This is a genomic window from Fructobacillus parabroussonetiae (genome assembly GCF_018437265.1).
Taxonomy (GTDB): domain Bacteria; phylum Bacillota; class Bacilli; order Lactobacillales; family Lactobacillaceae; genus Fructobacillus; species Fructobacillus parabroussonetiae.
Genome location: NZ_JAAMFL010000003.1, coordinates 1 through 57671, shown reverse-complemented (window position 1 = coordinate 57671; position 57671 = coordinate 1). Strand labels below are relative to the sequence as shown.

Genomic DNA, 57671 nt, shown 5'->3' with positions numbered 1-57671 from the left:
TTTTGCATTTCACCCTTACGTTGGTTCAATGAGTCGATAACAGATGATGAATATTCATCAGGCGTATCAATTTGTACGGATTCGTATGGTTCTGACGTCACACCATCGATGTCTCGAAAGATAACCTGTGGACGTGAAGCTTGCAATTCGAAGCCTTCACGACGCATGTTTTCAATCAAGATTGACAAGTGCAATTCACCACGACCAGATACCAACCAAGTACCAGCCTTTGGCAAATCTTCAACACGGAGCGAAACGTCCGTGTGCAATTCGCGGTGCAAGCGGTCTTCGATTTGACGCGCCGTCACGAACTTACCTTCACGACCAGCAAAGGGGCTGTCATTTTGACGGAAAGTCATTTGCAACGTTGGTTCGTCAATACGAAGCAATGGCAAGGCGTCTGGGTGAGCAGGATCAACAACCGTTTCACCAACGTTGATGTCTTCCATTCCAGAAACGGCAATCAAATCACCGGCCTTGGCTTCTTGGATTTCAACTTGATCCAAACCAATGAAACCAGCCAACTTCGTAACGCGGAAGTCTTGGGTCGTACCATCCAACTTCATCACGGTCACGTTATCGCCGACCTTGATCGTTCCACGCTGAACACGTCCGATTCCAATACGACCAACAAAGTCGTTGTAATCCAACATTGCCACTTGGAACTGCAAAGGTTCGTCTGAGTTATCAACAGGTGCAGGAATCGTTTCGAAGACCGTATCAAAGATTGGCTTCATCGTGTGTTCTTGCGTGTCAATTTCAGGATCCAATGAAGTCGTTCCGTTCATGGCTGAGGCAAAGATCACTGGGAAGTCCAAGTCATCTTCATCCGCACCCAATTCGATGAACAAGTCCAAGACTTCGTCCACAACTTCTGAAGGACGGGCACCCGGACGGTCCACCTTGTTGACGATAACGATTGGTGTCAAGTGTTGTTCGAAGGCCTTCTTCAAAACAAAACGAGTCTGTGGCATCGTACCTTCAAAGGCATCGACAACCAAGAGAACACCGTCAACCATTCCCATGATACGTTCAACTTCTCCACCGAAGTCGGCGTGACCTGGGGTATCCAGGATGTTGATTTGCTTGTCGCCAACACGGACAGCCGTGTTCTTAGAAAGGATCGTGATTCCACGTTCCTTTTCGATGTCGTTCGTGTCCATTGCACGGTCACCCAATGATTGTTCCTTACGGGCGTCCATGGTGTCGGACTGCTTCAACATTTCGTTCACCAACGTCGTCTTTCCGTGATCGACGTGGGCGATGATAGCGATGTTACGAATATCTTCGCGAAGTTTTGCCAATTTCTTGTGCTCCTTTATCCTTGCTACTCACAAGAAAGACTAGGAGTTATCCCCTAGTCTTTCACCATCTTGACTACCTCGCGATGTATCCTGCTTGTAGCGATTAATACTGAGTTTGATAATAGCATATTCGGGCTAGTGCCGTCAAGGTTTTTTACTTCATAAGAAAGCCCTTCCGCCAGGGCGCGACCAGCCGCTAAATCCCATGGCGATAACTTGGATAAGTAAGCCTGGGCAGAACCCGTCAAAAGTCTTGTAAATGAAATACCCGCTGAGCCGAATACGCGAAATGCGCGGGCTTCCTTTGCCATCTGGCCATAAGGCTTTTGACCCAAGACGAGACGACGGCCGGAAACGATCACCACCGAATCAGCCAAGGCCGTGTTGGCCACAACCTGAAGCGGTTGGTCATCCAGATAGACTCCCGTTTGCTTTCCCCCATGAAAAAGTCGCCCTTCGGGCACGTCATAAATCCAACCGAGGACGGGCTTCCCATCGTCATACAGAGCCACCATAATGGCATAATCCCGGTCCTCTAAAACAAAATTTAGGGTCCCATCAATCGGATCAACGAACCAAACGTGACCAGCCATCGATTCGGCGCGTGCCTCACCCGCTTCTTCACAAACAAAGTGAGCTGTTGGATCGAAAGCCTGAATTTTTTCGATGAGCGCTCGCTGGTTGGACTTGTCCAAATCGGTCACCAAATTGCGCTTATCACCTTCTTTATAAGAAACATGAAGGGCCTGGCCCGCCCGGGCTTTTTTGGTTTCATCCGCCAATGTTCGAATCCAAGAAGACACCTCGCGGTCAATTTGCTGCAGTCCCTTGGTTGATGATAAATCAAGCACCTTTAATCACCCGCTTATCCGATTCTCTGGCCATTTTGACCGTCTGGTAAATGGAACGACCGGTTTGTTCTTCAAAGTCCCGATCGAACCGTTTTTGCTCTGATTTTGCCGGCATGACTTTTGTAAAAGCTCGATGAGCTTCGAGCAATTGCGCTCGCTCACAACCGCCTTCGTATACCTGTAACACCGCATCGACCAATTCGGACACGGCAACCATGTCGGCCACATCCCAATTACCATCGATTGGAAGCTGATAGTTCTCTGCCATCGACAAAACCTCTTTCATCTTTTCCTTATCCCCAGTTTACCAAGAAAAAAGTCGCTTTTCTACTCAAGCAAAAAAGGAAAAGTACCGATGAGCACGCCCTCAGCCGACCACGATTCATCCGGCCAATCTTCCCATTCTGTCGCTTTTTTTGCTATACTAGAAAGGATGAAAAGAAAGGTGGCAAGTACCATGACCATTCGCTTTACCATGGACAAGATTACAAAGGATGGCGACCCCGTTTTGCGCAAGCAAGCTGAAAAGGTCCCCTTCCCACTCTCGGACGAACACCGCCAACTGGCCGAAGATATGATGACCTATTTAGTCGTCTCACAAGACCCCGAAGCAAACGAAGAATACGGGTTACGACCAGGTGTTGGCCTTGCGGCAAACCAAGTCGGCGAATCCTTACAAATGGCCGCCATCTTGATTCCTTCCGAAGACCCAGCCGAAGAAGATGAAGAACCCTACTTCAAGGGCGTCATCTATAATCCGGTCATTATTTCTGAGACTGTTGGCCGCACGGCACTCGAAACCGGTGAAGGTTGCCTCTCCGTTGACCAGGACGTGCCCGGCTTTGTTCCCCGCTCAAAGAAAATCAAGGTTCGTTACCAAGATGAAAACGGGGATACCTATGAGAAGACCTTGCGCAACTACCCCGCCATCGTCTTCCAACACGAGATTGACCATCTTCACGGCAAGCTTTACTACGATCACATCGATAAGGCCCAGCCATGGCAGGTTGATGACAACACAAAGTACGTGTAATAAAAACGATTTGCTGCTAAAAAAATGTCGCTTGGAAAAATTTCCAAGCGACTTTTTTAATTTTTTACTTAAACATGCCCTTCTTGGCCTTACCAGAAGCTTCAGCGAAGGCTTGCAAAGCCGCCTTCTGCTCCTTGTTTAGCTTGGTTGGCACCGTCACGTTAATCACGACGTACTCGTTTCCAAAGCCTGCACCGCGAAGACGAGGGGCACCCTTGCCGGCCAAACGGAAACGACGGCCGTTTTGCGTACCAGCTGGCACTTTGAGCTTAACATCCCCGTGAACGGTCTTTACAGGAATCTCGGCACCCATTGCCGCCGTGATAAAGTCGATATCTTGCTCAACGTAGATATCAGCACCGTCACGCTCAAAGCCTTCCTTAGACGCGCCAACAGAGAAGACAACGAACAGGTCACCGTGAGGGCCACCGTTTACACCAGCTTCTCCCTGACCAGCCAAGCGCATTTGCTGACCCGTTTCAACACCAGCCGGCACCTTGACTTTGACTTCGTGTTGCTTAGCATCGCCTTGGGACTGCGTGTACTTCACGTGCTTTTCCGTACCAAAGATGGCCTCTTCAAAAGTCAGCTGCATCCGGTATTGCAAGTCACGTCCCTTGCGAGGGGCATTTGGATCCTGTTGGAATCCACCGCCAAACATCTGCGAGAAGATATCGCCCAAGTCGGAGAAGTCACCACCAAAGCCACCTTGTGCACCGCCAAAGCCACCAAAGCCGCCTTGACCCTGTGCACCAGCTGAACCAAATTGGTCATATTGCTGACGCTTCTTCGGATCCCCTAAGGTTTCCCAGGCTTCTTGTACTTCCTTGTACTTATCCTCGGCACCCGGTTCATGGTTCAAATCGGGGTGGTACTTCTTGGATAATTTTCGGTATGCCTTTTTAATTTCGTCTTGACTCGCATCCTTTGAGACCCCGAGTCGATCATAAAATTCCGTATTATTCACAAGCAGCTCCTTTATTTCTTAGTATGTACAACAGGCTAGGTTCCCCTAGCCTGTTCTTTGTATTGAAAAGCTGGACGAGCGTTTCTTAATTACTTCTTGTCGTCGTCTTTGACTTCTTCAAAGTCGCCATCGACCGTGTCATCGTTTCCCGCTTGTCCTTGACCAGCTTCTTGACCATTAGCAGCACCTTGAGCGGCCTGTGCTTGTTGGTAAAGCTTTGCAGCCAATTCTTGGGCAACCTTTGACAAGGCATCGGACTTGTCCTTCAAGTCAGTCAAGTCGGCGTTTTCATCCTTGGCGTCTTCTTTGGCCTTCTTCAAGGCTTCCAAAGCATCCTTGGTTGGCTTAACGTCGTCTTCTGACAACTTGTCGCCAACTTCTTCCAAAGTCTTTTCCGTCTGGAAGATCAATTGATCGGCGTTGTTGCGCGTTTCAACGGCTTCCTTCTTCTTGTTGTCGGCTTCTTCGTTTGCCTTAGCGTCGTTCATCATCTTTTCGATTTCATCGTCAGACAATCCACCGGCAGCTTGAATGGTAATCTTTTGTTCCTTCTGCGTACCAAGGTCCTTAGCAGAAACGTTCACGATTCCGTTACGGTCGATATCGAAGGTCACTTCGATTTGTGGGACACCACGTGGGGCTGCAGGAATGTCAGCCAACTGGAAGCGACCCAAAGTCTTGTTGTCGGCCGCCATTGAGCGTTCACCTTGCAAGACGTGGATGTCAACGGCTGGCTGGTTATCAGCGGCCGTTGAGAAGACCTGTGACTTTGACGTTGGGATGGTCGTGTTACGATCAATCAACTTCGTGAAGACACCACCCATGGTTTCGATACCAAGTGACAATGGCGTTACATCCAAGAGGACAACGTCCTTCACGTCACCAGTAATCACACCACCTTGAACAGCGGCACCAAGGGCAACGGCTTCATCAGGGTTGATGGAGTGGTTTGGTTCCTTACCCGTCAACTTCTTAACTGATTCTTGAACGGCTGGGATACGAGTTGAACCACCGTTCAGGATGACTTCGTCGATGTCATCAAATGACAAGCCGGCATCCTTCAAAGCGTTCAAAACTGGTTGCTCCGCCTTCTTAACCAAGTCAGCCGTCAATTCGTTGAACTTTGCACGGGTCAATGATGTCTGCAAGTGCAATGGGCCTTGGTCACCAGAAGCGATAAATGGCAAGTCGATTTGTGCTTCGGTTGCAGAAGACAACGTCTTCTTTGCTTGTTCAGCAGCATCCTTCAAACGTTGCAAGGCCAACTTGTCTTGCTTCAAATCAATGCCGTTTTCCTTCTTAAATTCATCGGCCAAGTAATCGATAATTTTAGCATCGAAGTTATCACCACCAAGGTGTGTATCACCATTTGTTGACAAAACTTCGAAGACACCATCACCTAATTCAAGGACAGAAACATCAAAGGTTCCACCACCCAAGTCATAAACAAGCACCTTTTCGTCCTTGTCCAACTTGTCCATACCATAAGCCAAAGCAGCAGCCGTTGGTTCGTTGATGATTCGTTCAACCTTCAAACCGGCAATCTTACCAGCATCCTTGGTTGCTTGACGTTGTGCATCGTTAAAGTATGCAGGGACCGTAATAACGGCTTGGTCGACTTTTTCACCCAAGTAATCTTCAGCATAGCCCTTGATGTACTGCAAGATCATCGCTGAGATTTCTTGTGGCGTGTATTCCTTGTCGCCAACCTTTACCTTGTAATTTGCTTCCCCCATGTGTGACTTGATTGATGAAATCGTGTCGGGGTTTGTGATGGCTTGGCGCTTTGCCACGTCACCAACTTGGCTTTCGCCGTTCTTAAATGAGACAACGGATGGCGTTGTCCGGCCACCGTCAGGGTTGGTGATAATCTTTGGCTTACCACCCTCCAAAACAGCAACTGCAGAGTTCGTCGTTCCTAAATCAATACCAATAATCTTTGACATATTCGATACCCTTTCCATTTTTAATTAACAATTTTTAGCTTTTTTCGGTGTGGTGCGTTAAACGCTGAATCACCATGCATCATACTATGTAAGTTAACTTACTGTGTAACCGCAACCATTGCAGGTCGAATGACACGATCTTGTAAGACATAGCCCTTTTGCAAGACGTTCGCCACCTGATCGGCCTTTTGGTCGTCTTCGGCAGGCACCGTCTGAACACCTTGCATCGTCTGTGGGTCAAAGTCGTCACCGACCTGGCCAACTTCTTCGATGCCGTTGGCTGTCAAAGCGGACTTAAGCGTCTTCAAGGTGATTTCAACACCCTTGTGAATCTGGGCGACTTTGTCATCACCATCAACGTCGACGGCCAAGGCACGTTCCAAGTTGTCAACAACCGGTAAAATGGCTTCGGCCAACTTCTGACCGTCATACTTTCGAATGTTTGCCAGTTCACGCGCGTTACGCGTTTGGATGTTTTGGATTTCGGCCTGTGCACGCAGCAAATCGTCATCCTTGTCGGCCAACTGTTGCTTCATGTCAGCCAGTGGATCAACTTCTTCCGCCTCAGTGGATTCACTCGTCACTTCTTCGGGGTTTTCCCCTGCAAAGTCCTGTGCTTCCTCTTCGTCTTTGATTTCTTCTTGGACTTGTTCTTCTTGATTTTTCTTGGCCACGACAGCCTCCTTTATCTAACTAACATATTCAATGAGTTTGGCATCCAGTGCTTGGGCAAATGCCGAAAGCAAACGCGAAAGTTCCGCGTATGGCAAGCGCATTGGTCCAACTAAGGCAATCACACCCGCGTCATCTTGTCCGACGGTAAAGGCCGTCGACAACATGGCAAAGTCTTGTAAGACCGGCGTGTGCAATTCATCGCCTAAGCGAATGTTGACTTCGTTCTTCTTTGCCTTCGCTAAGTGACGAACGGCATCCGGCGAATCAAAGAGCTCCAAAACCTTCCGGGCAGCTTTGATGTCAAGATAGGCATCGTCTGCCACCTCTAAAAGATTGAGGCGACCACCGAGATGAACCGTTTCCGAAACGGAGCGGGCCAAGACATCGCCGAAGAGTTGCAGAAAGGCCGCCGGGCTTTCAATGTTACGCGACAGCAGAACCGGCAGCTGTTCAGAAGTCATCAAAGAGAGAACTTCGTGAACCGGCCGACCGACCATCTGTGCATTGATGTAAGCCACCATGCCCGCTAATGAATCGAGGGGCAACTCCTTTGGCAAACGGAAAGTCTGTGACGTCACCTTGCCATCCGAGGTGGCAAGAACGGCAATCACCTGCCGGTTCTCCATCGGAATTAACTGGAAGGATGAAATCTTCAAGTTAATCGGTTTTGGCTTTAAGACCAAAGCCGTGAGTCCCGTTTCCTTTGCCAGTAGCTTGGCTGTTTGATCAAGCAATTCGTCTAACTCGTGAAAGTTTCCCCGAATCTGCTTGGCCACCAAAGCAATCTCTTCATTCGACACCCCTGCCTTTCCCATCAAATGGTCCAGGTAGTAACGGTAACCTTCTAAAGAAGGGACACGACCGGCAGAAGTATGCAACTTCTTAATCAGGTCGGCCGATTCAAGGCTGGACATCTCATTGCGAATCGTCGCGGGCGAGACATCCAAGTCAAGCTGATCGTGTAAAGTTTTCGATCCGACGGCGTGGGCCGTTTGAGTGTACTGGTAAATGATAGCGGCTAAAATCCGCTTCTGTCTTTCCGTTAACACGTCCAAGCAGCCTGCCTTTCTTTAATTAGCACTCGATTAACTCAACTGCTAATTCTTATTATACGGATTGTTCGACAGAATGCAACCCCTTTTAGCACTCTTTTTATATGAGTGCTAAATCATTTAAAAAAGCCCTTTCCTGGCTAGCTTCTTAAACAACTGCCAAAATAAAAAACTAGGATTTCTCCTAGTTTTCTTTAAAGTAGGCCAGACTATTTTGTCGGTCTTTTTTCAATTGTTCAATTAATGCCTCGGCGCCAGTAAAGGCTACCTCGCCTCTTAGGTAGTGGAGCCAGTTCACCCGAACGAATTCCCCATAAACCGCTTCATCAAAATCAAAGAGGTTGATTTCAACCGTCACCGGTCGCCCCTTTTCAAAAGTCACGTTGCGACCAATCGAGGCCATCCCCTGTACCAACCGACCAGCCAGCTGCACCGAAACAACGTAAACACCGATTCCCGGCAGACTTTCTTCTTCGTTCGTCCAAATGTTAATGGTTGGAAATCCGAGTGTCCGACCACGGGCATCCCCATGAACGACATAACCAGAAGTCTGGTGCGGCCGACCAAGACTTTGCTTGGCCATGTCAACATCCCCACTGGCCAATGCCCGTCGGATGTCGCGGGAGGCGACTTTGCTTTCATCGGTCGAAAGAGCCGTTTTTTGGACAGCTTCAACCAGGAAACGGCTCTTGGCGTATTCGGGCAAATGCGCCATGTCCGCTTGCTCCTCCTGCCGGCCGTATAAATGGTCATAGCCTGCGACGACGGCCTTGGCCTGTAGCAAAAGCAAGACTTGCTCAACGAAGTCCTCAGGTGGCAAAGCGGCCAAGGAGGAGGTGAGATTTAACACATATACCCGGTCAACGCCCAGCTTTCCCAAGAGTGCCACCTTTTGTTTAAGTGGTGTTAAGGCCCGCCAGGGAAGTGGCTGCTTTTCAAAAACAAGACCAGGATAAGGCGTGTAGGTCAAGACAGCCAGTGGCAGCCCCAGTTTATCAGCCTGTTTTTTCGCTGCTTTAATGACGGCCTGATGCCCCAGGTGAACACCATCGAAAAAGCCCATAGCTAATACCTGTGGTCGCACCGGTAATTGATTGTCATCCAATGGATAGTGAATGTGATAAAGTTCTGTCATAACTACTATTATAACCTGTTTCAAACGATTTGACTTGGCCGATAAAACAAGCGAGCACAATTTGTGCTCGCTTGTTCTTTTAACACCTCACTCGTCAGGAAGCATCAAAAGCAACCGTTATGATCACTTGCGTTCTTTCAAAATAAAGTAGGCAATGACCGTGACTGGCAAAATAGTAGCGGCTGCTAGTGAAAGGGTCTGCTTTCGACTCGCTCCTCCCGTTGTCTTTTTAGACTCACCGGTTGGCTTGATCCGCTTGCCATGTTTAGAAGCTGACTGCCCCTTTGAATGTTTATCCTGATTGGTTGCCCTTTTGCCCTGTGAAACCTTCGACGACTCCTTCGAACGCCGAATGGCTGCTTGCTCCTCAGCATTTTCTTTTGCTTGAGCTGCCGCGATATCAGCTCGGGCACCTGCCTGGGCCATCGTTGTTCTTAAAGCAGTGCCGGCAAGGGCCCCATCGCCATTACCTGCCACTTGATTCGCATTAGCTCCCGTATCTGTCCTGCTTGGTTCATTGCTAGAATCAGCCGGTTGGCCATTTGGCTTAACGTCCTGACCATTGTTTGACTGGTTATCGGGATTGTTCCCACTGTCCCCGTTTGGTTGGCGATCTGGGTTATTCCCTTTACCACCATCGCCCTCTGGTGTCTTTTGAACATAATCCAGTCGTTGATCAAAGGTTTTGTTTTGCTCGATATCCGTTTCTGACGGCGTGATATCAGCCGTTACACTTTTACCTGTCAGCTGGTAATTGTCAGCCGATAGATCCGGTGCTTTCAGCCCTGATATAACCGGCTGCTCACCTGCTATCAACTGCCAATCACTCGTTTTAACAAAGTCACTGGTGACCGCATCGACGTAACCACTGCGCTCATAAATCAAGGTAGCCGTTCGGTCAGCTAGATGTGCTTGGTCAATTTCCTGACCCGACTTTTGATCGTAAAGGTGAACAATCCGGCTAACCGTCCGCTTCAACTGGTCATCAGAAGCCTCCAGATGCGCATGTCGATAATTAACGGTGACGTTTTCAACCGTCCCATTCACAACGGTTTGAGCATCCGGACTTTCTTCTGAAACCGCCTGACTCGCTAAGACATAACGGCCATCAGAAAGCTTAGCTTCTGGTGAATAGGCCGCAAAACGACCATTCGACGAAGCATCAGCCACCCAAGGGGTATAGCCATCAACCTGTTTCTTCGCCAAGTTAAAGAGTGCCTTTCTGCTGTAAGTAATTGTCTGGGTCAGCTGGCCAAGTTCCTTGGCATTAGCATCGTCTTCATCCTTAAAGTGAATGGTTCGCTGAACAGTCTTGGTTAAATCTGACGCATTAACACCCGCTGGCAAATTCGCATCATTGGGTCCAAAGTCCTGAGCCTTCTCGGTGTACACCACCGTCTGCTCGAAGTTTTTATTCTGGTCGATATCATGATCATCTTGACTCAGATTAATAGCCGGTACATCTGCTGGATCAGGATTTTCATAGCCAGCTTGGCTCAAGTCCGGTGCCGTCACCTGACCAAAGTCTTCTTGTCCGTCATCTTTGACCCAACCACTCTCCGAAACAAAAACATTCTTTACCGCATCGACATAACCCGTTCGGTGGTAATGAATGGCACTAACCAGGTTATCTCCAGCCTTGGCACCGGTTCCTGCTACCTGCAAATGAATGGTTCGCGTCACCGTTCGCTTCAACTGCTCATCTGGAGCCTGCAAGTGTGCGTGTTCATAAAGCACCGTCACGTCTTCGTTCTGCCCAGCGGTTACTGAATCGGGATTCAAACTTTCTGCTGGCGTTTGCTTAGCCGAATTTTCAGCCAAGACATATTTTCCATCTGCTTGACTCTCTGGCCAGTTATAAGCAACAAAGTTCCCCTTTGATTGAGCATCGGCCTGCCAATCCCCATACGTCACCTGCTTAGTCACTTCGTTGTATTGGGCCGTTCGCGTAAAGGTCACGGTCTGGGTGTCTTGACCAAAATCCTGCTGCCCGTCTGCTGACTTGAAGTGGAAGGTCCGTGTGGCCGACTTTTGTAAATCAACCTTCGTGACACCCGTTGGCAGTGACTGACTATCAGCACTGAACGTATCGACCTTTTCTTGATAATCAATCCACTGATCATAGACCTTGCTCGTTTCAACTTCATCTTCTGATGGCGTCAGTGCAGCCGTTTGACTTGGCGCTGGACTTTCATAGCCCTCCTTGGTTAAGTCTGGAGCAGTAAAGCCTGCCAAAGTCGTCATGTTTTGTTCCGCCTGCCAACCAGACGTTGGCGTAAAGGCCTTCGTTACTTGATCCATGGTTCCAGTCCGCGTGTAATTAACGGTTACCGTCCGGCTGGCCAAATTGTCAGCATCAATCTCCTGCCCCTTATTAGCATCTCGTAAGTGAACAATCCGCTTCACCGTACGGGTCGTGTCCTTTGCGTCCGTACTGGTATCAACCGGTTTTTGCACATGGACATAGTGCAGGACAACCGTGGCCGGATTGTTCCCATTGCTGATGTCATCTTGGCTAGTTGTATCAGCAGCTAGGCTATCCGCTTGGCTAGTCGCCTGTTGATACTGCCCGTCTTGAATGGTTTCCGGTATGTCTTCTTTTTCAAAACCCGGTTGGTTGGCATCGACAGGTTGCCAATCGGTATAACCGGTAACTTTTTCAGTTGCATAGTCATAAATGGCTTGACGCTGGTATTTCACCTGTTCCGTTTTTGAACTGATTTCCTTCTGATTTTCATTATCATCGACCGACTGAACCGTCCGTGATAAGGTCTTCGTTAACTGGCTCTTATCCACGGCGCTTGGCAGATTAGCGTCCTCTGGCCCAAAGCTTTGCACGTTGTCTTCATAAACCACGGTGTACTTGCTGTCGGTGGTATTTTCGTCAAAGTCCGTTTGGGCGGGGATGGTATCGGAATTCAACACGTTCCCCTGGCCATCCAAAATCTCTTTGACTCGATACTTCTTATCGGCCGTTACTGAATCAACCGGTACAGCCTCCCAGGATCGATCGGTGCTAACTTCATCTGGGCCAACCTGTTGATTGTCAAAGTCAGACATGTGCTTGGTGATTGTCCGGGTGACCGATTGAACCTCATCCAAAAGACCATCAATCGCATGCCCAGCGGCGTCTTGATAGTGAATTGTGCGATTTAGTTTCGATGCACTGGGCTGTGCCGTCGTCTTTGACTTTAAATTCAAAGTCAGCACCACCGAATGGTTATTGGGATCGTCGGCCTGATAGGTTCGGCCATCCCCCGTTGCCAGGCGGAATTTCCCAGTACTTTCGTTTTTGACAGACTTCGTATTCTAAATGCCAAAAAGCTGATCATTTTTGTGGGCTTCATAGGTTCCGTCAGGAATTTCCTGCCCATCTTCCGTTGCGGTAAAGGAATCAAAGGAAAGCTTATCACTTTTTAATTCCGACAAGCGAGTCACAACTGGGTATGCCTGATCATCGGATGGATAGTTAATGGAAGAGGCAAAGAACTGAATGGCCGTGTTACTACTTCCTACCCAGCCAGCATGATGACCATAAACCTGGCCAGAACCGTCTGATTTATCAGGCTGATCGAAGGTCCAGGAAGCCTGGCCATCCTTAACGGTTAGCGTTCGTGTGATGGTTGCCTGAGTATAAAGTGGTTGTTTATAGATTTGCCCATCTACATTAATGTTAACAGTCTGACTCATCGTCAACGTGAACAGGCTCTTATCCAACCCTCGAGGATTACGATAGGTGTAAGTTCCATCAGCCAAACCACCGGGTAGCTCAATTGCCGTTTTACTTGTCCCTTGGGCTGGTAAATTATCTGGGGTGTCGTTACCGGCTGTATCGTTTGAATTAGTTGACGAATCCGTCCCCGTATCGGCCTTTGCCTGACCATTTGGTAATGCATTCGAAACGGTCGCCTGAGCGCCAAAAAGCAGGGCAAAAGAGGCCAAGGAGGTCACGACCCACTGCTTTTTAACCTTCTTCATTTTCATTCGTTTATTCTCAAGTGCCAGCTGATTCCGATTAAACTGCATAAGCTCTCCCTCATTTGACTCTAAACGTGAAATATCAAGTACTCCCCAAAGTGTAACGCAGTCCTTTCGGTTTTATCAAACTATTTCATTTGTTTCAAATATACAAAAAAGTACTGGAAGTATCACAACTTCCAGTACTTTTTTTAGTTATTAAACAAATTATGCAAAGAAATACCGAGAACGCCACAGCTGCTCATCCTCCGAATAGGCGTATACCGCAATTAATTGATTGTGATAATAAAGTTGATAGAAACCATCATTATTTTTCGCCCAAGATTGAATTTTTTGCCCGTTCTTGACGGCAAAGTACTCCTCATCCGTCAAATCTTTCCGTTCATAAGTTAAAACAGAAGCAATTGGCTTCACCTTTCTCACAATGCTTTCTTCCGTCAAGGCCATCAAGTCATCCAAGTCCGTGGCCTCCGATAAATCAAAGCCAGAACCAGAAGTTCGGGTTAACTTCGTCATTGTTGCTGGCAGGCCAAGGGACTGACCAAGGTCATAGGCCAAGGTTCGAATATAGGTTCCCTTTGACACCGTGGCTTCAAAGTCGATTGACTGGTAGGGCTTTCCTTCCACCCAACGAAGCCTTGAGCTAGGTCGAAAGCGGTAAATCGTTGCCGACCGCTTCGGCAATGTCACCTCTTCCCCCGCACGGGCGTATTCATAAAGTCGCTTCCCATTGACTTTGACAGCGGAATAAATGGGTGGAACCTGGACAATATCGCCCTCTAAGGCAGAAAAGGCGGCCTGCAGCTTGTCTTCATCCAATGCTTCCGTCAGTGGCTTTTCTTCCACCACCGCCCCATCGGCATCCTGACTCTCCGTTGCATACCCAAAGGTGACCGTCCCCCGATAGGTTTTTGGCCGAGTCTGCAAGAGGTCAATCAGCTTCGTTGCCTTTCCTAAGGCGACCACCAAAACGCCATCCACGTTTGGATCGAGGGTGCCAGCGTGGCCAATCTTTTTTTGACCAGAAATCCGTCGGAGTCGAGCGACTACGCCAAATGAGGTCATCTTTTTGGGCTTATTGACTACTAACAATCCAGATAAATTACTCGCCTGCTTGGCCATGCCATTCTCCATTCCAGCAAAAAAGCCGGTCATTCAAAGTGAAATCGTCGGCTTTTATTTTACCGGTTTGCCCGGCGCTTTTCAATGTATGCTTTGATACGGGACAAACCTTCCTTCAATTGTTCAGTATCCCCAGCATAGGAAAGTCGGATATAGTCCTTTGCCCCTTCGAATTGTGAAAAGGCTTCACCAGGAATCACGCCGACTTTTCCATCCTTGGCTAACTTTTCTGCAAAAGTCCAGCCATCTTCCTCGATATCTTCTGGCAACTTAGCAAAGATATAAAAGGCCCCGTCCGGTGACAAAACATCAAAGTCCAATGAGCGCAGAAGCTCAACGGCCATGTCCCGACGAACCTGATAAGTCGAAAGCATTGGCTGGAGGTCTTCCTTTGGCATCTGTAGCGCTGCCAAGGCACCGTCGTAAACAAAGGTCGGAATCGAGTAAATCAAGGAGGCGTGCACCTTCTTTAATTCGGCGGCCACTGCCTTCGGCGCTAAAATGAAACCAACCCGGTAGCCAGTCATTGCATGGGACTTGGACAGGCCGTTGACGACAATGGCGCGATCCGGAATCATTTCACCGATGGAATGGTGTTCTTGACCATAGGTCAATTCAGAGTAAATCTCATCCGAAATCACCCAAACACCGGCCGCTTCAAAGGCCTTGGCCAATTCCGCTAACTCCTCTTTACTGTAGGTAACACCCGTTGGGTTACTTGGGTAGTTAAAGAGGACTGCCTTGACTGGAACAGTCGCTTCAGCCACAGTTTTGGCCACAAGTTCCGGCGTTAATTTGAAACCAGTCGTTGATGTATCGACTGGAATCGCCTGCGCATTGGCCAGGGCAATGGAAGAGAAGTAGGATCCGTAAGCCGGATCTGGCACAAGAATCCCATCACCAGTTGAAAGCAAGGTTTTAAAAATGGCATACATCGCTTCCGATACGCCAGCCGTTATCACCACTTGGTCAATCGATGGATACTGGGTCAAGCCGTAACGATCCTGCATGTAGTCAATAACCGCCTGGCGTAACTCAGGATTTCCTTGCGAATGCCCATAGTGTGAGTGATTTTCTTGAATGCCACGAATGGTGGCTTCCTTCACCACTTTTGGTGCATCAAAGCCAGGTTCCCCAAAGGTCAAGAAGACCAAATCATCCACGCCTTGAATACTTGCCTGAAAGCCCAAAATCTTATCGGTTGGGATGGCGGTTACTTCGGAATTTAAAGTCGGGATGTCTTGGCTCATAAAAATCACACTTTCTTTGCTTATTTCTTATTGATAGTGTAGCTTATTTTATCGTTAATGAAAAGACTTTTATGAAAGAAAAATGAGTTTTAGCATGATTAGATTAAAAAAATACAAAAAAAGAGCCTTTCGGCTCTTCTTTTTCTACTTGCCTTCTTGTCGGTGTAAATCACGAATCAACGATTCAATGTGATCACCGTACTGGATGGAATTATCCAAGACAAAGTGGATTTCTGGAATTTTATAGACGGTCAAACGAGCCCCTAATTCGCGACGGATTAAGCCCGACGCAGCTTCAAGTCCCGCTTGTGCCTTCTTCCGATCAGAGGCAAAGTCTGACAGAATTGAATAGTAAATCGTGGCGATCTGCAGGTCACCAGAAACATCAACGGAAGTCACCGTGACATCTTGGACCCGTGGGTCGTTCACCCGCTTCAAAAGCAAGTCTGACATATCTTTTTGAATTTCCTGAGCTAGACGCCCAGCGCGTTGTGCATTTGCCATCGCGACCTCCTTATGGACTTTACTTTGGCTTAACTTCTTCCATGATGTAGGCTTCGACCTCATCACCAGGCTTAATATCGTTAAACTTGTTGACCGTAAATCCAAAGTCGTAACCGAACTTCACTTCGTTAACAGCATCTTTACCGCGCTGCAAGGAAGCTAATTCACCATCAAAGATCACCGTACCATCACGGACGATTCGAACCTTCGAATCCTTCGTAATCTTACCTTCTTCAACAGTGGCACCGGCAATCGTTCCAACCTTAGAGAACTTGAAGAGTTCTTTAACAACGATTTGACCAATTACACGTTCTTCATAAACTGGTTCGAGTTGACCCTTCATGGCTGCCGTCACATCATCGATAGCATCATAGATGACCGAGTAGAAACGCATGTCAATGTGGTCGGCAGAGGCTTGGTTCTTTGCAAACGGCGTTGGACGCACGTTAAATCCAAGGATCAAGGCACCAGAAGCTTCAGCCAGTGACACGTCGGATTCGTTAATCGCACCAACGGCCGCGTGGACAACATCCACCTTCACACCATCGACTTCGATCTTCTTCAACGAACCAACAAGGGCTTCAACAGAACCTTGTACATCGGCTTTGACAACGACGGGAACCGTCTTCATGGCCTTTTCAGCCATCGTGTTAAAGAGCGTATCCAAGGTAACGACAGAAGATGAGTTGCGAACTTCTTCGCGAGCACGCTTGGCACGTTCTTCACCAGCGGCACGAGCGGACTTTTCATCTGCCATGACCACGAAACGATCACCGGCAGAAGGCACTTCGTTCAAACCAGTGATTTGAACAGGCGTTGCTGGTTTCGCTTCGTCAAGGTCTTGACCATTTTCGTTTTGCATCGTACGGATACGGCCGTATGTGTTTCCAACAACGACGGGATCCCCAACGTGCAAAGTACCTTGTTGAACCAAAACAGTGGAAACAGGACCACGTCCCTTATCCAAACGAGCTTCGATCACAGAACCGCGGGCAGGAACCTTTGGATCTGCCTTCAACTCCAAAACGTCGGCTTCAAGCAAGATCATTTCAAGCAACTGGTCAACGTTTTGACCAAGCTTGGCAGAAATCTTAACAAAGATCGTTGAGCCACCGTATTCTTCAGGAACGAGATCGTAGGCCATCAATTGGTTCATGACCTGTTCAGGGTTGGCCCCTTCTTTATCAATCTTGTTCACAGCAACGATAACTGGCGTTCCAGCAGCCTTGGCGTGGTTAATGGCTTCAATCGTCTGTGGTTGTACACCGTCATCGGCAGCCACAACCAAGACCGTGATATCCGTCACGTTAGCACCACGAGCACGCATTTCTGTAAAGGCCGCGTGACCTGGTGTATCCAAGAAGGTAATCAAGCGGCCATCCAAACGGGCCTGGTAGGCACCGATGTGCTGCGTGATACCACCGGCTTCGCCTTCGGTCACGTTTGTCTTACGCAAGTAATCAAGCAAAGTCGTCTTACCGTGATCGACGTGTCCCATGATGGTAACGACTGGTGCACGAGGCTCCAAGTCTTCTTCGTTGACGGTTTCTTCATCGAAGAAACGGTCGATGTCGGCCAAGTCTTCTTCTTCCTTTTGCTTGGCTTCAATACCATAATCGGCAGCCAGAATTTCAATGGTATCTTCATCCAATGATTGGTTCTGGTTCGTGACGATTCCAAGCAGGAACAACTTCTTAATAATTTCAGCCGTGTCACGGTGCAAGAGCTTTGACAAGTCCTGCACGTTCATGCCAACCTTATACTCCAAAACTTTTGGTAATGGCTGTTCCTTACGGACCGTTGGTTGCTTCTTAGGCGCTTGCTTTGCCGCAATACGGCGAGCCTTCTTTGAACCATGTGGCTTGTCATTACGACGAGGCGTTTGCTGACCAGTACCGTTGGTGTTGCGCTTCCGGCTGTTGTTACGAGCCGAGTTATTACCAGAGGCCAATGAACCACCGAAACGGCCAGCGCCATTAGCGGCTGGCTTTGCGGCACTTGCCGCAGCGGCTGGTTGTGCCGCCTTCTTTGCTGGCTTAGCAGCCTTCTTTTCCGCTGCCTTTTGCGCTTCTTGCTTGGCCTTGTTATTCTGCGCAACGTATTCCTTCAAAGAATCGTCTTTTTGGGCAGAATAGTTCACTTGACCCTCACGAGGCTTTGTCGACCATGACTTCTTTTCACGAATCATTGGACGGCCAGTTGAATTGTTTGACCGGTTATTTGGACGACGTGAACCACCTTGTGACGGACGGTTCGAATTGCGGTTTTGTCCGCTTTGCTCATTCCGTGGACCATTGGTCTTTGGACGTGGGCGGCTAGGACTTGCAGGCTTGGCTGCCCCGTCTGATAATTTGGCGGCGTGCCGACGCTGGGATGCTGGAAGCTCCTTACGCTCTGGTACGGCCATTTTGCGGGTTTTTCGGTTTGAGCCGGAGAATTTCTTTTCTTCTGCCATTAATTCCGCTCCTTTTCTTCAAGTAATTGGTTAATTTTCTTTGCAAAGCCCGTGTCAGAAACCGCCAACACCGATCGGTTCATCCCGATGGCCTGGCTGATTTCTTCCTTCGTTAACGCATCAACGAAAACGATTTGATAGAACTGACTCTTGTCTGAAAACTTCTTACGCTGACTAGCCCCACCGTCTTTTGGGAAAAAGACGACTTTGGCAGTCTGGTTTTGAATCGCTTTCAAAGTCGGCCCGGAACCTAAAACGAGCTGGTTAGCTCGCCTGGCCAAGCCCAAGACCTGCGTGATTTCCTTAGTCTTGTTCATGTTCGAAAAGCTCTTTTCGGGCTTGCTGGTGATCGACAAAGGCGTATAGTTCCTCGTAGAATTCGGGATCGATTGGCTGAGAAAAGGCCTTTTCAAACACCCGTTTCTCACGGGCTGCTTTGGCAACTTCGCGGTCCAAGGCAATGTAGGCACCACGGCCGTTTTGCTTCCCAGTTGGATCAAGGAAGACCTCGCCTTCCTTGTTCTTGACCACTCGAACCAGTTCTTTTTTCGGGTACATTTCACCCGAAACAATCTCTTTACGCATCGGAATCTTACGAGTCTTCATGAGGAACCTCCAAGAAATTAAATTTCAGGGTTTTCGCTATCGTCATCGACCATGGCGTCAACAGTGTCGTCAACGTTCGTGTCGGCTGCTTCATTAGCGGCATCGTCGAAGGCGTCATCAGCTGTTTCATCCATGGAAACAGCCAAGTCAGCGGCTTCTGATTCTGGCTTGATATCAATCTTTACACCAGTCAAGCGGGCTGCCAAACGGGCGTTTTGCCCCTTCTTACCAATGGCCAATGACAATTGGTCATCCGGCACAATCACCGTCACGGCTTGATCATTTTCAGGATCGAAAATCACGTCCGTCACTTCGGCTGGATTCAACGCGTTGGCAATGTATTGCGCTTCGTCTTCCACCCATTCAACGATGTCCATGTGCTCACCGCCCAGTTCCGTCACAACGGACTGAACACGGGCGCCACGCTGACCAACCAGTGCCCCAACGGGATCCAAGTCAGAATCGTGCGTGTAAACGGCAATCTTCGAACGGTCACCAGCTTCACGAGCAACAGAAACAATTTCAACCGTTCCATCGTAAACTTCTGGCACTTCTTGCTCGAACAAACGCTTAACCAAGTCAGGCGCTGTACGAGATACAAAAATCTGTGGCCCCTTCAACGAATCATCAACCTTTGAGACCAAAACCTTGATACGGTCGCGCATCCGGTAGTGTTCTGTTGGCATTTGGTCGCCGGCAGTCATGACGGCTTCCTGCTTTCCTGGCAACATCACGTACAAGAAACGGTTATCCTGTCGTTCAACTTCACCAGTGATGATTTCGCCTTCATAATCCTTGTAACGATCATAAACGGCTTGACGTGTTGCTTCACGCATCTTTTGAACAATAACTTGCTTAGCCGTTTGTGCGGCCATACGGCCAAAGTCCTTTGGCGTCACGTCGAAACGAATTTCGTCACCTGGTTCATAAGCCTTGTTAATGGCCAAGGCATCGGACAAAGAAATTTCTGTGTCGGGGTCGACAAGGTCTTCATCAAGCACAACGGTCTTCACCTGCTTGATGGTCATCTTCCCCTTCTTGTCATCAAACGTTGCTTCAACGTTTTGATTGGCGTTGTATTGTTTCTTGTAAGCGGCTTTTAGAGCATCTTCCAAGGCTTCAACAACGATCGCGCGGTCAATTCCACGCTCTTGTTCCAAGGCATCTAAGGCCTGTACTAGTTCTTTACTCATGTACTTACTCCACTGTTAACTAATCAAATTGGACAGAGACAACGGCTTTGGCAATTTCGTCAAAGGAGAAAGGCTTGGCTTCTCCATCAACTGACAAAGTCAAGCCAGCATCATCGAGCTGATCGATTCGACCAGTCCACTTCTTCTGACCATCTTTTGCAGCAAAGAGTGCAACCGTGATTGGTTCCCCCTCTTCTTTTGCCCAAGTGTAGTGCCAGCGCTCGTTTAGCGAGCGATCCAGGCCTGGCGAGGCAATGTCTAGCAGGTATTCGCCGGGAACTGGGTCGACGGCAGCCTCATCAATTGCTTCGTTGACAGCTCGGGTAAATTCCGTAATTTGCGCCATCGATATCTTATCGTGGTCTGGCAAATCAACGAGGAGTTCCACCGTCTTTTGTCCAGCAACGTTTTTAACAGACAAATCCCACAACAATAGGCCCTGTTCGTCAATAATCGGCTGAATAAGGTCAAGTAGTGCTTGGTTCTTTGCTTGCGCCATTCTCTCTTCCTTTCCTATTCTTTGCCATAAAAAATGAGCCGGTCTGTTTCTCGACCCGCTCATTTACGACTGTAAATTAACTTACCTCTATAATAGTTGATTTACGGCCGAAAAGCAAGAAGGTAAAGAAAAAACCACAGCAAGGCTGTGGTTTTGATTCAAATTACCAAGAAGCCTTGCGAACACCAGGAATCTGACCCTTGTGTGCTAATTGGCGGAAGTTCAAACGTGACAAACCGAATTCACGCATGTAACCGTGTGGACGGCCATCGATGCGGTCACGGTTGTGAACACGTACAGGTGATGAATCCTTTGGCAACTTTGCCAAACCGATGTAGTCACCAGCAGCCTTCAAGGCAGCACGCTTGTCAGCGTACTTTGCAACCAAGGCTTCACGTTGCTTTGCTTTTGCAATCTTTGATTTCTTAGCCATTACTTGATCTCCTTAAACGTTACAACTTTACGAAGTTTTGGTGAGTACTTCTTCAACTCCAAACGGTCAGGCGTGTTACGACGGTTCTTTGACGTCAAGTAAATACGCTCTCCAGTTTCATCATTGCCTAATACGACATGAATACGCATAGTCCAGCTCCTCAGATTTAGAATTTTTTGATAAAAATTTATTTGCTTGTCAATACAAAATAGTATTATACATGCTTGTTTACACACTGTAAAGGGGTCTCTTTAACTTTTTCTTAAAAAGTTCCCGACCCAGGTAGCAACTTAGAATTGCTTTTGCAAAGGTGGCACCACTTGCTTCTTACGTGAGACAACACCAGGCAAATCGATGACGTTGTTTGCCAACTTGCCATCAAAGGCCTTTTCGATTGCATCCGCAGCATCACCAACGTAGATTGCCTTTGAATTCGAGTTCAAAATATCGGTAATCACTAACAAGAAGTCTTCGTAACCCGAAGCCTTCATAGCCTTTTCCAAATCAGCTTGACGCTTCAAGACATCATCGATATCAACCGTGTTGACCTGCCCAATACGAAAGTCGTGCTTTCCCATTGTAAAGGACTTCGCATCCCCTTCCAACAAGTCTTCGTCGGTCTTCTTTGATAAGTCCGTTCCAGCTTTGAGCATTCCCAATCCGTAAGCTTCGATGTCATCGATTCCAGCAATCTTTGCCAATTCTGGCAATGCTTGACGGTCCATATCCGTTGTTGTTGGGCTCTTCAACAACAACGTGTCTGAGATCAAACCAGAAGCCATCAATCCCGCAATCGCTGCTGGAATGGTCAAACCGGCTTGCTTGTATTCGTAATACAAAATCGTTGATACTGATCCCCATGGCTTGGCCGTAATGTAAAGTGGCGTTCCATTTTGGAAGTTGAACTTGTGATGGTCATAAATGCCATAAACCGTGACGTCAGCCAGATTATCGACTGATTGTGCGGCTTCGTTGTGGTCAACCAACACGACTTCGTCTGTTGTCGCCTTTTCGATGATCGGCAGGGCCTTCAAACCGAAGTGGTCCAAAGCGTATTGCGTTTCAGCGTTTTGCTTGCCCTGGGCAACGGCTTCTGTATCAAGGCCTTGTTGCTTCAACAAGTCAGCAGCAGCAATTGCTGATGCCACCGTATCCATATCCGGACTCTTGTGTCCAAAAACTTGAATTTTTGCCATGTTCTCTTTCTCCTCATTGCGGTTATCCGCTTGCATTCATCCCTATTGTATCAGGTAAAAGTGACGGTGCGCTAGTCTTCTTCCGTCAAATCAAGTGCTTCAATCGATGTGGCTTGACCATCAGAAGCTGGGTTCAGGAGCGCTGAACCATTCGCCGTCCGGTTCGACAGTCCGTGATCTTGTAATTGAATATCAAAGGTCTTCAAGCGATCCGTTTGAATCCGAAGCGCCTGGTCCTTTTCATCAATCGCCGTGACCGCAGCAACTGCGTAATCAACCGTCTTTCGAGGTGAAAGCACCTGCATGCCCTTATTGGCACGATGCGATTCAGAAATTTCATCCAAACGCGAGTACTTAAAGGTTCCCTGGTTCGTGACAAGCGCCAGGTAGGTCGTGTCATGATTCAAAGCCAAGGCCGAAACGACCTGATCACCATCCGCCAACTTCATTGACTTAACACCCGCCGTTCGTGCCCCGACAACCGGCACGTCATCCGAAGCAAAGCGCAGGGCCAAGCCCTTTTCAGAAACCGTCATGACCTCATCACCTTCAGTAACTGAAACAACCGTGACAAGTCGGGCATCCTCGGACTTTAACTTCATGATTGTCGCGGACTTCTTCTTGTATGACTTTGGAATTAGATCCTTGATGAGTGATTGCTTGATGTAGCCATCGTTTGAAGCCAGTAACAAGGCTTTTTCACTGGCAGGGTCATCAATCACCATCGCTGACAAAATCGTTTCGTCCGGACTCCAGTTCGTTAAGGACTGGGAGAAGTGTTCGCCCGGTTCCTTCCACTTGAAATCGGCAATTTCATAGATTGGTCGATAAATTAAGTTTCCCAGATTGGTGAAGGCCAGCAAGTGCTGTGTCGTGTTCACCGTCTGGTTCAAAATCGTTGGGTCGTCCTCTGCAAGCCCATTATCAGCTGCTGAGGCCTTAAAGGACCGAAGGGAAGAACGCTTCACATAACCGTTTTGAGAAAGCAGCAAGCGCACGTTTTCATCCGGAACGGTCACGGCCGCATCAATAACCAATGATTCAATCTGATCTTCGATCACCGTTTGACGAGCCGAAGCGTATTCCTTCGAAATGGCCTTCAATTCATCACGAATCACCGCGTGCAAAGCCGCCGTTTCGTTCAAAATCTTTTGCAGCTTGGCAATCTTTGCTGCCAATTCATCGTGCTCATCTTGTAGCTGTGTCACATCAGTATTGGTCAAACGATACAGCTGCAAGGTCACGATGGCTTCCGCTTGTGCCTTTGTAAAGTCAAAGGCGGAAATCAGATTTTGTGTGGCATCCTTACGGTTCTTTGATGAACGAATGGTTTGCACCACCTCGTCCAAAATCGACAGCATCCGGATTAACCCTTCCACGATGTGCTGCCTTGCCTGTGCCTTCTTCAAGTCATAGGCCGAGCGCTTCAAGACAACGTCCTTTCGGAAGTCCAAAAAGGCCGTCAGACCGTTTTGCAAGGTAACCAAAACGGGTCGTTGGTCGTGAATGGCGACCATGTTGAAGTTATAAGAAATCTGCAAATCCGTCTTTTTAAAGAGATAGGTCAAAATCCCATCGGCCGAGGCATCCTTGGCCAATTCAATCACGATTGACATTCCTTCGCGATCGGATTCATCGCGGACTTCAGAAATGCCAGCAACCTCCTTGTTCAAGCGAATCGCATCGATCTTAGCGACCAAGTTTGATTTCACTACTTCGTATGGAATTTCAGTAATTTCAATCTTTTGCTTTCCACCCTTGAGTGGTGTGACTTCGGTTTTCGCCCGAACAACGACACGGCCACGGCCCGTTTCATAGGCCTGCTTAATGCCGTCAATTCCCTGAATAATCCCACCGGTTGGAAAATCCGGTCCCTTAACGAACTGCATCAGATCGGCCAAAGTCGCCTCTGGATGATCCAAAAGATAAATCAAGGCATCGTTGATTTCCTTCAAGTTGTGTGGTGGCATATCGGTGGCGTAACCAGCAGAAATCCCAGTTGCACCATTCACAAAGAGATTGGGAATGCGCGATGGTAAAACGGTTGGTTCATAGGTCGTGTCATCGAAATTCAGCACCATCTCCACGGTGTCTTGGGCCAAATCCTTTAAGATTTCACCCGAGACTTTGGCCAAGCGAGACTCCGTGTAACGCATGGCAGCGGCTGGATCGTTATCGACGGAACCATTGTTTCCGTTCATATCAATTAATGGTTCACGGACTTTCCAATCCTGAGACAAGCGAACCATCGCCTCGTAAATGGAGGAATCACCATGAGGGTGAAAATTACCCATAATGTTTCCGACGGCCTTTGCAGACTTACGGTATGGGTGGTCATACGTGTTGGAATCCTGATCCATCGCGTACAAAATACGCCGTTGTACAGGCTTGAGTCCGTCACGAATGTCGGGCAGGGCGCGTTCTTGAATAATGTACTTCGAATAGCGTCCGAAGCGCTCGCCCATGACGGCTTCTAATGAAAGCTCGGTAATGCGGTCTGCCATTTGAGCAATCCCCTATCCTTTCGTAATCAATGATTAAAACAAGTCCAGGTTCTCGAAGTTTTCGGGATCCTTCTTATCGGAGGCTTTCTGGACTAAGTGCTCCGTTTCGTTTTCCTTTTCAACTTGTGCTGAATCGGCTTGCTTCGCGTTTTCATCGGCCTTAGCCTTTTCAGCTTGCTTTGCTTGATCGGCAGCAACTCGCTTGGCCGTGGCCCGCTCGGCCTTGGCAGCCGGACTGTTTTCAGCGACTGAAGCCACCTCGTCCACTTCGTTTTCCCCATGGGGGTCTTGGCCGGCCATTACCTGGTCGAAAACCTGGCTGGAATCAGAACCACCAGCCACGTTATCCAAGATTGATCCCTCTTCTTCCAGGGTAAACTGCACGTTTTTTTCGATCCACTGACGACGGGGGTCAACTTTATCGCCCATCAAAGTCGTCACTCGCTTTTCAGCCAACATGGCATCGTCAATTTTGACACGAATCAGCGTCCGCGATTCTGGATCCATCGTTGTTTCCCAAAGCAGGGTGGCGTTCATTTCACCAAGTCCCTTAAAACGAGTCAGCTCATACTTCACCTTAGCTTCAGCGGTAATCTGCGCCAATTCATCGTTGGTCCAGGCAAAGGAATCATCCTTTTTACCACGGTATTTCACACGGTAAAGCGGTGGGAGTGCGATGTAGACTTTACCAGCCTCAATTAAAGGACGCATGTACTTGTAAAAGAAGGTCAACAGCAGCGTTTGAATGTGGGCACCATCATCATCGGCATCGGTCATGATAATGACTTTGTCAAAGGCGGCGTTTTTAATTGAAAAGTCTGGTCCGACGCCCGCACCAATGGCGTAAATCAGCGTCGAAATTTCTTCGTTTTTCAAAATATCTGGCAACTTGGCCTTTTGCGTGTTCAAGACTTTTCCACGGAGGGGCAAAATCGCCTGGAACTTACGGTCACGGCCCTGCTTAGCAGAACCACCGGCCGAATCACCCTCGACCAGGAACAATTCGTTTTTATCGGCGTTCTTTGACTGGGCAGGCGCGAGCTTACCAGAAAGCAAGCGTTCCTTCTTCCCCTTTGACTTACCCGTTCGTGACTCTTCACGAGCCTTACGGGCTGCTTCACGCGCTTCTCGCGCACGCAGGGCCTTTCGAACAATCTTTTGTCCGAAATCCCCGTTTTCCAAAAGGAACCGGGCCAGCGTTTCATTAACAACGGCATCCACCGCGCCACGAGCCTCGGTTGTTCCCAGCTTATCCTTCGTCTGACCTTCGAATTGTAGAATTTCTTCGGGTACACGAAGGGAAATGACAGCTGACAGTCCCTCACGGACATCGGACCCTTCCAGGTTCTTATCCTTATCCTTTAACAAGTTCACCCGGCGGGCGTATTCGTTAAAGGCCTTTGTCCAAGCTGAGCGGAAGCCCATTTCATGGGTTCCCCCGTCCTGAGTTCGGACGTTGTTAACAAAGGAGAGGAGCGTTTCGGAGTAGCCGTCATTGTATTGGGCAGCCACGTCGACCACAATCCCGTCATTTGTCCCTTCAAAAGTCATGACCGGACCAAGGCCTTCTTTTTCCTCGTTCAAGAAATCAACGAAGGATTGGAGGCCGTGTGCGTAGTGATAAATTTCTTCACGAGCAGGTTGCACGCGCTTATCCGTCAGAGTGAACTTCACACCAGACATCAAAAAGGCCGCTTCCCGAAGGCGCTCCGCTAAGGTATCAAACTTGAAAACCGTCGTTGAAAAGATGCTGGCATCCGGCTTAAAGGTCACTGTCGTTCCCGTGTGATCCTTCGTCGCCCCCAAGTCGATGAGGGTTCCGACTGGCTTTCCACCCTTTTCAAAGCTTTCTTCAAAACGGTGGCCATCACGAACGATGGTCACCTTCAAGGATTCAGATAGGGCGTTCACAACAGAAGAACCGACACCGTGCAAACCACCAGAGGTTGCATAACCGCCTTGGCCAAACTTACCACCAGCGTGAAGGACCGTTAAAATCACTTCGGGTGTTGGCTTTCCGGAGGAATGCATGCCAACCGGCATACCACGACCTTGGTCGGAAACGGTAATGGCGTTGTTTTCTTCGATTGTTACCTGAATGTCGTCACCGTAGCCACCGAGGGCCTCATCAACGGCGTTGTCGACGATTTCATAAACCAGGTGGTGGAGGCCACGACCATCGGTCGATCCGATGTACATACCGGGTCGCTTGCGGACGGCTTCCAACCCTTCCAGGATTTTAATCGAATCTGCATCGTAATGTCTTTGCTCTGTCACAGTGATCATCCTTTATCTTCGTTTTCAAAAGAACGGGCTCAGCCCTTCTTTCGGCAATCTACTTTATCATAGATTAAAAATGAAAAACTGACAACAAAAAATATTTTAGACTTTTCAATGATTAAATAGACGCCTGGAGGAAGGCAATCAAAAAGAAGGCATTAGAATGAACCAAAAGTCCCAGCTTGTGGTAAAATATTAGCTGCTTTTAAAAAAGGAGTGAAACAAATGGAAAAAATCATCATGGTGTTTATCCTTGCCTACCTAATCGGATCCTTGGTACCTGGCTACTGGATTGGGAAACTTTTCTTCCATAAAGACATCCGAAACGAAGGGTCCGGAAACATTGGGACGACCAATGCCTTCCGAATTTTAGGACCCGTTGCCGGCTGCTTCGTCTTGGCCTTTGATATTTTAAAGGGCGCCTTTGCCGGCATGTTACCCGCCATCTTTGGCTTGGACATTAACGTCATGTGGGTCGGCCTTTTCGCCATCCTTGGTCACACCTTCTCAATCTGGATTGGCTTTAAGGGGGGCAAGGCCGTTGCGACTTCTGCCGGTGTGCTCTCCGTCTACAATGGGCCACTCTTTTGGATGGTCTGTGCCGTCTTTGTTTCCTGCCTCATTCTCTTTTCGATGGTCTCGGTTGCCTCAATGGTTGGCTTCTCCTTTGCCACTGTGATGTCGGTCTTTTATTACCATGACCTCGTCTTATCAATCATCGCCATCGTTTTGACCGTCTTTGTCTTTTACCGACACCGTCAAAACATCGGCCGGATCCTTTCCGGAAAGGAATCAACGATTCCCTTCGGTCTGGTCTACTGGCTGAAAAAATCCTAAATCCAACAAAAAAGTCGCCCCTAGGGGCGACTTTTTTGTTTACATTAATTGTCTTGCTTTCAACTTCAACCGCTGCCAGACATCTGGCTGCAAACGTCTTAAGAACAAAGTCCCGTGCAAGGTTAGCAAAACTGCATCCACTAGGTTCATCTTAACGATGTAGAGTATCAAAAAGAGCAGGCTGGTGGGTGGCAAAAGCAGTAAAACAAAGAGAATCCAAACCCTTTCAAACCCCCACTTGCCCTTCAAGTATTTCTTTTGAAGTGCGCTGGGTTGAAACGGTTTGAAAGCTGCTGCTTCAATTGGGTGCTGCTTTTTATCATGATAGGCCCGCCACCAGAAGTAAGCCGGTAAAATCGTTGTCAGGAATAATCCCAGCCACCAATAAAATGGGTTTGTTAGCGTTATCTTTGGAATTGGAAAGAAAAGCTTACCTAACCAGAGAACCGTACCAATGATGGCTGAAATCAGAAAAGTTATAAAAAGGGCGAAATCATGGCCACTTTTCTTTCCTAAGCTAACCTTGTAGTAGTTTCTCGTCGAGGGATTGTAATAGATTGTCTGATCCTGCTTACCATCTTTTAATGGCTCCAGGCGGATTGGGGTGTTGGACACGGGGCCCTCCTCGCTTTCTCTTTTTAATCTTTAATGAATCGTTCGTTTCACATCATAGACGGAGTGTTGAGCAGAAAGGGAGTCAATGATGCCATTTAATTGGGCAATATTGGCCACACCAAGGGAAGCCTGCACTTGCACCATGCCGCCACGGGTCACATGCCCGTTAATTTCTTTAATAAAGCGCGTCTTGGCATTCAGGGACTTGAGCAAGGTGTTTAAGATGCCTGGTTCATTCTCCGCATGAATCGTCAGATCCGCCGTATAATCCGGTCGTTGGCCGTTCGGGTCGGCCCAGATAACATCAACCAGGCGCTCGCCCGCCTTTTGCGCCGCATGAATATTCGGACAGTCAAAACGATGAACGGCGACACCCCGTCCCTGGGTAATGTAGCCTGTCACGTTATCGCCAGGTACTGGCGTGCAGCACTTTGCCAGGTGGACTAAAAGGCTATCGATTCCGGCAATGACCACGTCAGAATCGTTACCCTGTTTCACCTTGTTTGGCTGGGCCTCTTTTTTGATGGCCCCACCTTCTTCAAGCAAGCGTTTTTGAAGGTCGGCAGCCTCCTTGGCATCCCGTGCTTCTCGCTCGCTTTTCGTCAGCTCTCGGACAACTGCTAAACGGGTCAAATCACCATAACCAACGGCGGCCAAAAGATCATCTTTGGTACCAGACTGGAACGTATCCGCCACTGCCTGTAATTTGTCATCCTCGATAAAGTCGTTCAGGTCATACCCCTGATCGAAGAGCTCCTTTGAGATCGCATCTAAACCAGCTTGAATATTATCAGCCCGGTCCCGTTTCTTCAACGAGGACTTAATCTTATGACGGGCCTTGCGCGTCTTCACCAAATCCAACCAATCACGCGAAGGTTGGGCATTTTGACTCGTCAGAATTTCCATAATATCGCCGTTTTGGATCTGATAGTCCAAGGGAACGATGCGGCCATTTGCCTTGGCCCCGGTTGTGTGGGCCCCAACATTGGAGTGAATGGCAAAGGCCATGTCCAAGGGGCCGGCTCCCTGAGCAAGTTCGTAAACATCCCCTGCGGGTGAAAAGGCGTAGACACGGTCAACAAACAAGTCCGTTTGGACCGAATCCATAAAGTCCTGGGCGTCCTCCGCCGACTCCTGGAATTCCAGAATACCTTGAATCATGTTCAAGACTTGTTCGGATTGATCCGTCACGTTCGCCTGTTGCTCGGAGCCCTTGTTCTTCTTATAGGCCCAGTGAGCGGCCACACCAAATTCAGCCACCTGGTGCATCTTATAGGTTCGAATCTGGACTTCCAGTGGCCGCCCACCAGGGCCAAGCACCGTGGTGTGCAGCGATTGATAGCCATTCGGCTTTGGCAGAGCAATGTAGTCCTTAAACCGGCCTGGAAGCGGCTTCCAGTGGGCGTGAATGGCACCAAGAACGGCATAGGTATCCGTCAGGTTTTCCGTCAGCACGCGAATCGCCGATAGGTCGTAAATCTCATCAAAGGACTTATGCTTATCGACAAGCTTTCGATAGATGGAGTAAATATGCTTAGGGCGACCATAGACCGAGACGTCTTCGATGTGTAGTTCATCAATACTTTGCTCGATTTGATCAATGGCTTCTTGAATCACGGCCAAGCGTTCGTCGCGCTTCATGGACATCATGCTGGCAATCTTATGATAGGCGTCGGGTTCCAAGTATGAAAGCGACAGGTCTTCCAATTCCCATTTGATGGCCGAAATACCCAAACGATCGGCCAGTGGCGCATAAATCGAGAGCGTTTCCTGTGAGATCCGTCGCTGTTTTTCAGGACGTAAGGCATCCAGGGTCCGCATGTTGTGCAAGCGATCAGCCAGCTTGACGATAATCACGCGAATATCCTTTGCCATCGCCAAAAGAAGCTTGCGATGATTTTCGGCCAATTGGACTTTGGAATCCTGGTACTTAATCTTTGAAATCTTCGTCACGCCGTCAACGATTCGACCAACAATTGGTCCGAAGCGGTCCACGACGTCTTCCAAAGTCACCGGGGTATCTTCGACGATATCGTGCAAAAAGCCAGAAACAATGGTTGGCCCATCCATTTTTAGCTCAGCCAAAATCCCCGCCACCTGAATTGGGTGGGCAATGTATGGTATGCCAGACTGTCGCTTCTGCTCCTTGTGCAAATCGCGGGCCCATTCATAGGCGTCCTTGACTGCAGCCAGCTGTTCCTCTGGTAGGTAATCGGCGACCATGTTCAGCACGTCTTTTGCTTGATATTCCTTGTGCTTTGTCATGGGACCCCCTTTCACGACACGCTGGTCGAATGCTTATTAATAAGTTTCATTATAAGGGAAGCAAAGAAGAGACACAAGAAAGGAATTGTCCCCTTTCATTCCCAGTCAAAGCGACTTTCTAATTCTTATTAATGCCTTAGAATAGCTTTTAACACCCGCGCTGAAATTCAGCTGAAAAAGCCGCAAAAAAAGAGTAAGATATTGCCATAGTAAAAACATTTCAACTGGAGGATTCATGACAACAAACGATCAACCAATCGATTGGAAACGAAACATGTGGATCATCTGGCTCGCCGTCATGATGACGGGTATCGCCTTTTCCGAGATCATCCCCTTCCTTTCCCTCTACATTGACACAATGGGGCACTTCACAAGGGACCAACTGAATTTCTATTCAGGGGCTTCCTTCGCAGTGACCTTCTTAGTTTCGGCCATCGTTTCGCCACTGTGGGGAAAGGTTGCCGATAAAAAAGGCCGTAAGTTAATGATGATGCGCGCCGCCTTGGGTCTGGCCTTCGTCATGGCACTGACCGGCTTTAGTCAAAACGTGTGGCAGCTGATTTTCCTTCGAGGTCTGCAAGGCGCACTGGGCGGTTTCGTATCGAACTCGAACGCGCTAATCGCCACGCAAACGCCAAAGGAAGAAGTGGGTCGGGCACTTGGAATCGTCGTAACCGGCTTTACCGGTGGTACCTTAATGGGGCCATTAATTGGTGGTTCGCTGGCGACCTTTATGTCCTACCGGCAGATTTTCCTGATTACGGCGGCCATCTTCGTTATCGTGTTCTTCTTCATTTGGCTTTTAGTCGAAGAAGAAAAGAAAGAACCGCTAGCAGAGACCGATCAGAAGAAACCGGCCCTGCGCTTCCGTGATTTAGATAACTGGCGGGTTCTCATGGCCCTTTTCGTTACAACCATGTTAGTTCAAATCGTCAACATGGCCATCAACCCAATTGTCGCCCTCTTTGTCCGCGAAGTCCTTTCCGGTCGCGGTAACGTCACCTTTATTACGGGTGTTGTAGCAGCAATGCCGGGTTGTGCCACCTTTATCTTTGCTTCTTGGTTTGGTCGTTTAGGGGACCGCATCGGAACCAAATTCATGTTGCAGATGGGCTTTGTTTTAGCCGTTATCGCCTTTGTGCCAACCGCCTTTGTCACCACGGTTTTCTGGTTGCTCTTCTTCCGTTTTGCCATTGGAATCGCCGACGCCACCCTGCTTCCGGCTATTCAAACGCTTCTGTCAAGAAACAGCCCAGACGAAATGGTTTCGCGAGTCTTCTCCTATAACCAGTCCTTCCAATCAATTGGTTCGGTCCTTGGTCCCCTTTGTGGAACGGCCATCGCCTCCTTCTTTGATTACCGGGCCATCTTCCTCTTTACAGCTGCCGTGATGGCTATTAACGGTGTGCTCTTTTATTTCAATATCAATCGAAACAAGGCCGTTCATTAAACAAAAAAACCAATCAGAATTGATTGGTTTTTTTATTCGCTTTAATAATTCATAAAGTAGTTATCGAGTTCCCACTTAGAAACAAACTGACGATAAGACGTGTATTCGATTCGCTTGGCCTCGATGAATTTATCAATGATATGCGTGCCGATGGCATCAATCACCACATCATCTTGCTCCAAGGCTTCAAGTGCGTCGAGTAAAGTCTCTGGCAGATTTTGAATACCCGCCTTCTTCCGCTCGTTTTCGTCCATCAAGTAAATGTTCTTATCTACCGAAGCGGTTGGTTCCATTCGCTGTTCAATGCCATCTAGTCCAGCTGATAAAATAGCGGCCAGACAAGTATACGGGTTGGTCGTTGGATCCACCGTTCGTAGTTCCAGGCGGGTGGCCAAGCCACGGGAGGCTGGCACACGAACCATTGGTGAGCGGTTCGAAGCTGACCAAGCAATGTAAACGGGTGCTTCAAATCCAGGCGTGAGTCGCTTGTATGAATTGACCGTTGGATTGGCAATGGCCGTCAGGGCTGGGGCATGTTTTAAGACCCCGCCCAAGAAGTGTAACGCCGTATCAGACAAGCCTAAATAATCACCATCTTGACCGGCAAAGGCGTTTCCCTTGTCGTTGAAAAGGGACATGTTCACGTGCATTCCCGAACCATTGATTCCAGAAACGGGCTTGGGCATGAAGGTTGCGTAATAACCATTTTGACGAGCAATTGTCTTAACGACCAATTTAAAAGTCTGAATCTTATCTGCTGCATCCAGTGCGTCATCGTACTTAAAGTCGACTTCGTGCTGTCCCGCCGCAACTTCATGGTGGGCAGCCTCGACTTCAAAGCCCATCTCCTCAAGTGTCAAAACGATTTCACGGCGGACATCTTCGCCCCGGTCTAAAGGTGCCAAGTCAAAGTAGGAACCATGATCATTGAGTTCCATCGTTGGCTTTCCCTTTTCATCGAGTTTGAAAAGGAAAAACTCTGGTTCAGGACCAATGTTAAATTCCGTAAAGCCCTGCTTTTTTGCCTGCTTGACTGCGTTCTTCAAGGCAATTCGTGGGTCACCGGCAAAGGGTGTCCGGTCCTTGTTGTAAACGTCAGCAATCAGTCGGGCGACTTTGCCACCGTGACCATCCGTGGCCCAGGGGAAAATCATAAAAGTCGACAAATCAGGATAAAGATACATATCCGATTCATTGATCCGCACGAAGCCTTCGATTGAGGAACCATCAAACATCAAGTCGTTGTTCAAGACCTTATCCAACTGTGATGCCGGAACTTCGATATTCTTAATCGTTCCTAACACGTCAGTAAAGGTCACACGAATAAACTGGACGTTTTCTTCTGCTACTTTTGCCTTGATTTCGTCTTTTGTCATGAACTGCTGTGTCATTTTCTCTCCCCCGTTTGAGCTACTTTTGTGTTTGCTGTCGACTGCCAAATTAAGGCTGATTGAAGCGGGCAATTTGAGCAAATTCGTCCTGCAAAGAGCGGCGCAGTGAGGAATTCACGTCCTCTTCCCGTGCCTTTTGCAATCGCTCGGCCTTGTCAAAAAGTTCCTTGATATCCTTTGTCGAATCGCCAGCATCCAAGTGATCTTTGATGCGCAAGAGTTGGTCGATATCGTTTAAGGAAAAGCGGCGCTGGCCACCCTTCCCGCGTTCTGGTTTCACCAGCCCGTGCTCTTCGTAATAACGAATTTGACGATCCGTTAGTAAAGTCAGCTCGCGAACAACCGACATCGGCAAGACAGCTTTATTTCGTTGTAATTCTGAACTTTTCACGATTCACCATCCCCCTTGCTAAAAATCATAATCGAAAATCAACCAACTGTCTTGAATTTGGTCAGCTTTCTTAACCTCAAACATAGAATCGGTATAGAAATTGGTCTAGTAATCAATGACCAAAACGACCCAGCAACGAGTGTTTGTTGATGCTTAAAGACCCACTTCTCTAGCAAAAAAGAGCCGAATTGGTCGACCCTTTAAAAGCTTATTTTGCCTCATACCACGTTGGCCCCGCATGTGATTCCACCTTAAGTGGAATGGCCAGCTTCACGGCTTGATCCATCACGGTCGTCACCGTTTCACGCAGCTGTTCAAGCTCTTCTTTTGGACATTCAAATACCAATTCATCGTGAACCTGGACAAGCATTTTCGCTTGTAGTCCCCGCTCTTCAATCGCTTGATTGACTTTGATCATGGCAATCTTAATAATGTCAGCAGCCGATCCCTGAATAGGCGAGTTCATGGCCGTCCGTTCCGCAAAGGAACGGGTGTTAAAGTTCTTCGCATTGATATCAGGGAGGTAACGACGGCGGTGTTCAATCGTTTCCACATAGCCATCCTGATGAGCCTTTTCCTTAATGGCAGCCATCCACTGGTGAATCTTTGGAAACTCCTGGAAATAGGTCTCAATAAAGCTTTTAGCATCCTTACGGGCAATGTTTAAGTTCTTTGACAGGCCAAAGTCGGAAATGCCATAGACAATCCCGAAGTTAACCGCCTTAGCCGTCCGTCGTTGATCGGCATCAATCGGCGCATCATCGGCCAAGCCAAAGACTTTGCGTGCGGTTTCGGCATGAATGTCTTCATCCTCAACAAAGGCGTGTTCCATGGCCGGGTCACCAGTAATCGATGCCAGTACGCGCAACTCAATTTGGGAGTAGTCGGCACCAAAGATCAGCCAGTCATCATGGGATGGCACAAAGGCGTGGCGAATCTTTCGGCCAGCCTCCGTTCGCATTGGAATGTTTTGCAAGTTTGGATCAACGGAGGACAACCGACCCGTTTGCGTCAACGTTTGCAAGAAACGGGTGTGCACTTTGTGATCAGCTGGATCCACCACTGCCAAAAGGCCATCAACATAAGTTGACTTGAGCTTGGCCAACTGACGATAAGCCAGAATGTGTTCGACAATCGGTGCTTGCGGTGCCAGCTTTTCCAGCACTTCCACAGCAGTCGAATAGCCCGTCTTTGTCTTCTTAATCACGGGCAGGCCCATTTTTTCAAAGAGCAAGGTCCCCAACTGCTTGGTCGAATTAATGTTAAACTCTTCGCCAGCCATTTGGAAAATTTCGTCCTTCAAAGAGGCGATTTGTTCTTCCATTTCCTGTCCCATCTTGGAAAGGCGGTCTTCGTTGACCGTAAAGCCCTGCGCTTCCATTTTAGCCAAGACAAAGGAGAGTGGTAATTCGATATCGTGATACAGATGGCCCTGTTCGTGTTCATCAAGATCCGCAAAGGCCTGATCACGCAGATCAAAAATCGTCTGGGCCTTATGACCGACGTGTTCTAAGACGACTGTTTCATCTTCCGGGATGGCAAACTTCGCCCCTTTACCGTAAATTTCCTCATTCGAAGCTAAATAGCGGCCAAAGCGACCAGCCAAAGTCGACAGCACGTTATCATTGCCAACCGTGTCTAAGAGGTAGGCAACCAGCAAAAAGTCAAAGTCCACCCCAGCCAAGTTCAAGCCCAAGCGGTGCAACAACACCCAGTGTGCCTTGGCGTTGAAGAGGCGCAGTGCGATTTCTTGGCTTTCAATGATTCTTTTAAACGTTTCAGAGCCAAGAAGGGTCAAGTCACGACTGGCATAGTAGCCAACTTGGTCATTTCCGATGGCATAGGCGATCATATCGGCTTGGTGGTAGTTATCCCCCGTCGTATCAATATGAAAGGCCAAGCTTTTTTCTTTGGCTAACTGAGTTAAAGCAGCCTCGTTTAGTTCCTTAACAGCGGCAAAGTTCCCCTGTTTCTTTTCAGAATCTTCGGCAGCCTCAGCAAAATCCTCATCGAGCAGTGAGTGGGCCCGTAATTTACTCAATGCCTGCTTAAAGTGTAGCTTTTCAAAGAGCGTGACCAAGCCCTTTTCTTCCGGTTCTCGATACACTAAATCAGAGAGACCAATTTCAAGCTTGGCATCCGTAATAATCGTGGCTAATTTCTGTGCACGATAGGCACTAGCCTTGTCGTTAATCAGGTTTTCCTTCATCTTGGAAGCCTTCATGTCTGGGACATGTGCGTACAGATTATCCAGGTCATGATATTCCTTCAGCAGCTTCAAAGCGGTCTTCTCGCCGACTTTGGTAACGCCTGGATAGTTATCCGACGTATCCCCCGTCAGCGCCTTCTTATCAATAATTTGAGCAGGGGTAATGCCAAATTTTTCCATGATAAAGTCGGGTGTGTAGACCTCGACCTGCGTCACACCCTTCTTGGTCAACTTCACCGTCACAGAATCCGTCACCAATTGCGTCAAATCTTGATCACCAGTAATGATAATAACCTGATCGCCGGCTTTTTCACCCACCCGTGATAGCGTTCCGATAATATCATCGGCTTCTAAGCCAATCTGCTCATAGTTATGCAAGCCATGGGCTTCGACCATTTCACGCAAATACGGGAACTGCTCTTTAAATTCTGACGGTGCCTTATCACGACCCGCTTTGTAGTCATCGTAAAGGTCACCACGGAAGGTTTCCTTACCCGACCGGGCATCCCAGGCCACCAGGGCCATATCCGGTTGCATGGGCAAGACGATGGACTCCAAAAAATTATTAAAAGCCACCAGGGCGTTCGTGTGTAAGCCCTCTGGTGTGACCATCCGGTCAAGTTGTTGATACATGGCGTAAAAGGCCCGAAAGGCCAAGGAATTACCATCAATTAGTAGGATCTTTTTGCTCATTTTGCTCCCCTTGTTTCATCTTCTTGTAGTTTAGCATAAAAAAACACTCGCCGAAGCGAGTGTTTGAAATCATCAGTCCCGGCTGTCGCCGAAGAGCTGAAGTAATGAATAAAAGATGTTGATAAAGTCCAGGTAAAGCATCAGGGCACCAACAACGGCGACACCAGTTAACTGGTTTTCACCCGCACCCTGACCGGCCATTTGCACGTATGCTTGACGCAGCATGTTGTTATCATAAGCCGTGTAAAGGGCAAAGATGATCACCGAAGCAATGGATACCAAGAACTGCAAACCACTTGAGGCCATGAAAACGTTAATCAATGAGGCAACGATCAAACCAATCAAAAGACCATACAAGATCGAGCCCATCCCTGCCAAGGACTTTTTCGTGAAGAAGCCGTAAGATGCCATTCCACCAAAGAGTGCGGCCGTTGAAGCAAAGGCTGCCAGTACGGAAGCCCCTGTGTAATAGGCCAACAAAATCCCAAGCGTCAAACCTTGTGCCACGGCAAAGGTCATCAGCAAACCAAAGGCCTTGGCCGGATTGTTCTTAAAGGATGCGCCACGAATCATTCCCACCAAAACCATTTCAATGGCAATGACCGCAATAACACCAATCCATGAACCGGTAAAGAGGCTCAAAACCTGTGGCAAAAAGAAGGTTTGAACGATGTAGCCAGAAACGGCCGTCACCGCCAAGGCAATGGCCATGTAGCCATATACCTTTTGGAAAAAGAGCTTCATTCCTGTATCTGCGCCCGTCACGTCGCGACGAGAGTTGAAATCAAAATTGTTCATTCGATACCTCCTCGAAATTCTCTCAAATTATTTCAATCATTCTATGAAACTGAGCTTAAATCAAAATTAAAAGCTGCTTAAGTTCGATCGGATTGGATCTGACCCAGGAGTTTTTCAAAAGTAAACTCATACTTTTCAATATCACCAGCACCCATGAAGACCAGGACGCCGTTTTCGTGATGAAGCAAAGGTGACAAGTTTTCCTCTGAAATAATGGTTGCACCGCCAGGAATTTCCTTGGCAATATCTTGGGCGGAAACCGTTCCGGACTTTTCCCTGGCAGAACCAAAGATTGGTGTCAGATAAACCGTATCAGCCTTGGAAAGCGCCTTGGCGAACTCATCCTTATAGGCAATCACCCGAGTAAAGGTGTGGGGCTGGAAGACCGCCACAATTTCCTGGTCCGGATGCTCTTGTCGAGCCGCATCCAACGTCGCCTTAATCTCGGTTGGATGGTGAGCGTAATCATCGATAATCGTCACATCGCCGACCTGTTTTTCAGAGAAGCGACGTTTAACACCTGGATAAGTCTTCAAGTGCTCACGAACCCCTGCCAGGTCCAAGCCCTCGAGGTAAGCAACAGCAATAACCGCCGTCGCATTAAAGATATTGTGCTGGCCAAAGATTGGAATGAAGAACCGACCGAGGTCCTTGCCACGGAAGGAAACGGAAAAAGTCGAGCCATTTGTTTCCTTATCCACATCTGAAATCAAAAAGTCATCACGACCCGCCACATCACCGTAATAGTAAAGCGGCACGTCGACGGCTAGCTTCTGCAGAGAAGGATCGTCTCCCCAAGCAACAATTCCCTTTTTGACACCCTTAGCAAAGTCTTCAAAGGCTGAGAAAACATCGTCTAGATTCTGATAGTAATCAGGATGATCAAAGTCAATGTTCGTCACAATGGCGTAATCAGGATGGTAAGGCTTAAAGTGTCGACGGTATTCATCGGCTTCCAAAACGAAGAACTCGGAATCCTTGACGCCATGGCCCGTTCCATCACCAATCAAATAAGACGTGCGGGCCACGTTCTTCATCACGTGGGCCAACATACCAGTTGTGGATGTCTTCCCGTGCGCCCCGGCAACGGCAATGGTCGTTGCCTGTTCGATTTGCTCAGCAACGGCTTCGGGAAAGGTAATCATCTTCACGCCGGCCGCAAGTGCTGCCTTTACTTCGACTTGGTCATCTTCGAAGGCGTTACCACGAACGAAGATAAAGTCCTTGTGATCGGCGATGTTTTTGGCATCGAAAGGCAAAATTTGAATACCAGCCTTTTCGAGAGGCGCTTGAGTATAGGTGAACTGCTCAATATCCGAGCCAACCACTTCGTTTCCCTGATCGTGTAAAATCTGGGCTAGTGGGCCCATTCCTGTCCCTTTAATTCCAATAAAATAATATTTTTTTGGCATCCTGCCCTCTTTTTAGTAATTCGTGTCAATACGGCCGTCTGAATAGAGGTCTTGTGCTGCATCAAATGAAAAGACATCGCCAACTTGGGCAAAGTCATCAGGTAAGACCAGCGCACCCGGCTTATCCGGTGCTCCCGGTAACTTCAGTTCCCGTCCGGATGAAATCATGCCGGCAGAAGGAACACCACGTAGGGCACCTGGCCAGATCATTTCACCAGAAGGCATCATGGCGCCTGGTTTTGCTACCACGACTTTGATACCCGTGGTCATGTTTGGAGAACCCGAAACAATTTGCAAACGTTCGTCTTCACCGACATCAACCTTGGTAACGTGGAGGTGATCGGAATCAGGGTGGGCCGTCATTTCTTCCACGACGCCAACCACCAGTTGTGACGGCTCTGCCTGAATCGTCAAATCAAATCCGGCAGCGGCCATTACTTGATTAATTTGGTTGGCTTGTTCTTCAGATAAGAACACCTGACCAGCAGGCAATTCGGTCAAGCCGAGCGCTTCGCCCATTCCTTCGATGTTAATGCCAAGCAGCTGGTCCGTTTTCTTATCTCGAACGACCGTCACCTGCTTCTTTGTTTCAACTGCTTCCCCGTTTTCAGAAGGAGCAAAAGTCAGCATCAGGATGTCACCTTCTGCTGCTCGATTATAAACTGCAATCATGGTTTTTGTCCTTTATTGTAAGTTTGCTTATTTGTTCAAAGTGTTCAAATAGGCCAGTAATAATTCTGCGGACTTCTGACCGGCTTGGACAACATAGTCGTCAAAGTCGACATCCGATTCTCCGTCTGCTTGGTCTGAAACACCGCGCAGAACGATAAAAGGCGTTTGGAAGCGGCTGGCCACTTGCGCAACGGCTGCCCCCTCCATCTCCGCTAAGAGTGCATCAGGGAAGTTTTCCTTAATGGCTTCTTTCTTTGATTGTTGGACAAAGGTGTCACCGGATACAATCAAGCCAGCACGAGCGTCTGTCAACTGCTTAAAGGCGCCCACCAAATCATCATCCGCCGTAAAACGGGCTGGCTGAGCTGGCAGCTGTCCGTATTCGTACCCAAAGGCCGTGACATCAGCATCAAAATAGGCCAATTCCTGCCCGATTACTAGATCGCCAATCGCCAAGTCGGTTTGCAAGGCACCGGCAGAACCGGTGTTAATCACCAAGTCGACATCAAAAATCTGTGTCAAGATAGTGGTAGCTGTCGCAGCGGCGACTTTGCCAATGCCGGATTCGGCCAGAAAAACATCCTGGTTCTGGTAGCAACCAACCAGAACTTCCAAGTCCGAAAAGGAAACAACCTCGGCATCTTCCAATGCTTCTGTTAGCGCCTTCTTTTCTTCGGCCATCGGTGTGATAATTCCAATTTTCATGGGTGTTCCTTTCTAGGGTAAGACGAAGAAGGTCACGTATGCTACGACCGTCAACACTCCAACAATAATCATCCCCCGGTTATAGCGGTAAGACAGTCGGTCCGTCTTACCTTTTTGGGTTAATTCACCGTTTGAGCCAAGTTCGAAACGTCCCTTGTGCGTTAAGCGCATCTCATGACGGTTAGCAGGTTCGACAACGGTAATCGTTTCTTCATGGGTCTTGGCATATTCACGTTCAACTTGCTTACGTTGCTTTGCCCGAGCCTTCTGTTCCCGACTCGCTTGATTTTTCAAAAAGAAATTATTGGCCATTCTTCATTCTCCGAATCGTCCAGTGGAAGTAAGCAGCCAAGGTCTTTAAATCATTCAGCTTACCTGTTTCGTATAAGGCGGTCATCTCATCGTAGGAGACAGTTAAAATATCCAGATACTCCCCTTCATCACGGGGTAACTGATCCGTCCCGTCTAAATGATTTAAATCCGTTGCCACGTAAAGTGCAATCTTCGAATCGGTAAAGCCGACTGCTTCAAAGCCGTCAGCGAATTCTTCCAATTTACCAGGATGAACGCGAATCTCTTCATTCAGTTCACGCACCGCCGCTTCACGACAGGCTGTTTTGACATCCCCGTGATCACGCGCATCGACTTTGCCGGCGGGAATTTCAAGAACAAAGTCTTGAACGGGTTCACGCCATTGTTTAACAAAGACGGCATGGTCTTCGTCAACCAGTGGCAAAATGCCCACTGCAGGGCCACGGTCGACAACATCACGTTGCGCAATGGAGCCGTCGAAAAGTTTGACACGGCGAGAATCAATTTTAAAGATTGGTCCCTCGTACTTGATGTCATTTGAAACGAAGGTTTCCTTTTCCACCATGACTAGTTCTCCTCTTGAATGGGTGCGACCTGGGCTGCTTGGAAAGCATCCTTTCCCTGCACGAGGACGTACTCGACACGTTCTCCAGGATGGAGGGATTTAAAGCCCTCGCCCGCAATGCCGTTAAAGTGAACATAGACGTCGTCGCCTTTTTCATCAGGAGTGATATAACCGTATCCACGGTCTTTTTGCCAAATTTTTACTGTACCTTTTTTCATACCCCTATTATAGCAAAAATTGGCCTAGACTAGGTAAAAAAGCCAGTAAGAAAGAGCTAAAAGTCAGAATATCAATGAACCCTCAACTTTCTAGAAACGATGTTCTTTTTCATATTTTTCTGCCCAGCGCTCTTGTTCGTCCATCATTTTTACAAAATCAATCAAATCATCTCTCGTAATTTTTTTAAGAAATTCTTCTTGTGTAAATTCTGGAACCTGCATTCCCTTCATTTCATGTAATTTTGTCATAGGTAAACCCTTTCAATATCTGTCATTCGGTTTAAATTTCTTATTAATAATTCTCGACCATTTGTTATGTTTGAGGCATAACCATTAAAACGTGAATAAGTGTCTAAAATGATCATTTCAGGCTCCCTTAAGATGTTATGCTCAATTAAAAATTCGATAAACACACCATCCATTTGTTTTCTTCTACTCGCACGATTGGTCTTATATTTTAACGGAATTTCTGAAATGGCACTATTTAGAAATTGTTTATACAACCTAACCATTCGATTTCGTTGATTCAATTGGTTTAAATTTAATATCTGATCATCAAACACACTAACCTTAAATTGGAGAATGGCATAATTTTCTTTATTTCCACGGATATATTTTGAAAATGATTTTGCATTTGTTTTAGCATCATTGATAAACTCGACATCGTTTATTGAAAAATCACTATCAATATACCCATAAATTCCATGACCTAAATCATTTGGATATTGACCACTATCTTGTTTTATTTTAAATCCCTCTTCCAAAATCTTCTCTGCATTTTTTACACTTGTGCCATGAAAACTCGTAATTTTAATCATCGAACAACCTCCTTTCGTCATCGTATAATCTGCCGTCATTATAACTGATTTCGGATCTCAAAAGAGCATTATTTTTAACAAAATAAAACCGCCTATATCCTATGATACAAGCGGTTTAAAAGTGTTTATTATTTTTAGATAAAGGCTAACAAAATAAAGTTTGCCAAGAAGAAGGCCGTTACAATCAACAGGATTGGTGACAGTTCCTTGCGCTTTCCCTGAGCCAATTTCACCAGAATGTAGAAGATGAAGCCAGCAGCGATTCCATAAGAAATGGAGAAAGAGAAGCCCATGAAAATGGACGTAAAGAAGGCTGGCACGGCAACGGCCAAATCAGACCAGTCAATCTTCTTAAATTCACCCATCATCATGATTCCAACCATGATCAAAATTGGTGCCGTTGCAGCAGTTGGCACAATTGAAACCAATGGTGACAAGACAAGCATGCCTAAGAAACCAATCGACGTGATTACGTTGGTCAAACCAGTCCGACCACCAGAGGCAACGCCGGTTGCAGATTCAATTAAGGTCGTCGTGTTTGACGTACCCACTGCCCCTGCCAAAGTCGTCGTAAAGGTATCCACAACCAAAGCCTTATCCATCTTTGAGTTAAAGGAGTTGTCAGCCACAAAGGCTTCCTGGTCCTTCTTTGAAAAGATACCCGTCTGGTTACCGATTCCAATCAAGGTACCGATAGCATCAAACAAACCGGTCAGCCCCATGGCAAAGACCGTCACCACTGCAAGGGAAGCCTTCGTCCATGAAGACCAAAGTGAGCCCATTCCATTTGAACCAAAGGCAGCACCAAAGGTGTTAGTAAAGTCCGCAAAGGCGTTTGGCAATGAAGTAGCCGCTGACAAATGCGTGCTCGTAACACCCATCGGGATACCAATCAAAGTCGTGGCTACCAAGGTAATCAAGAAGGAAGCCGGTACTTTTTTAATGACCAAGTAAGTCAAAATCAACAGACCAATCAATGCCAACAAAGCCGATGCCTGTGTGAACTTCGTTAATTCAGGTGTAACAGAACCAGAAGCCATGATGGATGAAAGCGGTCCCTTGACAGCACCACCCGAATAAGGCTTGTCATTCACAGACATTATTGAGCTACCCGAAACAACAAAGTTGATGAATCCAGCGTTCTTCAGACCAATATAGGTCACAAAGACACCCAATCCACCACCAATGGCGGCCTTAAGCTCTTCTGGAATGGCTTTAACAATTGCCTGACGACCGTGCGTCAACGTAATGACAATGTCCAAAAGACCGACCATAAAGACAATGGCCAAGGCCTGTTGCCACTTAAAGCCAAAGCCAAAGACGATGGTATAAGTGAAGTAAGCCTGCATCCCGATACCGGGTGCCAGTGCGAACGGTACGTTGGCGTACAAGCCCATCAGCAAGGTCCCAAAGGTTGCCACCACAATGGCTGCAATGAAGACGGCCAATTGTGACATCCCCGCTTGGGAAAGAATCTGTGGGTTCAAGAAGAAGATGTAAGCCATGGAGACAAAAGTCGTCAATCCGGCAATCACTTCTTGTTTAACCGAGGTCTGGTTCTCTTTTAGTTTGAAAAATTTATCCATTTCGTTTTTGGGCTTACGCCCACTCCTTTAGTTTTTACGTTTTTCTTGCTGGTCGACAATCGTCTTATCAGACGGTCACGCTAAAACAGCAAGTCCCTTCTTCTCCTAAAAGTCGAAGAGCGACAGTTGGTTCTCATCCGGCAAGTCCGACACAACCGAGTGCAAAGTCAAGAAATCAATAATGGTTTGCGAGACTTTACCACGCTTTTTTAAGTCTTCCTTTGAGATGAAGGGCTTTTCAGCCCTGGCGGCGACAATTTGGTTGGCCACGTTGTCACCAAGTCCCGGAATAACCGAGAACGGCGGAATTAATTCCTGCCCATCAATGACCCACTCCGTGGCCTCGGAACGCTCGAGGTCAACCATCTTAAAGGAGACCCCACGTTCCAAGGCTTCGTTGGCCATTTCAAGGACCGTTTGCAGATCCTGGTCCCCCTTCGTCGCATCGTTTCCCAGGTCTTTAATCTTAGCAATTGCCGCCTTGACCGCTTCCTTTCCACGTGCCATGGCCACCACATCGAAGGCGTTGGCACGAACTGTGAAGTAGGTCGCGTAGTATACCGTTGGGAAATAAACCTTAAAGTAGGCAATTCGGAGGGCCATTAAGACATAGGCCGCCGCGTGGGCACGGGGGAACATGTACTTAATCTTCAAGCAGGAGTCAATATACCATTCAGGAACGTTATTCTCGCGCATCAAGGCTTGGTACTCATCCGTGATGCCCTTTCCCTTACGAACCTTTTCCATGATATTAAAGGCATCCGCCGCCGGCAATCCCCAGTTAATCAAATCCGTCATAATTTTATCACGGGTTCCAATCACCGTAGCAATCGTTGCCGTCCCGTTTTCGACCAGGTCGTGGGCGTTGCCCAACCACACGTCGGTTCCGTGCGAAAGGCCAGAAATCTGGAGCAGCTCGGAATAAGTATGCGGCTGCGTATCCTCCAACATGTTTCGAACAAAGCCAGTCCCGAATTCGGGCAAGCCAAGCGTTCCGGTGTTGGAATAGATTTGATCCGGCGTTACCCCCAAGGGTTCGGTCGAGGTAAAGAGATTCAATACACCCGGATCATTTGCTGGAATCGTCTGTGGATCAATCCCAGATAAATCCTTTAGGGTACGAACCATGGTTGGATCATCGTGACCCAAAATATCCATTTTCAACAGGTTATCGTGAATCGAATGGTAATCCATGTGGGTCGTTTGCCACAAGGCCGTCTGATCATCGGCCGGGTATTGCACAGGGGTAAAGTCGTAAATGTCGTAATCGGCAGGCACGATCAAAATACCACCCGGGTGCTGACCGGTCGTTCGCTTCACGCCGGTTACTCCCTGAGCAAGACGTTCGACTTCGGCACCACGGTAATGCTTTTCGTGATCGCGTTCGTAGGCTTTGACATAGCCAAAAGCCGTTTTTTCGGCGACCGTGGCAATGGTTCCGGCACGGAAAACCTTCTTGACCCCGAACATGACTTTCATATAATCGTGGGCAATCGGCTGATAATCACCTGAAAAGTTCAAATCAATATCGGGCACCTTATTTCCTGTGAAGCCCATGAAGGTTTCAAAGGGAATGTTATGCCCATCCCCAATCAGTAATTCGCCTGGATGATTGGGATCTTCCTTGTCCGGCAAGTCGTATCCGGACCCATACTTTTTCGGATCAGCTAATTCGAAGTAGTCGCCGTGAGCCGACCGGTAGTGTGGTGGTAGCGGATTAACCTCGGTTATTCCAGACATTGTCGCCACAAAGGACGAACCAACGGAACCACGGGAACCAACCAGATAACCATCCTTATTGGACTTGGCAACTAATCGTTGCGAAATCATGTAGTGCGGAGCGAAACCGTTTCCAATGATGGCCTTGAGCTCTTTATCAATGCGCTCTTGGATTTCTTGTGGAATTGGATCACCATAGGCCTCCTTGGCAGCCGCGAGCGTCTTCTCCCGCAACTCCTCCCCGGCTTCTGGAATCTGAGGGGGATAGGAGCCCTCTTTCAAGGGTTGGATATCTTCGAGCATATCCGCTACTCGGTGGGTGTTATCAATCACCACTTCTTTCGCTTTTTCTTCGCCCAAGAAGAGGAACTGTTCCAGCAAGTCCTGTGTGGTCCTGAAATGAACTTGTGGCAAGGCCTGACGATTTAGCGGATTACCGGGTTGGGAGCCGATCAAAATATCACGATAGATATGATCTTCCGGATTGGTGTATTTCACGTCTCCGGTCACCACAACCGGCTTCTTCAGCTCATCGCCGATTTTGACCATGTCCGCCAAGATCTTCTTCAGCTTATTGGGTCCTGCAATCAATTCGGAATCCAGCATTGGTTGATAATTGGCCAGTGGCTGAATTTCAATGTAATCGTAAAAGTCGGCCTTTTTCTTTGCCTGCGCGTAACCCTTTTCAATCAAGGTCACAATCAAGTCCCCCGTGGTATCACCAGAGCCAATCACGAGGCCTTCTCGAAACTTCGTTAAAACGGAACGAGGTATGCGTGGGACTTTGTTAAAGTAGGACACGTTTGATTCCGACACCAAACGATACAGGTTTTTCAATCCAGTTGGATTTTGGATTAACAAGGAGGCGTGGAATGGTCGACCATGTCGCCAGGCGCCACCATCCAGCATGTGATCGTTTAGCTGCTTTAAGTTATCCAAATCATAGCGCTGCTTGGCTTCCTTAATCAGCTTCCAACCAAGATGCCCCGTTGTTTCCGCATCATAAATTGCCCGGTGGGCCTGCTCCAACTCAATGCCGAACTTCTTGGCTAACGTTCCCAAACGATAAGACTTATAGTCTGAGTATAGCCAGCGGGTAAAGGGCAGCGTATCAATCACTGGCTCTTCAATTGGCCCTTCCTGATAGCGAGCATAAGTGGCGTTCATAAAGTCCACATCAAAGGTCACGTTGTGACCAATCAACACCGACCCCTGAATCCATTTTCGGAAGTTATCAATGACGTCTTTTTCAGGTTTGGCGTTGGCCACCATGGCATCCGTAATCGAGGTCAAATTGGTCGTGAATTCGGACAGTGGGAAGCCCGGATTGATGTACTCCGAATACTTATCAATCACATTGCCCATCTGCATTTTAACAGCGGACAATTCGATAATTCGATCGGAAACGGCTGACAAACCGGTCGTTTCCAAATCGAAGGCGACGTAGGTCAATTCCTTGTCAGAAAGCGACTGATCCTTGGTGTTATAAGCAATGGGATCCCCGTCTTCAACGACGTTGGCTTCCATTCCATAGATCATTTTCAAGTCGTTTTTCTTCGCCGCTTCGATGGCCTGTGGATAACCTTGGACATTTCCGGTATCCATCACCGTTAAGGCTTCTTGTCCCCATGCTTTGGCGAGCTTGGCGACTTTGCCAAAGTCGGTCACGGCATCCATCCCCGTCATGTTGGTATGGGCATGTAGTTCGATTCGCTTTTCTTCGCCCTCGTAGGTTTCCTGCCGATCCTGGTGGTCGATCACCTGCAAATCATAGATGTTTAGGACCAGTTCACGAGCGTAGGTATCTTCTTGAACATTACCACGTGCCTTAATCCAGCAACCCGCCTTCAACTGTTCAAAAACAGCCTCGTCTTGCTCGTTATTGGAAAACTTTTTGGCCGAAATCGATGAGGAATAATCCGTAATCTTCAACGTTAACAATTGTCGTTTCGACCGGAGAACCCGGACTTCATCGGCAAAAACGTAACCTTCGATGACAACCCGTGACTCTTCGCCGTCAATTTCTGACAGTCGGGTAATGTCGGCATCCGGATTAATCGCCCGACCGAGTCGCAGGGCAACACCCTCAGCAGACTTTTTCGGTGCGGCTTTTTCGGCGCGTTCAATGGCTTGATTAATGTTTTGGCGAACCTGTTGCTGATGAGAGGCGAAGTTTTCTTGTAACTTTTGCTGCTGATTTTCATCCAATTCAGCCGTAAAAGTCAGATCCGACAGGCCAAAGCTTGCATAAATCGTCGCCAGCTTCGCTAAGACATCATCAGTTAAGGCAGCAGCCAAAGTCGGTGCCGCCGTCTGAATCGTTACCTGATTGGTATCCTTTAAGGAAACGGATGAAGCCGAGGCGAGCTGTTGAACAAAGGCGTAGTTCATGCCCGTCTGCTTTAAAGCAAAGTGGAAGTAGGCCTGGATTTCTTCTTCTCCAAAGCCCTTTTCCTCAGGTTGAATCGTCAGATAGACGGCCTTGACCTGCTTGAAATTGCTGACTAACCCCTGGTAAAAAGCCAAGTAGGCGGCAAAGGACAGCGCCCGTTTCGTTGCCACGACAAAGCGCCAAGACTTTGCCTCCGGATTGACCTGGACCGCCGCCAAAGAGGCGTCTGACAAAACGGCTTTTAGCTCATCAGGCAATTCGGCCTGTGTCATTAATTTTTCTAATTGTTCTCTTGAACTAAGTGGCATAGGACCTTCCTAATTTAAAAGGCAAAAAGCCGACCTCTGTCGACTTCTTTCACTTCTTACTTTTTTAACCAATCGTTCAAATGGTCAGCAACTTCGCTGGCAGGCATTTCGAAGTTTTCGCCGCTTTCACGCAGTGTCACTTCAACAATCCCTTCACCAGCCTTCTTACCAACCGTGATGCGAACTGGAAGACCGATCAAGTCAGCATCCGCAAACTTCACACCGGCACGTTCCTTCCGGTCGTCAACCAGGCTGTCAAAGCCTGCTTGGGCCACTTGCCCTTCCAAGTCGGCAGCAACGGCGGCTTGATCGTCGTCCTTCAAATTAATTGGAACGATGTGGACGTCATAAGGAGCAATCGCTGCGGGCCAAACTAAGCCCTTATCGTCGGCTTTTTGTTCGGAAACGGCGGCCAACAAACGGGAAATACCAATCCCGTAACTTCCCATAATCATGTCAACGGCCCGACCGTTTTGATCCAGCACTTGGGCACCCAAGGCAGCGGAATACTTCGTTCCAAGCTTGAAGATATGCCCAATTTCAATGCCCTTTGTAAAGGCTAACTGGCCCTTTCCATCAACCGCTAATTCACCTTCCTTAGCCGTCCGAAAATCAGCAACTTGATCGGCTGTCAATTGCACGTCACGGCCCCAATTAACATTCAGGTAGTGCTGGCCGTCTTCGTTGGCACCGGCCGCAAAGTTCACGAGGTCAGCTGCTCGTTCATCGACTAAGAGCGAAACGTCCTCAGGCAAGCCAACAGGTCCAAGTGAGCCAAACGAAGCGCCCAACTTTTCTTTGACGAGGCCTTCATCAGCCAATGTCACCTCTGGCAAACCAAGAAAGTTTTGCACCTTCACCAGGTTCACTTCAAAGTCTCCCGTTGTCACAACGGCCGCTAACTCCCCTTCAGGGCCAGCCACAAGAATGGTTTTGACCAACTGGTCAGCCGGTACATGCAACAATTCAGACAAGGCTTCGATTGTCTTCGTGTTTGGCGTGGCAATCTTTTCCAAATCGGCGGCTGGTTCGTTTGAACGATCAACTCGTTCATAAAAGTCCTTGGCCATTTCCAAGTTGGCTGCATAGTCCGAACCTTGCGAATAAACAATGGTATCTTCACCGGCAGCGGCTGGGGCTGAGAATTCCTTCGAATCAGAACCACCCATGGCGCCAGCATCCCCAACAATGACACGGTAATCCAATCCGATTCGATCAAAGATCTTCCGGTAAGCCGCTTCCATTTGGTTAAAAATCGTATCGAGTCCTTCGTAATCGGCCGTGAAAGAATAGGCATCCTTCATAATGAATTCACGAGTCCGCAAAAGACCGAAACGAGGACGTCCCTCATCACGGAACTTCGCTTGAATTTGGTAAACCAAGAGTGGCAATTTCTTATAGGACTTAATGTCATTACCAAGTAATTCCGTGAACGTTTCCTCATGGGTTGGTCCCAAAATAAAGTCCCGGTCCTGACGGTTCTTAAACTTGTACAAATCCTGTCCATAAGTCGCATAACGACCAGAACGTTGCCACAGTTCGGCTGGCAAGATTTCAGGCACTAGCATTTCGTTGGCGTCGACCGCTTCCATTTCCTCACGGACAATGGCTTCGACTTTGTTCAAGACGCGCTTAGCCAATGGCAAGTAAGCAAAGGCCCCAGCGGAAACGGGGCGAATGTAGCCGGCCTTTAACAAATATTGGTGCGACTTTACCTCAGCATCGGCTGGTACTTCACGGAGGGTTGGCATAAACAACTTTGTCTGCTTCATAATATCCTTCTTTCCTGTTGGGAATTTACTATGTACGGGGAAAACCCCTTTAAATCAATTAAAAGTGAATCAAATCATTGGCCGTGACTAAGACCATGAGCACAATCAAGGCCACGGTGCCGACCATGATCAAGCCAGTCGACAAGACCTTTGGAAAGGGCCGACGGAAAATCGACTCGTAGAGATCTAAGAAGACTTTGCCACCATCAAGCGGTGGAATTGGCAGCAAATTGACGAGGCCAAGGTTGACCGATAGCATGCCCAGCAGGGCCAACACGGTCAAAAAGCCTTGGTTTGTTGCCGTTGACGTGGCTTTGGCGAGCATCACAGGTCCGCCAATTTTATTCAATGAAAAAGTCGTACTGAAGAGGTTCACTATCCCGTTACAGACCTGTGTAAACCAAGAGGAACACATCATCCAGGCATAGTGCAACCGTTCCAGAAAACCGGTTTCACCCTTGGCCAAAACACCAATTCGATAGGCCTTTTGACCAGAAACCGTCGTCTCGACCGCCTGTACCTTGGTCGTCATGACCCGACTGTTTCGAAGATATTGAATCGTCATCACTTGGCCCTTTTGAGCCGTTACAAGTTCTGCAAAGTCCGTAAAGTGCTCAACCTTTTGACCATTAACGGATTCAATCCGATCGTTTGCTTTAAGGCCGGCTTGTGCAGCGGGTTGACTCTTTTCCACTTGTCCCAGCACCGGTTCATTAACCGACACTTGACTTAATGAAAAGGCCAGCGTTAGAGCAGCCACAATGGCTAGAACAAAATTCATCAAGGGACCAGCTAAGTTAATGGCCACTCGTTTTGGTGCAGAAGCCGATTCCACCCAGCTAGCTCGTGGTGCTACACGGGCCTCTTGCCCATTGTCATCCACAATGATTGACTGCGGGCTAACCGCAAGCTCTGTTTTGTCCTCTGAACCAACGCGAAAGCCAGAAAGGATTAGCTGATCCACTAAGTCGGCTTGGTCGACTTGGAATAAGAAGCCCGCTTCCTCCTGGTCGACACGCAAGTCGATGCGGTTAACCGCACCTGTGTCATCCAACTGTAGCAACAGCCGCTGACCGGGATCCAATTCATCGTGGTCTTCTTCCGAAGCCATGCGCACATAACCACCAACGGGTAGCAAGCGAATGGTGTAGGCCGTGTCGTTTTTTATCCATGCAAAGATCTTTGGTCCCATGCCAATCGCAAATTCACGGACAAGCACGCCGCACTTCTTGGCGACAATAAAGTGACCAAACTCATGAAAGCTGACCAGAAGGCCAAAAACAATTAGAAACGCAATAATCGCGGTAATCGACATGAAAGACCTCCTTTACTGACAAAAAAAACTTAACGTAAGAAACCGAGGATGGAAAGCAATGGCATAACCACCAACATGGAATCGAAGCGATCCAGAATGCCACCATGACCCGGCAAGATGTTACCAGAATCCTTTACACCAAAGTAGCGCTTAAAGGACGATTCAATCAAATCCCCCAGTTGGCCACCCAATGACAAGAAGGCAACGGCCAACACAATTTCAAGCACTGGTCGGTGTAACCAGCCAGTCAAGCCATACAGCGTGGACATCACGATGATGGCAATCAGAGAACCACCCAATGAACCTTCCCAGGTTTTGTTCGGTGAAATGCTTGGGGCTAACTTGTGCTTTCCAAAGGCTTTTCCACAGAAGTATGCAAAGGAATCCGTAATCCAAACTGTCAACATACCGAAGAACAAAACGGCTAGTCCCTTTTGATCGGCCATGTAGAAGTAATGGAAGCCAGTTCCAATGTAGACCATGGAAAGGAAAAGAACACCGGCATCGTTGATGTTAAAGGACTTTTTAGATAGAACCGTCCGCAAAAGGAACAAGAAGGCGATGGCGTAAACAACGGTGTCAGAAGCTACCGTCATTGGCCAGTTATCCGAAACCCAGATCCAAAAATGATTAGGCAAAACCAGAGCAACCACACCGGTTAATGACAGAATCGCTTCAAAGGACACCAGAAGCGTTTTGGTCATTCGAAGCATCTCCCCCATGGCTACCCAACCAAGGATAATGGTTAGCAAAAGAAGTGGCATGTGACCGATGATAACGAGTGGTACAAAGACCAAGAGGGCCACGATGGCCGTAATAATGCGCGTTTGCATTGTTCAATTCTCACTTTCAAATTAAGCTTTTACGTTACCAAAGCGCCGATCACGCTTTGTATAGGCAGCAAGGGCAGCTTCAAAGTCCGCTTTATCAAAGTCCGGCCAGAAGACATCCGTAAAATAGAGTTCGGAATAGGCGGCTTGGTAAGGCAAGAAATTCGACAAGCGCTCCTCACCCGATGTTCGAACAATCAAATCGGGATTGGCATATTGTCCCAAGAAACCAGTCGTTAACCGTTCGGCCAAGCTGTCACGATCAATTTGTTCGATCAAGCGATCACCAGCAGCAACCTCTCTGGCTAGTTCACGAGCCGCGTCAACGATTTCTTGTTGGCCGCCGTAATTAAGCGCAAAGTTTAAGATCAAGCCCGTGTTCTGCGCCGTCTTTTCTTTGGCATCCAGCACGGCCTGCTTCGTTGTTTCAGGAAGCCGGTCAATATCGCCAATCGTGGCAACGCGCACGTTTTGTTCGATTAATTCCGGCACAAAAGTGTCAAAAAAAGTCACGGGCAACTTCATTAAGAAAGAAACCTCATCGTTTGGACGTGACCAGTTTTCGGTTGAAAAGGCATAAACCGTTAGTACGTTAATGCCAGCAGCATTGGCCAACTTCGTCACCTTCTTGACCGTTTCCATTCCTTCTTTGTGCCCCGCTACCCGCGGCAAATGTCGTTTCTTAGCCCAGCGGCCGTTGCCATCCATAATGATGGCCAAATGATGTGGAATCTTATATTGTCCAGCAGAAAACCCCTCTTCTAAGGAATGGTTCTCCTGCTTTTTGGCATTAAAAATCCGGGAAAAAATTGACATAACGACTACCCCTAAAAAATGAAAAATACTCTTCATTAGTTTACCAGAATTCGAAGGGACAAACAAAAAAACCGGTGAAAAATCACCGGTTTTTATTATCCGTATCAAAGCCCTACTTTCAGGTCTTTTAACTTCTTTATTGAACCGTCACGGACTTCGCCAGGTTACGGGGACGATCAACGTCCAATCCCCGGGCCAAAGTAGCATAATAAGCCACCAGTTGGGCCGGAATAACTGCCAATAATGGCATGAGTAATTCGTTAACCTGTGGCAAAACGAAGGCATCGCCTTCCTTAGCCAATTCTTCAGAAGCAAAGACAATGGTGTTAGCACCACGAGCAGCAACTTGTGCGACTTCACCGCGAAGCAAACCAGCCGTCTTTGATTGTGTGAGCAAAGCAAAGACTGGCGTTCCCTCTTCAATCAATGAAATCGTTCCGTGCTTTAATTCACCAGCAGCAAAGCCTTCAGTCTGAATGTAAGAAATTTCCTTCAACTTCAAGGCTGCTTCTAAGGCAACGGCGGCATCTAAGCCACGGCCAATGTAAAAGGCAGAATGCTGATCCTTCAACGCATCTTCTGCGATCTTCTTGAAGCTTTCCTTTTCATCCGTAATGGCTTGGATTTCGACGGCGACTTTGGCCAATTCAGCCTTCAAGTCAAAGCCAGGATTACCAAGTGAAGCTGCTAAGATCGCCTGGACCAAAACCTGGGCCGTGTAGGCCTTGGTTGAAGCAACGGCAATTTCAGGGCCAGCCAAGACAGGCAAGGCAAAGTCTGCTTCACGCGTTAAGGTTGAGTTCATCACGTTAGCCAAAGTCAAGGCTGGATAACCCTGCTTCTTCACGTTATCCAATACTTCACGAGAATCAGCCGTTTCACCGGACTGTGATAAGAAGATGAAGAATGGCTTCTCGGATAACATTGGCTGATCATAAGCGAATTCCGATGCAATGTGCACTTCCGTTGGGATTTTTGCCCACTGTTCGAAGTAACGCTTTCCAATCAAGCCGGCGTGGTAAGAAGTACCAGCCGCCACAATGTACAGTCGGTCGGCAGCTTCAATCGCATCCGTCACGGCACAAGGAATGCCTTGCAAATTGCCGTCTTCATCAAAGTAATGGCCCGCAATGTTTCGTGCCACAACGGCTTGCTCATCGATTTCCTTCAACATGTAATAAGGATAGGCACCCTTATCCGTGTCTTCGGGATCGATTTCAAGTGTAAAGGGTTCACGGTTCACTCGTTCGCCAGCAGCATCGTAAATGACAACGGAATCCGGCTTGACAATGGCCATGTCGCCATCACGCAATTCGATAAAGTCCTTGGTCAAATCAATCATTGCTGCCGCATCAGAGGTCACGGCGTTACCATGCTCTGAAACGCCAACGAGCAATGGGGACTTCTTCTTTGCCACGTACAAAGTCTCTGGATCTTCGTGATCAACGAGCAAAAAGCCGTAAGCTGAGTTGCCGTCGAGCAACGAAATCATCTTTCGGAAGGCATCTGGGGTTGCCAAGCCATCCTTGGAGAACTTATCGACCAATTGCACAGCAACCTCAGTATCGGTTTCAGATACCAAGTGAACGCCCTGCAAGTATGTCTCCGTTAATTCCTTATAGTTTTCAATCACGCCGTTGTGAACAAGGAAGAAACGATCGTCAGCGGACTTTTGTGGGTGGGCGTTTTCCACCGTAACGTTTCCGTGGGTCGCCCAACGGGTGTGGGCAATCCCGGCCGTTCCGGCAAAGCCATTAGCCTTGGCCTTTTCAGCTAACTTGGCAACACGGCCCTTTTCCTTAATCAAGGCGTTCTTACCTGAAGCATCCGTCAAATAAACACCGGCTGAATCATAGCCACGGTACTCCAGCTTCTGTAATCCTTGCAAGAGATAGGGTAGTGCATCCCCAACTCCAGTAACACCAACAATTCCGCACATGGTTGAATCTCTCTTTCATATAAAAATTGGTTCATTAAAATTTATTTATCTAACAAGGCTATTTTATCAAGTTACTAGCCAGAGTAAAAGACCAATTTTACGATTGGTATAGACAAAAATAAGCCCTTTCTTACGTTTCCTTAACGATTCCTTGCTTTCGCCTGCTGATTATCCAATTATTTCCGAACAATCGAGTAATAAATATGCTAAAATAAATAAAATTTACTCAGAAAAAGGAGTTCTTTATGTCCATTCCCGTTGATTACTGCTTGCATTCCGGACGCGTACTAAATGTCTTTACTCAAACCTTTTCCGAGACGCCGGTTTGGATTAAGGATGATCGTGTCGTCTTTGTCGGACAATCGGATGCTTATCAGGCAGCAGAAGAAATCGACTGTCGTGGCCAGTACCTAGTGCCCGGTCTGATCGATGCGCACCTACACATCGAATCCTCCTTATTAACACCCTCAGAATTTGGTCGTCTTTCCTTAAAGCAAGGGGTTACGCGTATTTTTGCCGACCCACACGAAATTGCTTCGGTAGCCGGTGTTTCTGGTATTCAATACATGTTGGATTCCGCTAAAAAGACGCCCTTACATATTCATTACATGCTTCCCTCATCGGTGCCAGCCACAACCTTTGAGCATGCCGGTGCGACTTTGGACGCCGAGGCCTTAAAGCCCTTTTACCAACACGCAGAAGTGGCTGGTCTAGCTGAGGTCATGGATTTTCCAGCCGTGGCAAATCAGGAAGAAGACATGCTGCAAAAGATTCAGGACGCACGAGCAGCCGGCAAGCACGTCGATGGGCACGGAGCTGGTCTTGGACCCGAACAACTCGCACTGTACCGAGCCTTCGGCATTGATACCGACCATGAGGCGACCAACGTTCAAGAGGCGCTCGATCGCGTGAGCGCGGGCATGAACGTCTTTGTTCGTGAAGGAACGGTCGAACGAGACGAACTCGCCCTCCTGCCTGCGGTGAACGCGCCCAACCAAGCTCATTTCTCCTTTGCCACGGACGACAAATCCGCCAAGGACATCCAAGAAGAAGGGTCCATCAATTTCAACGTTGCCCTCGCCATTCAAAACGGCCTGTCCGCCGAACAGGCCTACACCATGGCCTCACTCAATGCTGCTAAGGCTCATCACCTGGAGAACGTGGGCGCTATCGCCCCCGGTTTCACGGCGGACCTGTTGATTCTGTCAGATCTCAATCAGGTCAAAGTCGCCCAAACCATGGTCGCCGGGAAAATCTTCCAAGACCAAGCCGAGCCCGTCCTCTGGCTTCCAGGTCAACAAATCAACTTAACATTCGAAGAAGAGGACCTCTCATTACCAGTCGATCCTAAAAAGCCGGCCCACGTCATCGAAGTCGAGCCTCACCACATCACGACCAAGCACTTGATGACGACCGTGCCGGTTGATCAAGCAGGTGAATTTCTTCCCGATGATACCTATGCCAAAGTCGCCGTTATTGAACGCTATCACAACCTCGGGCATGGTATCGGCATCATCAAGGGACTGGCGCTCAAAGACGGGGCCATTGCCTCGACCATCGCCCATGATTCCCACAACGTGATTGTGGCCGGTCGAAACGACGCCGACATGGCCATCGCTGTCGCTACTTTAAAAGACTTGGGCGGTGGTCAGGTCGTCGTCAACAAGGGCAAGGTAACAGCGCTTCCCCTGCCCATTGGCGGACTCATGTCGGACAAATCCTACGAAGCACTGATCAGCGAACAAGAAGCCCTCAACCAAGCATTTGCTGAAATTTCTTCTCTGCCTTTCGACCCCTTCTTAACGCTTTCCTTTATGGCACTGCCAGTCATTCCAAGCTTAAAAATAACCGACCAAGGACTCTTTGACGTCGAAAAGTTTGAATTTATCGGCCTCCAAGATTAGAATATTAAACATGAAAGCAATCAATCTACCAGCAAAAGCACTTGTCAAAGTCCTTGTCGGCCAAGAAGTTCAGGTTGACCCAAGCATTCAGGGAACCTTCCTGCTCGTGGCCAATGAGAACACGGAAAAGGGCCTTCCCTCTGCGATGGCAGCCGCCGTTGCCGACATCGCCATTGGACAGGTGCAACTACAACGACTCGTCCACCCACTGCGCGTGGCAGTCGATCAGCCCGACTGGCTTCCTTACCAATTTGACGAGTCCTTTCTAACCGTTGAACCACACAATTGGTTTGGCCCCGAAGCCATCGTTTTAGAAAAGCGCTTCGGCGACTTTGCCAAAACTTATAAAGGGAAAAGAAGTCCGGACGGCCGCATTCCAAAAGAAGCGGTCCCAAAAGAGCTCGTCGAGCCACTTCTGATTGAAGATGCCTACTGGTCAGCCTATGCCAAATTCGTCAACGACCCCGACGGCAGTTTCAAACAAAATCTAAAACCCGTTTTCGGACAATAAAAAGCAGCCAATTAATATGACCTAATTCTAGGGCTCATATCAAATGGCTGCTTTTTTACTTACAATTCATCGTGTCTGGGGCTACTGTTACCTGCAACTCCCGGAATGGATAGGTCTAGAACACCTAAGTTGCTTGGTTCGACTGCCATGACCTGCCGGGCCGTACTTCGATCATCAAAGTAGTGCTCGTATGTCAATAAGTTAGACACTTTTTTTACATCACTAGGTTCGATTCATAGGTATGA

Annotated in this window: 50 protein-coding genes (1 of these 50 running past the window's edge); 5 read left to right on the top strand and 45 right to left on the bottom strand. The window is 48.1% G+C overall.

Translation table 11 applies throughout. The features are described 5' to 3' along the window. The 3 genes in view from typA to G6R30_RS01780 are tightly spaced (at most 53 nt apart) and all read right to left on the bottom strand, a layout consistent with a single transcriptional unit that may run on beyond the window. Nucleotides 1-1304 carry the 5' portion of a translational GTPase TypA gene (typA, locus tag G6R30_RS01790; RefSeq protein ID WP_213820895.1) on the bottom strand. It extends 538 nt beyond the left edge of the window, so only the first 1304 of its 1842 coding nucleotides appear in the window; its start codon is at nt 1302-1304; its stop codon lies beyond the left edge, outside the window. Between the two features lie 53 nt (nt 1305-1357). Further along, on the bottom strand, nt 1358-2155 hold the full coding sequence (locus G6R30_RS01785; RefSeq protein WP_213820893.1) for an inositol monophosphatase family protein: 798 nt from the start codon (nt 2153-2155) through the stop codon (nt 1358-1360). Further along, entirely contained in the window at nt 2148-2423 is a 276-nt protein-coding gene (locus G6R30_RS01780; RefSeq protein ID WP_213820891.1) for a UPF0223 family protein, read from the bottom strand. The genes G6R30_RS01785 and G6R30_RS01780 overlap by 8 nt, the downstream gene beginning before the upstream one ends. 189 nt (nt 2424-2612) lie before the next feature. Here G6R30_RS01780 and def point away from each other — a divergent pair, with 189 nt between their 5' ends. Beyond that, on the top strand, nt 2613-3188 hold the full coding sequence (gene def / locus G6R30_RS01775; protein WP_213820889.1) for a peptide deformylase: 576 nt from the start codon (nt 2613-2615) through the stop codon (nt 3186-3188). Nucleotides 3189-3252: 64 nt separating this feature from the next. On the opposite strand, the gene G6R30_RS01770 is transcribed toward def, so the two are convergent. The 20 genes from G6R30_RS01770 to parE all read right to left on the bottom strand — a co-directional run bounded on the left by G6R30_RS01770 (nt 3253) and on the right by parE (nt 26980). Beyond that, nucleotides 3253-4155 (bottom strand): DnaJ C-terminal domain-containing protein, encoded by a 903-nt coding sequence (locus G6R30_RS01770; protein ID WP_213820887.1) that lies wholly within the window; start codon nt 4153-4155, stop codon nt 3253-3255. An 89-nt stretch (nt 4156-4244) separates the two neighbouring features. Continuing rightward, nucleotides 4245-6101 carry a molecular chaperone DnaK gene (gene dnaK, locus G6R30_RS01765; RefSeq protein ID WP_213820885.1) on the bottom strand — a complete coding sequence of 619 codons (1857 nt, stop codon included), beginning with the start codon at nt 6099-6101 and terminating at the stop codon, nt 4245-4247. A gap of 98 nt (nt 6102-6199) precedes the next feature. Next, nucleotides 6200-6775 (bottom strand): nucleotide exchange factor GrpE, encoded by a 576-nt coding sequence (grpE, locus tag G6R30_RS01760; protein WP_213820883.1) that lies wholly within the window; start codon nt 6773-6775, stop codon nt 6200-6202. A gap of 15 nt (nt 6776-6790) precedes the next feature. Beyond that, nucleotides 6791-7825 (bottom strand): heat-inducible transcriptional repressor HrcA, encoded by a 1035-nt coding sequence (gene hrcA / locus G6R30_RS01755; protein WP_213820881.1) that lies wholly within the window; start codon nt 7823-7825, stop codon nt 6791-6793. Between the two features lie 187 nt (nt 7826-8012). Continuing rightward, a complete protein-coding gene (ribF, locus tag G6R30_RS01750; protein ID WP_213820879.1) occupies nt 8013-8963 on the bottom strand; it encodes a riboflavin biosynthesis protein RibF in 951 nt (316 codons plus the stop codon). Nucleotides 8964-9086: 123 nt separating this feature from the next. Further along, nucleotides 9087-12164, bottom strand: coding sequence for a mucin-binding protein (locus G6R30_RS01745; RefSeq protein ID WP_213820877.1), 3078 nt, complete (start codon nt 12162-12164; stop codon nt 9087-9089). A gap of 108 nt (nt 12165-12272) precedes the next feature. Next, a complete protein-coding gene (locus G6R30_RS01740; RefSeq protein WP_213820874.1) occupies nt 12273-12989 on the bottom strand; it encodes a hypothetical protein in 717 nt (238 codons plus the stop codon). A gap of 159 nt (nt 12990-13148) precedes the next feature. Continuing rightward, nucleotides 13149-14063, bottom strand: coding sequence for a tRNA pseudouridine(55) synthase TruB (gene truB / locus G6R30_RS01735; RefSeq protein WP_213820872.1), 915 nt, complete (start codon nt 14061-14063; stop codon nt 13149-13151). A gap of 59 nt (nt 14064-14122) precedes the next feature. Further along, nucleotides 14123-15313: a pyridoxal phosphate-dependent aminotransferase gene (locus G6R30_RS01730; RefSeq protein ID WP_213820870.1), complete on the bottom strand. Its 1191-nt coding sequence runs from the start codon at nt 15311-15313 to the stop codon at nt 14123-14125. A 144-nt stretch (nt 15314-15457) separates the two neighbouring features. Further along, nucleotides 15458-15817, bottom strand: a complete 360-nt coding sequence (gene rbfA / locus G6R30_RS01725; protein ID WP_213820868.1) for a 30S ribosome-binding factor RbfA — start codon at nt 15815-15817, stop codon at nt 15458-15460. Nucleotides 15818-15836: 19 nt separating this feature from the next. After that, a complete protein-coding gene (gene infB, locus G6R30_RS01720; protein ID WP_213820866.1) occupies nt 15837-18272 on the bottom strand; it encodes a translation initiation factor IF-2 in 2436 nt (811 codons plus the stop codon). Continuing rightward, nucleotides 18272-18589, bottom strand: a complete 318-nt coding sequence (locus G6R30_RS01715; RefSeq protein ID WP_213820864.1) for a L7Ae/L30e/S12e/Gadd45 family ribosomal protein — start codon at nt 18587-18589, stop codon at nt 18272-18274. Before G6R30_RS01715 ends, infB begins: the two co-directional genes overlap by 1 nt. Continuing rightward, the gene (gene rnpM / locus G6R30_RS01710; RefSeq protein WP_213820862.1) at nt 18576-18878 is read right to left on the bottom strand and encodes an RNase P modulator RnpM; all 303 of its coding nucleotides are present in this window, start codon (nt 18876-18878) and stop codon (nt 18576-18578) included. The genes G6R30_RS01715 and rnpM overlap by 14 nt, the downstream gene beginning before the upstream one ends. 17 nt (nt 18879-18895) lie before the next feature. Next, a complete protein-coding gene (gene nusA / locus G6R30_RS01705; protein ID WP_213820860.1) occupies nt 18896-20071 on the bottom strand; it encodes a transcription termination factor NusA in 1176 nt (391 codons plus the stop codon). A gap of 19 nt (nt 20072-20090) precedes the next feature. After that, nucleotides 20091-20570: a ribosome maturation factor RimP gene (locus tag G6R30_RS01700; protein WP_213820858.1), complete on the bottom strand. Its 480-nt coding sequence runs from the start codon at nt 20568-20570 to the stop codon at nt 20091-20093. Nucleotides 20571-20733: 163 nt separating this feature from the next. Beyond that, a complete protein-coding gene (gene rpsN, locus G6R30_RS01695; RefSeq protein WP_213792663.1) occupies nt 20734-21003 on the bottom strand; it encodes a 30S ribosomal protein S14 in 270 nt (89 codons plus the stop codon). After that, on the bottom strand, nt 21003-21152 hold the full coding sequence (gene rpmG, locus G6R30_RS01690) for a 50S ribosomal protein L33 (protein ID WP_002815032.1): 150 nt from the start codon (nt 21150-21152) through the stop codon (nt 21003-21005). The genes rpsN and rpmG overlap by 1 nt, the downstream gene beginning before the upstream one ends. Before the next feature lie 141 nt (nt 21153-21293). Next, a complete protein-coding gene (locus G6R30_RS01685) occupies nt 21294-22199 on the bottom strand; it encodes a manganese-dependent inorganic pyrophosphatase (protein WP_213820855.1) in 906 nt (301 codons plus the stop codon). Between the two features lie 71 nt (nt 22200-22270). After that, complete coding sequence (gene parC, locus G6R30_RS01680; protein WP_213820853.1) at nt 22271-24703, bottom strand: DNA topoisomerase IV subunit A; 2433 nt, start codon at nt 24701-24703, stop codon at nt 22271-22273. Nucleotides 24704-24736: 33 nt separating this feature from the next. Next, nucleotides 24737-26980, bottom strand: coding sequence for a DNA topoisomerase IV subunit B (parE, locus tag G6R30_RS01675; protein WP_338018320.1), 2244 nt, complete (start codon nt 26978-26980; stop codon nt 24737-24739). A gap of 228 nt (nt 26981-27208) precedes the next feature. On the opposite strand from parE, the gene plsY reads away from it, so the two are divergent. Next, nucleotides 27209-27820 (top strand): glycerol-3-phosphate 1-O-acyltransferase PlsY, encoded by a 612-nt coding sequence (gene plsY, locus G6R30_RS01670; RefSeq protein WP_213820849.1) that lies wholly within the window; start codon nt 27209-27211, stop codon nt 27818-27820. 39 nt (nt 27821-27859) lie between these two features. On the opposite strand, the gene G6R30_RS01665 is transcribed toward plsY, so the two are convergent. Further along, on the bottom strand, nt 27860-28435 hold the full coding sequence (locus tag G6R30_RS01665) for a hypothetical protein (protein WP_213820847.1): 576 nt from the start codon (nt 28433-28435) through the stop codon (nt 27860-27862). 30 nt (nt 28436-28465) lie between these two features. Beyond that, nucleotides 28466-30700 (bottom strand): RelA/SpoT family protein, encoded by a 2235-nt coding sequence (locus G6R30_RS01660; protein WP_213820845.1) that lies wholly within the window; start codon nt 30698-30700, stop codon nt 28466-28468. Between the two features lie 235 nt (nt 30701-30935). Between G6R30_RS01660 and G6R30_RS01655 the strand changes: the two genes are divergently transcribed. Further along, nucleotides 30936-32150 (top strand): MFS transporter, encoded by a 1215-nt coding sequence (locus tag G6R30_RS01655; RefSeq protein WP_213820843.1) that lies wholly within the window; start codon nt 30936-30938, stop codon nt 32148-32150. Nucleotides 32151-32191: 41 nt separating this feature from the next. Here G6R30_RS01655 and glnA read toward each other — a convergent pair whose 3' ends face one another. The 19 genes from glnA to glmS all read right to left on the bottom strand — a co-directional run bounded on the left by glnA (nt 32192) and on the right by glmS (nt 55011). Further along, complete coding sequence (gene glnA / locus G6R30_RS01650; RefSeq protein WP_213820841.1) at nt 32192-33541, bottom strand: type I glutamate--ammonia ligase; 1350 nt, start codon at nt 33539-33541, stop codon at nt 32192-32194. A 49-nt stretch (nt 33542-33590) separates the two neighbouring features. Next, nucleotides 33591-33932, bottom strand: coding sequence for a MerR family transcriptional regulator (locus G6R30_RS01645; protein ID WP_213792671.1), 342 nt, complete (start codon nt 33930-33932; stop codon nt 33591-33593). Between the two features lie 208 nt (nt 33933-34140). Beyond that, nucleotides 34141-36834: a DNA polymerase I gene (gene polA, locus G6R30_RS01640; RefSeq protein WP_213820839.1), complete on the bottom strand. Its 2694-nt coding sequence runs from the start codon at nt 36832-36834 to the stop codon at nt 34141-34143. A 72-nt stretch (nt 36835-36906) separates the two neighbouring features. Then, a complete protein-coding gene (locus G6R30_RS01635; RefSeq protein WP_213820837.1) occupies nt 36907-37632 on the bottom strand; it encodes a Bax inhibitor-1/YccA family protein in 726 nt (241 codons plus the stop codon). A gap of 77 nt (nt 37633-37709) precedes the next feature. Next, nucleotides 37710-39044: a UDP-N-acetylmuramate--L-alanine ligase gene (gene murC / locus G6R30_RS01630; RefSeq protein ID WP_213820835.1), complete on the bottom strand. Its 1335-nt coding sequence runs from the start codon at nt 39042-39044 to the stop codon at nt 37710-37712. 12 nt (nt 39045-39056) lie between these two features. After that, nucleotides 39057-39716, bottom strand: coding sequence for a YtpR family tRNA-binding protein (gene ytpR, locus G6R30_RS01625; protein ID WP_213820833.1), 660 nt, complete (start codon nt 39714-39716; stop codon nt 39057-39059). Nucleotides 39717-39743: 27 nt separating this feature from the next. Beyond that, nucleotides 39744-40421, bottom strand: coding sequence for a 5'-methylthioadenosine/adenosylhomocysteine nucleosidase (locus tag G6R30_RS01620; RefSeq protein ID WP_213820831.1), 678 nt, complete (start codon nt 40419-40421; stop codon nt 39744-39746). 12 nt (nt 40422-40433) lie between these two features. Continuing rightward, complete coding sequence (locus G6R30_RS01615; RefSeq protein WP_213820829.1) at nt 40434-40733, bottom strand: hypothetical protein; 300 nt, start codon at nt 40731-40733, stop codon at nt 40434-40436. Next, entirely contained in the window at nt 40723-41298 is a 576-nt protein-coding gene (locus tag G6R30_RS01610) for an NUDIX hydrolase (protein WP_213820827.1), read from the bottom strand. Before G6R30_RS01610 ends, G6R30_RS01615 begins: the two co-directional genes overlap by 11 nt. Nucleotides 41299-41300: 2 nt before the next feature. Further along, complete coding sequence (locus G6R30_RS01605) at nt 41301-41516, bottom strand: cold-shock protein (RefSeq protein WP_213820824.1); 216 nt, start codon at nt 41514-41516, stop codon at nt 41301-41303. A gap of 90 nt (nt 41517-41606) precedes the next feature. Beyond that, on the bottom strand, nt 41607-41765 hold the full coding sequence (locus G6R30_RS01600; protein ID WP_213820822.1) for a hypothetical protein: 159 nt from the start codon (nt 41763-41765) through the stop codon (nt 41607-41609). Then, nucleotides 41762-42334, bottom strand: a complete 573-nt coding sequence (locus G6R30_RS01595; protein ID WP_213820820.1) for a hypothetical protein — start codon at nt 42332-42334, stop codon at nt 41762-41764. Before G6R30_RS01595 ends, G6R30_RS01600 begins: the two co-directional genes overlap by 4 nt. 134 nt (nt 42335-42468) lie before the next feature. Further along, nucleotides 42469-43920, bottom strand: coding sequence for an NCS2 family permease (locus G6R30_RS01590; RefSeq protein ID WP_213820818.1), 1452 nt, complete (start codon nt 43918-43920; stop codon nt 42469-42471). Nucleotides 43921-44025: 105 nt separating this feature from the next. Continuing rightward, nucleotides 44026-48339, bottom strand: coding sequence for a PolC-type DNA polymerase III (locus tag G6R30_RS01585; RefSeq protein WP_213820816.1), 4314 nt, complete (start codon nt 48337-48339; stop codon nt 44026-44028). 56 nt (nt 48340-48395) lie between these two features. Next, a complete protein-coding gene (locus tag G6R30_RS01580; RefSeq protein WP_213820814.1) occupies nt 48396-50111 on the bottom strand; it encodes a proline--tRNA ligase in 1716 nt (571 codons plus the stop codon). A gap of 58 nt (nt 50112-50169) precedes the next feature. Further along, nucleotides 50170-51426 (bottom strand): RIP metalloprotease RseP, encoded by a 1257-nt coding sequence (gene rseP / locus G6R30_RS01575; RefSeq protein WP_213820812.1) that lies wholly within the window; start codon nt 51424-51426, stop codon nt 50170-50172. Nucleotides 51427-51455: 29 nt separating this feature from the next. Continuing rightward, entirely contained in the window at nt 51456-52259 is an 804-nt protein-coding gene (locus tag G6R30_RS01570) for a phosphatidate cytidylyltransferase (protein WP_213820810.1), read from the bottom strand. Between the two features lie 21 nt (nt 52260-52280). Next, nucleotides 52281-53072, bottom strand: coding sequence for an isoprenyl transferase (locus tag G6R30_RS01565; protein ID WP_213820808.1), 792 nt, complete (start codon nt 53070-53072; stop codon nt 52281-52283). 136 nt (nt 53073-53208) lie between these two features. After that, nucleotides 53209-55011 carry a glutamine--fructose-6-phosphate transaminase (isomerizing) gene (gene glmS / locus G6R30_RS01560; RefSeq protein WP_213820806.1) on the bottom strand — a complete coding sequence of 601 codons (1803 nt, stop codon included), beginning with the start codon at nt 55009-55011 and terminating at the stop codon, nt 53209-53211. 245 nt (nt 55012-55256) lie between these two features. On the opposite strand from glmS, the gene ade reads away from it, so the two are divergent. Beyond that, entirely contained in the window at nt 55257-56915 is a 1659-nt protein-coding gene (ade, locus tag G6R30_RS01555; protein ID WP_213820805.1) for an adenine deaminase, read from the top strand. Between the two features lie 10 nt (nt 56916-56925). Beyond that, complete coding sequence (locus G6R30_RS01550) at nt 56926-57426, top strand: hypothetical protein (RefSeq protein WP_213820804.1); 501 nt, start codon at nt 56926-56928, stop codon at nt 57424-57426. A 59-nt stretch (nt 57427-57485) separates the two neighbouring features. On the opposite strand, the gene G6R30_RS01545 is transcribed toward G6R30_RS01550, so the two are convergent. Beyond that, nucleotides 57486-57635: a hypothetical protein gene (locus tag G6R30_RS01545; RefSeq protein WP_213820803.1), complete on the bottom strand. Its 150-nt coding sequence runs from the start codon at nt 57633-57635 to the stop codon at nt 57486-57488. Nucleotides 57636-57671: the final 36 nt, after the last annotated feature.

What these genes read in the sequence shown, in the direction of transcription:
- G6R30_RS01780 (WP_213820891.1), bottom strand. Translation starts at nt 2,423, where the DNA reads ATGGCAGAGAACTATCAGCTTCCAATCGATGGTAATTGGGATGTGGCC.
- def (WP_213820889.1), top strand. Translation starts at nt 2,613, where the DNA reads ATGACCATTCGCTTTACCATGGACAAGATTACAAAGGATGGCGACCCC.
- dnaK (WP_213820885.1), bottom strand. Translation starts at nt 6,101, where the DNA reads ATGTCAAAGATTATTGGTATTGATTTAGGAACGACGAACTCTGCAGTT.
- ribF (WP_213820879.1), bottom strand. Translation starts at nt 8,963, where the DNA reads ATGACAGAACTTTATCACATTCACTATCCATTGGATGACAATCAATTA.
- G6R30_RS01740 (WP_213820874.1), bottom strand. Translation starts at nt 12,989, where the DNA reads ATGCAGTTTAATCGGAATCAGCTGGCACTTGAGAATAAACGAATGAAA.
- truB (WP_213820872.1), bottom strand. Translation starts at nt 14,063, where the DNA reads ATGGCCAAGCAGGCGAGTAATTTATCTGGATTGTTAGTAGTCAATAAG.
- G6R30_RS01730 (WP_213820870.1), bottom strand. Translation starts at nt 15,313, where the DNA reads ATGAGCCAAGACATCCCGACTTTAAATTCCGAAGTAACCGCCATCCCA.
- rbfA (WP_213820868.1), bottom strand. Translation starts at nt 15,817, where the DNA reads ATGGCAAATGCACAACGCGCTGGGCGTCTAGCTCAGGAAATTCAAAAA.
- infB (WP_213820866.1), bottom strand. Translation starts at nt 18,272, where the DNA reads ATGGCAGAAGAAAAGAAATTCTCCGGCTCAAACCGAAAAACCCGCAAA.
- G6R30_RS01715 (WP_213820864.1), bottom strand. Translation starts at nt 18,589, where the DNA reads ATGAACAAGACTAAGGAAATCACGCAGGTCTTGGGCTTGGCCAGGCGA.
- rnpM (WP_213820862.1), bottom strand. Translation starts at nt 18,878, where the DNA reads ATGAAGACTCGTAAGATTCCGATGCGTAAAGAGATTGTTTCGGGTGAA.
- nusA (WP_213820860.1), bottom strand. Translation starts at nt 20,071, where the DNA reads ATGAGTAAAGAACTAGTACAGGCCTTAGATGCCTTGGAACAAGAGCGT.
- G6R30_RS01700 (WP_213820858.1), bottom strand. Translation starts at nt 20,570, where the DNA reads ATGGCGCAAGCAAAGAACCAAGCACTACTTGACCTTATTCAGCCGATT.
- rpsN (WP_213792663.1), bottom strand. Translation starts at nt 21,003, where the DNA reads ATGGCTAAGAAATCAAAGATTGCAAAAGCAAAGCAACGTGAAGCCTTG.
- rpmG (WP_002815032.1), bottom strand. Translation starts at nt 21,152, where the DNA reads ATGCGTATTCATGTCGTATTAGGCAATGATGAAACTGGAGAGCGTATT.
- G6R30_RS01685 (WP_213820855.1), bottom strand. Translation starts at nt 22,199, where the DNA reads ATGGCAAAAATTCAAGTTTTTGGACACAAGAGTCCGGATATGGATACG.
- parC (WP_213820853.1), bottom strand. Translation starts at nt 24,703, where the DNA reads ATGGCAGACCGCATTACCGAGCTTTCATTAGAAGCCGTCATGGGCGAG.
- plsY (WP_213820849.1), top strand. Translation starts at nt 27,209, where the DNA reads ATGGAAAAAATCATCATGGTGTTTATCCTTGCCTACCTAATCGGATCC.
- G6R30_RS01660 (WP_213820845.1), bottom strand. Translation starts at nt 30,700, where the DNA reads ATGACAAAGCACAAGGAATATCAAGCAAAAGACGTGCTGAACATGGTC.
- G6R30_RS01655 (WP_213820843.1), top strand. Translation starts at nt 30,936, where the DNA reads ATGACAACAAACGATCAACCAATCGATTGGAAACGAAACATGTGGATC.
- glnA (WP_213820841.1), bottom strand. Translation starts at nt 33,541, where the DNA reads ATGACACAGCAGTTCATGACAAAAGACGAAATCAAGGCAAAAGTAGCA.
- polA (WP_213820839.1), bottom strand. Translation starts at nt 36,834, where the DNA reads ATGAGCAAAAAGATCCTACTAATTGATGGTAATTCCTTGGCCTTTCGG.
- G6R30_RS01635 (WP_213820837.1), bottom strand. Translation starts at nt 37,632, where the DNA reads ATGAACAATTTTGATTTCAACTCTCGTCGCGACGTGACGGGCGCAGAT.
- murC (WP_213820835.1), bottom strand. Translation starts at nt 39,044, where the DNA reads ATGCCAAAAAAATATTATTTTATTGGAATTAAAGGGACAGGAATGGGC.
- ytpR (WP_213820833.1), bottom strand. Translation starts at nt 39,716, where the DNA reads ATGATTGCAGTTTATAATCGAGCAGCAGAAGGTGACATCCTGATGCTG.
- G6R30_RS01620 (WP_213820831.1), bottom strand. Translation starts at nt 40,421, where the DNA reads ATGAAAATTGGAATTATCACACCGATGGCCGAAGAAAAGAAGGCGCTA.
- G6R30_RS01615 (WP_213820829.1), bottom strand. Translation starts at nt 40,733, where the DNA reads ATGGCCAATAATTTCTTTTTGAAAAATCAAGCGAGTCGGGAACAGAAG.
- G6R30_RS01610 (WP_213820827.1), bottom strand. Translation starts at nt 41,298, where the DNA reads ATGGTGGAAAAGGAAACCTTCGTTTCAAATGACATCAAGTACGAGGGA.
- G6R30_RS01605 (WP_213820824.1), bottom strand. Translation starts at nt 41,516, where the DNA reads ATGAAAAAAGGTACAGTAAAAATTTGGCAAAAAGACCGTGGATACGGT.
- G6R30_RS01600 (WP_213820822.1), bottom strand. Translation starts at nt 41,765, where the DNA reads ATGACAAAATTACATGAAATGAAGGGAATGCAGGTTCCAGAATTTACA.
- G6R30_RS01595 (WP_213820820.1), bottom strand. Translation starts at nt 42,334, where the DNA reads ATGATTAAAATTACGAGTTTTCATGGCACAAGTGTAAAAAATGCAGAG.
- G6R30_RS01590 (WP_213820818.1), bottom strand. Translation starts at nt 43,920, where the DNA reads ATGGATAAATTTTTCAAACTAAAAGAGAACCAGACCTCGGTTAAACAA.
- G6R30_RS01585 (WP_213820816.1), bottom strand. Translation starts at nt 48,339, where the DNA reads ATGCCACTTAGTTCAAGAGAACAATTAGAAAAATTAATGACACAGGCC.
- G6R30_RS01580 (WP_213820814.1), bottom strand. Translation starts at nt 50,111, where the DNA reads ATGAAGCAGACAAAGTTGTTTATGCCAACCCTCCGTGAAGTACCAGCC.
- rseP (WP_213820812.1), bottom strand. Translation starts at nt 51,426, where the DNA reads ATGTCGATTACCGCGATTATTGCGTTTCTAATTGTTTTTGGCCTTCTG.
- G6R30_RS01570 (WP_213820810.1), bottom strand. Translation starts at nt 52,259, where the DNA reads ATGCAAACGCGCATTATTACGGCCATCGTGGCCCTCTTGGTCTTTGTA.
- G6R30_RS01565 (WP_213820808.1), bottom strand. Translation starts at nt 53,072, where the DNA reads ATGTCAATTTTTTCCCGGATTTTTAATGCCAAAAAGCAGGAGAACCAT.
- glmS (WP_213820806.1), bottom strand. Translation starts at nt 55,011, where the DNA reads ATGTGCGGAATTGTTGGTGTTACTGGAGTTGGGGATGCACTACCCTAT.
- ade (WP_213820805.1), top strand. Translation starts at nt 55,257, where the DNA reads ATGTCCATTCCCGTTGATTACTGCTTGCATTCCGGACGCGTACTAAAT.
- G6R30_RS01550 (WP_213820804.1), top strand. Translation starts at nt 56,926, where the DNA reads ATGAAAGCAATCAATCTACCAGCAAAAGCACTTGTCAAAGTCCTTGTC.